We start from the raw sequence: 49,902 nt of genomic DNA, 5'->3' as shown, positions 1-49,902 counted from the left end.
TTTAACAATATCTTCTATATTTTTAATTTTCTTGCAAACCATGAAATTGTATAGAGAATTATTAGGAAAAAAGGAGATTTATAAATAGGTCCACTAAGTCCATGTACATCACCTCGAAATAAAATAGATAAATGGGATTTACTAATAATTGCTAGCTAATGAGAGCATTAGAAAAACAGTAAATAATGTATCAGATGATTTATCAGTACTATCGCTATTCACTCCCCCTTGGGAATTCATATGGTCTTCAAATAGACTAAGAATCTCAGATTTTTCCAGTTTATTCACATGTTTCTTCAGCTTAACAATGCTATAATTTTCAAAAAAGTTATTTGTTTTTTCTTTATCTGACAATTCGTTAATTAAATTATTTACATCTGTGAAATCTATATCTAAATTGAGTTCTGAATCTAAATAAAGAACATTGGATATTATATCCGCATTGTCTTCGGATGCAATTTCAATAAGGTTTATTACAATTTTCTTTACTTTTTCTTTATAATCTTTTTGAAATGGATAGTCTAATAATTGACCAACTCTCGTAAAATATTCTATCTCATTTAACATTCCACTAGATTCTAACATCATTTTATAAACTTCGTCTGATAGACTAGAAACAATGAACTCTTTTCAAAAATATTTAGTCTATCATTAATAATTTTTATTTCATCTTCTGAAACATTCTTACCAGCCTGTACTAAGTCGTAATAGGTCCAAAACCAACTAATCTCATTATCTTTATATTGATTAATTAATTTTGTGTTTTTCACTTTTTAACTTCACCTAGTATTTGAAGAACATAATAACCCATTATGGTTTCTTCAATTGTACCAGTAGGAATATTTTCTTTATTAATAAATAATCCATAATTAGTTTCTAGTTTCTCTGCAATAGTCATAATATCTTTTTTTAAACTACCTATTTTTCCAATTTCATTCAATATGTTGATTGCTATGAAAGTCCCCAAATTAGCATCAAGATAATAATGTTTAGAAAGTGAAAAACCACTATCTTGATCAAAATACTTGAGTACTCCTGTGAATACATAGTTTTCATCAATTTCATTTTGTAAATAATAATTAATGAAATATAAGTAATATAATTCAATTAAGTCTGAGTCTGGCTCTTCAATTGTATTTTTTAGTAAATGTTTATATAGTTCTCTATTTTCAAATTCAATAATTTCTACTCCCATTTTATCTTGAATAGATAAAACAGTATAAATTAAACCAATATCTTTTTTTATTACTGTTGCGTTGCTTTCAATCCATTTCATGATATTAATTTTTGAATTATTATTAATATTATCATAATAATACGAAACGATAAAATAAACCAAGTCTAAAGTTTCCATTGTATCATATTCGCTATTAAGGATTTCTTCAATAGTAGGATTAATTTCAATTTCTATACTGCACCCGTTATCCAAATATTTAAAACATAAATAACTAAATTGCAATTCTTCCTTTAAACCATTTAATTCCAAATTAATTATTTTTTCCAATAAAAGGTCTTGTTGGTAGTTATATCCAATAGAATTGTATATCTCCAATGTTCTCCAAAGATCATCCATAGTATAACTTATTTTATTTGCCTCTGAGTAATCAACAAACATTCCGTCAGCATAACCGTTTTCTACAATTTTTGTTATGGTTTTTTTCTCCCAATTGTCATCTAATAATTCTGGTATACTATCATCGTTTTCACTACATCCAGCTAGAAAGGTACATATTAGAAAGGATATTGAAAATATCATAAAAAAATTACGCAAATTGAAATTCCCCTTTAATGGTAAAATATATAAGAGTCTCCTAAACATTAAATCAGGAGACCCTTTTCAAGCTATAGTGAGTTTAAAAAAATCTTACTGACGTTGAGGCGGTTCGACTACCAACAGATGCGTAATGTAATTCTGATTTCACTTCAAATTTTACTGTTAGGTTTGATATGTGTTGGATTCTCACATTATCAAAGTATGCCTGTGCATATTTTCTTTTGCTCCAAACACCAGTATCTTTTCCAACTTGCTTAGTTGTATTAAATAAACCCCAACTGCTGCCACTGGTCGAAATGTTTGGGATTACTCCGGTTGCGGATGCTGTTACTGTTGCAATAGCTTTACTTGGCGTGTACGATCCGTTTTGTTGGCTAGTATATCCCCAACCATCGTACTTATTTTGATACAGACTTTGCCAGAAACCTGGAACCCCCATCTTTACTTGGATTACACTCATACCCTTATTGGAATGTCCAAAATTCTGTGAGTTGTATTTTTGTTGTGGGATTGATGCTACACTAGGTGCTATTAAACTTTCATTGTAGTCTGTAAATCCATCCTTGGAATTACCTGTTACGTTACCAGAATTAATCTTTTCTAGTATTTCTCTAACTTCAATGGGCATTTGTTCATCACTGACATTTGATAAATCTACTTTCTCCTGAGCATTCACTTGATTATTAGGAGTTATTAATAATGTTCCTAATGCCATGATCAAGCAAAGTGAGACATGATACAACTTCTTCAACATATTCCCCTCCAATATTTGGAATTTATTGTACGCAACTTATACTACACTTTATATCATTTAATGTAAATGGTATTTTAGTTGCAATTATTAATATTCAGATTAGTTTGAAACACCTAATTGGTAGTATGTTCATTATAATAATGTACTTTGCTTTGAAAGTTTTAGTAAACATTATTAATTTAGCTGACTAAGGAGACCTTCCTAAAATAGATACATATCAGACCCAATCTGATTTCTAGACTATCACTTTATTATTATGGATACTGAAACTAATTATTAAGATTCAATCTTCCTCTTGTTCTAATTAAAATCTTTAGATATTACTTGAGTAGCTCACTGTAATAATATAGTCCAAATATATTTTCAAGTGATCCTTTGAACTACCTTCAATATACAGATTGTTAGTAGAAGATTAACAATAAAGAGATCGAAAAACTGAATATGGAGAAGTTCAAATTATTCATTATACATAGATGGAGCCTAGTTATTAGGTAACTAAAAGAATTAAAATGTTTAATGAATGAGTAGGGAAAGAATTTAATGTTAAGGGAGACATTGTGTTTTTTTGAAAAACTGAATTTAGATAATGAAGTATATTTTATGACAATAGCAAAATGGCTGGAATGAGTTCAATTCAATATTAAATCCAAACCAGCCTACTAATTACAATTTAATTTCAACCATTATTTTGGGAAGATTCATTTCTTTCTCACATGACTAACTATGCTTTTTCTTTTTTCGCATACTCTGCAGTCGCAGTAAATAAGACGTCTGATGATGAGTTTAGTGCTGTTTCGCATGAGTCTTGTAGTACTCCAATGATGAATCCTACTCCGACTACTTGCATGGCTACGTCATTGGATATTCCAAATAAGCTACATGCTAGTGGGATTAGTAGTAGGGATCCACCGGCAACGCCAGAAGCACCTGCAGCAGATACTGCTGATAGGACGACTAGAATAACTGCAGTTGGTATATCGACTTCGACGCCAAGTGTATGAACGGCTGCTAGCGTTAGGACTGAAATGGTTACAGCGGCTCCTGCCATGTTAATAGTTGCCCCAAGTGGGATGGAAACGGAATATGTGTTTTTATTTAGTCCTAGTCGTTCAGCGAGATTCATATTGACAGGTATGTTTGCCGCTGAACTACGGGTGAAGAATGCTGTAATACCACTGTCTTTTAGGCAAGTTAAAACTAGTGGATACGGATTTCTTCGAATGAAAGAAAATACAATTAATGGATTAACAATAAGTGCTACAAAGAGCATACATCCTAATAAAACAACCAGTAACTTTCCATAGTCTAATAGAGCAGATAAACCGCTTGTTGCAATCGCATCAAATACTAACCCCATGATGCCGATTGGAGCTAGGTTGATTACCCATTTTACGATTACAGATATGGCATTAGAAAGATTCTCTACCATAGTTTTAGTTGTATCTGCTGCACTTCTTAATGCTATTCCGATTAGGATAGCCCAAGTTAAAATGCCAATATAGTTTGCATTCAGTAGAGCATTAATTGGGTTATCAACGATATTAAATAATAATGTTTCGATTACTTCTACTATGCCGCTAGGAGGTGTCAAATCTTCAGCACCTGCAGTGAGTGATAGTGTAACTGGAAATAAGAAGCTAGCAATAACTCCGGTTAATCCGGCTAGAAACGTACCTAAGGCATATAACAGAATAATAGATTTCAAATTAGTCTTGTTCCCTTTTTTATGTCTAGAAATGGCGTGGATGACAATTACAAAGACAAGTATTGGTGCAACTGCTTTTAGAGCACCTACAAATAACGACCCAAAGATGGAAACCCAACTGGCTGTCTCTGGAATAGTGAGAGCTAAAACTATCCCAATGATTAATCCAATAATAATTCGTTTCACTAAGCTAATATTGTTCCAACTAAGTAGTAGCTTTTTCATTTCTTCCCCTCCTATTTCGTTTAGTTTATATAATACAAATTAAAACTGTAAAATAGACTTCCTATCTATACCTCCTTTTCTGGTGTTAGATGTTCTCCTTATATATAAAAAACACACCCATCCCTAGAAAGGGACGAGTGTGTTACCCGTGGTTCCACCCAAATTTCCATAAGTTACGTAACTTTTGGCTTCAGTTGCTTTAACGCAGCAAATACGGTACTGGTTACTAACATTTCCCCAATACAGCTACAAGGTGGTAAATTATTTCCCGTCATTTAGGAAGCTCTCAGCTAACCTTCCCTCTCTGTTAAACCGTAAAAATAATCCATGTCCTCTACAAACGCCTTTAAGAAAATCTATAAATTTATACACTATCATATAAGAACTAAGTAAATATAGCAATACCTTTTTTTGAGACATGGGGACAGGTCCCTTGTCCCATCAGTCAATAAACGCTTCAAAAAAAGTTTAGATGGTTGGATATACTTCATAAAATGATGATGGATACTATCGAATATGGATAATGAAGAGTTGTCCTAACGCAACACAAAATTAGAATAATAAAAGGCGCTAGAGAAAGCGCCTTTTTTAACAGATTAAGATAGTAATCCTACCTCGCCTGCATAATTAAAACTAACGCTATCGCAAAAGGACAAGCAAATGCGAGTTTTCCTAATAAGAATGGCTAAGCGTTTCGGTAGCCTCAAGGTGAAAAGTTAATTTTGACTCCCGTATGCCTTCCAACCACACCCACAACCCTTTGTTCTGATAGTTGGCGATTTCCTTAGCTGTTGACCACGAATAACTATTGGACGCCTTGAGCTTTGGTTCTTTGTTTTAATACTATTGGTAGCCTTCATACTACTCGTTCTCCCTTCTTTGTTTGCTATAATATATTTCCTTTTTGAAGGGAAGGAATGGACGGATATTTCTATAAAACAACAAAAGGGCAATCCGTATAGTTCAAACCATCAATTTTATACCACTTCATGATTGGCTCTGAAGACTTATAAGAAATGATAACCATCCCTACTTCCTGATTGATATGGTTAGCGATATCGATACTAGAAGGGATGGCCTCCGTATTTGGGTGAGTATGGTAAATTGCTTTCACTTGCTGGTTTAGGCTACTGATGGTTTCAAGTGTTTTTTGTACTTGATCCTGATGAACAAAAAATCGATTAGATGACTTTAACTCGTTTTTTAACGGCCAAATGGATCGAATAAGGTTCTGTGTTCCTGTTAATAATCCGCAAGCTTCATATGGTAGCTCATCTTTACAATTCTGGAGTAATTGATAATAAAGTTCTTGTGGGATTAGATGCGCCTTCATATCACTTTGTCTTGAAGAAAGAGAAAAACGAAGATCGTTTGGATGACTCGTTTTTAACTGTTTCTTGTGAAGGTTTATTTTCTCGCTCTTCATCTGTGTTGAATTTTTCGGGTTGTACTGGAGTAAGATCTGTTTGATTTGCTTTCATTGTATTTGTTACCGAAGGAATTTCCGTTTTGGGATTTTCGACGACGATTTCTGGTTCAACTTTTTCTGTCGGATTTGATTGAACAGTCGGGGCTTCTACTGTTTCTGGAATATTGGGTCTAGGTGTTACATTATTTTGCTCCTTTTGTTCTTTTATAATCTCTTGCTCCTTTATAACCTCTTGTTTGCGTGGTGGTGATGGTCTTTTCGTGATAATATTCTTGTTGAATTCAAATTGGGAATTAATAAAACTTTTACCACCTTGGGTTACGGAGACGGTGTTATTCCCAACATTGCTATTGGAGTGATAGGATACTTTGTTCATACCGGCTCTAGTTGTTGGGACTGGTCTATTTCTTATTGTTTTATTATTTTGGAGTGGTGCACCTTTGGCTGTTGTGATGGATTGTAATATATTCTGAACCCGACGGTATTCTGATTGAGGGGAGGCATTTTGTGATTTTTGTGATATTTCTTTTGGCGTAAGTTGTTCTTTAATTTGTGAAAAGGTGTAGTCCTGATTGGCTATGCTACTTTTTACCTTTGAGAGATTAGCATCAGTATGTTCAATAACTTGATCTATCTTGTTAATAAGTTCTTGAAAGGGAAGGCCTTTTACTTCGTCTTTAATATAAGAAATATCCTGTTTTAGTTGATTAATAGAGGCATCAATAGAATTTATTCTAGAGTTTATATGTTGTGCTTGATTTTCATAACGATTGATATGCTCCTCGTATTGCATTTCCATACGCTTTAATTCTCCTTTTACCATTGAATATTTTCTTTCTAAATGATAAATATCCTGACGTAATTCCGAATACTTAATAGGTTTATTATTGGAATTAATAAACGCTAGTTCTTGTTTATACTCCTCCAGTTCTTGCTTTAATTGATCAATTTCACTAACATTAAATAATTTAAATTGATACATATTTGTCACCCTTCTGACTGCTCAATAATAGTTTATTTATATATGTACAAATGGTTACAAAACCAATACAAATAGATGTTTGACACAGATATGATTAGATAGATGACTTAAAATTTACCACTATTTAAGATATGCACCTATTTTCCTAAATATCATGTTAAAAAGGCTATTTAATCAAACCATTTGCCATACATTGTCATAGGTTATCAGTGTAAAGATTGAATTTTATTTGGAGGTGTTTTCTTAATGAAAGCAGGAAACTTATCAGGAGGGCAGGAATTACTCTGTATTAATACGGAGAAGGTATATGACTGGATATTAAACGAAGCAACTTTCGATTTATCTCTAGATGATTTACCATTACCTGTAAACCCTATTACTGGCGTTCAGTTAGAGTGTGATGATATCGACATCAATTCTGTAACCTGTACAGTTGAACCAGATCCGGTCAACCCAATTGATATTCTTGATCGCGTGAATCAAGAATTCGTTGTAGATGGTGCCGAGGTTACATTACAAATTGTGAACATCCGCAAGAACTTTGATGTTACGATATTTGTCAATTTAATTCCAGAACTAGGTGGAGCGACAGTCGAAGTAGGAACAATGGGATTTTCGCGTTGTGAGCAAGTAATTCTTTGCGCACCGGAAGGAACAGATATTGATGTCACATTCACAGACCTAAATTGCTTTGTTTGTACAGCTGTATGTGATGCTGGTACAACAACAGATGTTGACGTACTTGATGTAACTGTGAACGTACGATTATGCCAAAGCATCCAATCCACTTTTGATGTAACATTAGAAATTGTGGCTGAGTTCTGTCAACCAAGGGATATTCTTCCATTCCCACCTTGCCCTGCACCTACTATCCCACCACAATGCCCAGTGGTTTTCCCAAATGCATTTGATGTTGGTGGTAATAGGCAAACCGGTAATACAGCAGAATAGTGTTGCATAAGTTGAAAGAGAGGAGAATTCCTCTCTTTTATTTTTATGCAAAGAAAGATCGAGAACGGTCCTATCTACTGGAGGTGTATTGTCGGCAATGGAGAAGTATGAAGAATGGAAAAAGATGAATCGTGATTATATTAAAGAGATAAACCGTTTAGTACAGAATATCAATCCTCCAAATAACTTGCAGATAATCAGCTATTTTACCCATTCCTTAAATATCTCCCATACCGGTGGATTTGATAGTTTCTGTATCGGAAGTTTTCATATTCGCAATGTGGGAACGCACGTATTGAATAATCCTTTCATCTGTATTCGAATTGAATCTGAAAATGACTTTGATTTTTCTGGAAAATATGTATATCAGGATTCAATACAGAAGAAAAAAATGTCACAGGCTTGGGAAAGGATAAATGACTCAAAGGAGAAACATGAGTATTGGTTACGACCTAATGAAATCCAATCCTTAGATGCGGGTTCGACCATTTCATTTCCTAATTTCCAACTAAAATGGAAATCAGATTTATCTTATACATTTCGTGTAAATGGTTTTGTCTACGGAGACGAGTTAAAGGAAGGTTCGAATTCTTTAAACGATATTCATCTAAGAGGAACGAATGAAAGGGGACGATAGTACGTATGGAAAACCAAAATGAAATAACCATCAAAAAGTTAGTAGATCAATACCTACAAGAGCAGGTACAGCAACTATTAAAGGCGGAACCGAAGATGGAGAATAATGCTAGTTTCATATTTTTAGATAACCAGACAATTAACTTACTGTTATTGTATTTATTTATAAAAGGTGATAACCAACCACAGACAATAACCTCTGACATTCAAAATGATTCTCCCGATTTTGAACAATTGAAACAGGACAATAAAAATGCATTTGAGGAGATTATTCAGATGTTAAAGGATAAATTAAATAAATCTGAGTGAAGGGTTGAGGGTGAGTTGGGGGAGTATAAAGGCTGGCTATATATACCGATTGAAGTGAAAGTTAGAGAGAGAGATGCGAAGCTGCTAGTAGCTTACTATGCGGCTAGAGAGGGGTATATAGTGATCATTGGGGACCACTATATGGTGGAAAATGCTGCCGATAAATTGCCTAAAGGGATCTTTTACTCAAAAGGTTACCCACATGGTTTTAGAAAACGGGTTTTAACAAGGGCGAGTCAGAACGGACACCGAATAGTGGAACTTGACGAGGAAGGGTTATTGATAAAGGATACCATGTATCTACAGGATAGAATGCTCAAAAATATGCTACAGTTAGTCACGAAGGAATTTTGCTGGGGACCCAATCAGTACGAAGTAATATCGAAGGCATATCCAGACTTAGCTAAAAAGTGCGTTATTGTCGGGAATCCACGATTTGATTTGTTAACACCAAAATATAAACAGATTTATAATAAGGAAGCACAATTACTACGAAATAAGTATGGGGATTTTATATTAATTAATACGAGATTTACACAATACAATAACGCTAGAGGAAAGATGGATACCCCCTATTATAAGTATATTAAACAACTATATTATTATTTTATTGATTTAATCAAAGAACTCTCCGAACGATTTCCAAATGAAACGTTTATTCTTCGTCCACATCCCGGTGAGGATATACGATCTTATCATAAAATCTTCTCGAATGAAAAAAATGTTAGAGTAATTCATGAAGGAAATATTGTAAAATGGTTAATGGCTGCCAAGGTTATCATCCACAATGGATGTACATCTGCCATTGAAGGTTATTATCTTGATAAACCGGTTATTTCGTACATTCCAACTAAGGAAACTAAACTAGAGATTCCCAATCAATTGGGCATCAGGGCTAGTACAATTAACGAGGTCTGTAAGGCAATAGAGCAAATAAATAACCAGGCCTATACAATGCCTAAACCCGAGGTGTTGGATTTATATTGTTATTGGCAAAAAGACAAGTACGCCTATCATTCGATTATTGAGGCATTTGACGATATAGCGATTCCAACGAGAGACATTTCTGGTAGGTTTGTTATTGATCGCGGAGTCTTAACTAAATCAATGAGAAAAAGGCGCTTTTCATTGACGAAGCAAGAGATTGAAGATTTCTTTTCTCTCCTAGACGGTATTGAAGGTAGTCTGAATGAATTAGAGATTGTACCAATAGGTCAAAACCTATTTAAAATAAAAGCACTATAAAAACATTCTACGATAAAAGTAGAGTGTTTTTTATTTTTTATACAACCTTCAAAATTAGGTGGATTATGTAGGCTGTGGTCTATAACGAAATATCTTGTTGCTAATATACATATAGAAGTAAAGCTCCTCCTGACATAATGACTATAGGGAAAGAGGAATCGATATGTATTTTAGAGGTAAACATATTTTGATAATTGGTGGCACAGGTACAATTGGGAAGAGCATTATTCAAACTATTCTCCCTGAAATGCCAAAGAGGATTAGTATTTTCAGTCGAGATGAATATAAACAACAGCTCTTACAGCAGAAACTAAAGGAATATGATGGATTGCATTATATTATTGGTGATGTTCGAGAGTATGATGCAGTAAACAGCGCGATGCGCAACGTAGACTATGTATTTCATTTAGCAGCTATGAAACATGTTGATTTTAGTGAATCTAATCCTTTAGAAGCAGTAAAAACCAATATACTAGGGACCCATCATGTCATCCAAGCTGCAATAAATCATAAGGTGGAGAAAGTGATATTTACTAGCTCCGACAAAGCTATTTCTCCGACCAACGCTTATGGGGCAAGTAAACTTGTGGCTGAGCGATTAATCACCCAAGCGAATCATAATGAATTCATAAAAACCGTCTTTGCCTGCGTTCGTTTTGGAAATGTTATGGGTTCTAGAGGTTCCGTAATACCACTGTTCAAAAATAGCATAGTTCATGAGAAAAGAATAACGATTACCGATCCATCCATGACTAGATTTATGATGACGCTAGAACAAGCAACTAACTTAACCATTCAAGCAATGAAGAAAGCGATAGGCGGGGAAACCTTCGTCTTAAAAATGCCAGTTATTAAAATAGGGGTACTAGCTGATGTAGTACTGGAAGAAGTATGTAAAAGGGAGAAGTTGGATAAAAATACAATTGATATACACGAAATTGGAAAAAGAATTGGAGAAAAAGTATATGAAGAATTGATGACGGAAGAAGAGGCAAGCTTGGCCTGGGAAACAGCTGATATGTTTATTATTCCGAGTAGGGACGTGAATGCCTATCCTAATGCTAAAAAAGCTGAGCCTGTTGATTACGGTACCCATTTGCAGACCCCGCTAACGAAAGAAGAACTTCGATCACTTCTACTAAGTGAACAACTACTGTAGGGGTTAAGTTTGGAATTGGATAGATAATAAATCAGTGAGCTTGAATTTGGCCAGATTCTGGCTCATTTATTTCTGTAAGTGATAAACCATTAACTGTATATCCATATCGGGCTCTCCCATGAAGGCAGAACAACGAAGAAAATATCAGCTAGTTAGGAGAATTCTATGAGTACTATAGAAAAGAATTATTGGTCCTTATACTTAAGTTTTATTCATGATTTTAAGGGATTGAAGTATAGTAGTTTTTCAATTCCCTATTTCTGCACGTATCATAGTCTTGTTCATGATACCAACAATGGCTTAAATGAAATAGTATTCGATAAACAGTTGTCCCAACATATAAAAATTAATATAAAAGAGAAAAAGAGGTTCAAGCAGTATTTAATAATTTTATTCACGAGCATACTAAACCGTTAGTTAAAAACAAACAAGGAAAAGTGGTATTGCATGTTGATAGTCTACTTAGATTCCCAGAGAAAACGTTTATCGACTATTTTAAACCAACAAGTACGATGATAATAATGGAAGGTAATGTCCAATCTAAAAAAAAGAAGAAAAAGGTTAATACTGGATCGAATATCCATCAAAATAAAGATACTTTTCGACAGAAAGTAGTTACGAAAGGAATTAATAATATACCTATTGGTTATCTTTCTAGCTATTACATTAACACAGGAAAAGTAATTGCCCAGGTTCAAAAAAAAGCGAGAGAAATATTAGAATCGTTTAAACATCATCCCTTATACAAGGATCCACATTTCCAAAGAAAATTATTACTACAAATATCCCAAATAATAGATCGTATCGCAAAGGTCAAAAACTTTTTAGAAACGGTTCCCGTTTCCTGTATTGTGATATCACATCCGCATGCTCTAAATCGTATTCTCGCCATAGCTGCTGCTGAGAAGGGGATACCGACTATTTGTATGCAGCATGGTATCATCTCTAGTGAGTTTGGTTATTTACCTAAAATAGCAACAATTGATGCGGTATATGGGAAATTTGAGAAGGATTGGTATATGACTGCGGGTGCACATGAACAATCGATTGAAATCATCGGACATCCAAGATTTGACCAGGCTTTTACAAGACCTAAAATGACTCGAACAAAATTTAATAAACAAGAAGGAATAAATAATAACAAGAAAACAATAATGGTAGTCCTTAGAGGAAAGCAAAACATTGACGATTGGAGAATCTTCTTGAAACGTATTACCGAAAAACTGGATGTAAACATACTAATAAAGGATCATCCAAGAGAATATAATCATGATTTAATAAGAGATTTTCCTTCAATTCACTTTTCGTCCATGCGGAATCTATATGATATTATACCGAACGTTGATTGCGTTGTGGCTTACTCTTCCACAGTCGGGCTGGAAGCGATGCTTCATAAAAAGCCAGTATTCATCTTAACAGACAAATTTCCCGGGTACTCTGGATATTATGATGGCTTGGGCAAGATGACTCAAAGTGACCCACAAAGATTGGCGGAAATCGTAATTGAATACTTTAATACCATTAAGGTGGATAAAAGTGCCGGGATTCAAATAAATAATTTCCTTTCCAAAGCTTATCCGGATTTTAGCTCTTCAGGGGAAAGATTAATACAAACAATTAATAGATTAATAAATTAATAAGGTAAGCCTCTTAAACCGCAAAAGAAAGTGAAGTTTACTCATACAGTAATCTTCAATCGCAATAGAAACCTATGCAAAAAAAGTCTTATTGCATAGGATAACTTATAGCATATTTTACTTTAAGGGGTGCAAAATTCATGACAAGGGTATTAATAACAGGTGCTGATGGATTCATAGGTTCACATCTTACAGAAGAGTTAGTTAGAGAGGGAAAAAATGTAAAGGCATTTGTGTACTATAATTCTTTTAACACTTGGGGATGGTTAGATAGCTTACCGGCAGAAATCCTTCGTGAAATTGAAGTATTTGCAGGCGACATTCGGGATCCTAATGGTGTACAAAAAGCAATGAACGACGTGGATGAAGTATATCATCTGGCTGCACTCATCGCAATACCTTTTAGCTACCATTCTCCAGACTCTTATGTTGACACAAATATTAAAGGGACGTTAAACGTTTTACAAGCTTCACGTCATCTAAATACAAACCGAGTATTGATAACCTCCACATCTGAGGTATATGGTACTGCAAAATATGTACCAATTGACGAGATGCATCCATATCAGGGACAGTCCCCATACTCTGCAACTAAAATTGGTGCAGATCGAATTGCGGAATCCTTTTACAAAAGTTTTGATATCCCACTTTCTATCGTAAGACCTTTTAATACCTATGGTCCAAGACAATCTGCAAGAGCCGTCATCCCAACTATTATAACGCAACTATTAGCAGGTAAGAAGGAAATAAAATTAGGATCATTAACACCTACTAGAGATTTTAATTATGTGAAAGACACAGTACGCGGCTTTATTGAAATTGCTAAAGAAAATAATACCATAGGCGAGGAAATAAATATTGCTACACAACAAGAAATTTCAATTGGCGATCTTGCCAATGAATTAATAAGACAAATTAATCCGAGTGCTAAGATTATTTGTGAAGAGGAAAGAATGCGACCGGAAAAGAGTGAAGTAAACAGGCTTTTAGGTTCTAATGAAAAAATCCGAAAGCTAACAGGTTGGAAACCAAAGTATACGTTGGAGATGGGACTACAAGAGACGATTGAGTGGTTTAAGAATAATTCAGAACAATACAAAACGGGTATTTATAATATTTAATTTAGGGAGAAATAAAAGATGATACCTCTATCTGTGCCTAATTTAAAAGGTAATGAATTAAAGTATGTTACGCAAGCATTGAAAGAAGGGTGGGTATCCACCGGTGGAGATTTTATAAAAAAGTTCGAAGGCCATATTGGAGATTACCTAAAAGTCGAACAGTCAGTAGCAGTTCAAAGTGGTACTGCTGGTCTTCATCTATCTTTAATTCTTTCTGGAGTGACTAGCTCCAATGAGGTTATCGTACCCACATTAACGTTTATTGCTGCCGTGAACCCGGTAAAGTACCTTGGAGCCGAACCTGTATTTATGGATTGTGATGACTCTTTGACTATCGATGTTGAAAAATTAGAATCCTTTTGCCAAGAAAACTGTTATGTAACAGATGACGGATTAGTTAATAAGAAGACAAAGAAGATAATAAAGGCAATAATTGTCGTTCATGTCTTCGGTAATATGGCTAATATGGTAAAAATAATGGAAATTGCAGATAAATATAAATTAATTGTTATAGAAGATGCCACCGAGGCACTAGGTACTTATTATACTAAGGGGAAATATAAAGGAAGTTTTGCTGGAACAATTGGTGATTTTGGAGTTTACTCTTTCAACGGAAATAAAATCATTACTACTGGTGGGGGCGGTATGTTAATTGCCAAGGATAAAAGTTTGGCAGATAGAGCTAAATATCTTTCAACACAGGCAAAGGACGATCCACTTTATTATGTTCATCAAGATATAGGTTATAACTACAGGATGACCAATCTTCAAGCTGCCATGGGAGTTGCTCAATTAGAGCAGCTGGAACATTTTATTCAGACTAAAAAGATAACTATGAAATGTACCAGAAAAAAATAGAAAGGATAGATGGTCTATCTCTTTTAGATTTTAATCATGACACAAGACCAAATTATTGGTTCTATTCGTTACTCATTGATAAGCGGAAATATGGTATGGATAGAGATGAATTATTATTGAGATTAGCTGAAAAAGGTATTCAAACCCGGCCGGTATGGGGATTGATTCATGAACAAAGACCCTATGAGAAGAATCAAACCTATGCAATAGAAAATGCCACAAAACTTGCGCAGATAATATTGAACATCCCATGTAGTTCCAACTTGAACGTTAATGAAGTTTTAGAGGTTGTAGATGTTATAGAGAATCTAAAATCTAAATGATCGGGGAGATTTCATGAGTTTAAGTGAATTATTTATTAGCAAGGAGCTGACAATTAAAGATTCGCTGGCGAAACTTGATAAAACTGCTAAAAGAATCCTATTAGTTATGGAGGATGAAAAATTACAAGGGATTATTACTGATGGGGATATTAGGAGATGGATATTAAATAATGGTGATTTAAATGAGCGTGTTGAATTGGCTATGAATCGATCACCAATATCTGTTTATGAAAAGGATGTCAAAAAGGCCAAAGAGATATTGAATACCAATATGATTGAAGCAATACCAGTTCTAAATGAAAACAATAATGTAGTGGATATAATCTTTTGGAATGAAAATTTTAATCGCAAATTAAATTATTATAAGAAATTAGAGAACCCTGTCGTAATAATGGCTGGTGGAAAAGGCACACGATTAGAACCCTACACTAAAATTCTGCCAAAACCATTAATACCAATTGGAGATACACCCATTGTGGAGAGAATTATTAATAAGTTTAATGAGTATGGCTGCAATAATTATTATATGACAGTTAATTACAAAAAGAACATGATTAAGGCATATTTTGACGAGAAGGAAAAGCCATATCAGGTGAATTTTGTAGAAGAAAAAACCCCTTTAGGTACTGCAGGAAGCTTATACTTGCTTAAGGGTATTATTAAGGAAACTTTCTTTGTAAGTAATTGCGATATATTAATTGAGGGCAATTATTCAGGGATGTTGAAGTACCATAAAGCAAATAATAACAAGATAACCTTAATAAGCTCACTTAAGCACTATACCATTCCGTATGGTGTTATTGAAATTGATAAAAACAGTATCGTTAAAGGTATGATGGAGAAACCAGAGTATGATTATTTAGTAAACACAGGAATGTATATTTTGGAACCGGAATGTTTACATGATATACCAGCTAATACGTTTTATCACATGACGGAACTAATACAACATTATATTGATAAAGGTGAAAAGGTAGGGGTATACCCAGTTCGTGAAAATTCTTGGTTAGATATGGGACAGTTTAAAGAAATGGAAAATATGATTGAGAGATTAGGAGTTAGTAATGAATGATATCTATGGATATTTCAATCCGTAACTTGATTGGCGCCTCTTAACGGAAGATAATACCTTTCACATAGAAGGGGGTGCTTCGATTGAAGTTTAGCTCAGTTTAATGGTGAGATGGGAAGTCCCGACTATTCCTACTCACCATTTTTAATGTTTAGCGAAACAAGTTTTTAATATTATTTCTTATTTCCCCGAATGCAGGATACTTATTAAATAAATGATCTGCTATAACTTCCATGAATTCGAAATCGTCAGGATGATCCAGGTCTAAAACAGCGGTATCCTTCATTTTGATGACATCACATTTTCCGTCAAATAAACCCTTTTCACTTTTAAGAAATGCAGGAGAATAAGCATACAAGGAGGCATTCATATCAAAAATTTCTGGAGCCTCCTGTCTAGCATTAAATGAGGATTCTATAACACGTTTATACCCGTTTTCTGTTTGATACACCATATTAAAGTATGGATTTCTTCTTGAAGAAGTAACAGAAAAAACTACATCTGCATCTGAATTTGTTTTTTGTTTAATAAGCTGGTCCACATCATGTGCCGTCCTTAAAGGAGCAGTTATGTCCATATCAACAACTATATCATAGTCAATTGATTTCTGTTCTTCCATTACCTTTAAACAGTTTAAAATTACGGATTTTTTTGGTGTGTTGTCCAAGCCTAAGCTGGATTCTCTTTCAATCACATTGAGGTTAAGTTTTAAAGGGTCCTGAATTAGTTTTATTAGATCTTTACTATCGGTGTTTAACACAATGTCACTATTTATTTGTACGTTATTATTAGTAAATAAGTCGATCGCGGAAAGCGTATAATATGGTAATGGATAATCGAGAAATTTTTTCAGGTTTTTATTTTTAATTCCCTTAGATCCCGCTCGACCGCAAATGGTAAACAGTACATTCATTATAAGGTTCCTTCCTTTGCTATTTTAAGGGTGTCCATGGCAACCGATATATCGTTGTGATTTTTCTCCTTATCTTCTAAAATATCAAAGAAAAATGCTATTTCCTTGTGCTGGAAGTCATCCCTCGAATCTTTAAAAGAAACTATCTTACCACTCTTTAAATACCTAATTTCACTTTTAATAAAGTCCCCAACTATTGTATCCTCGGCTGTGAAAAGTTGAATCTCTCTTATCTGTTTACGTCCGAAATAATCAAGATGTACTTCTACTGCTAAATTTTTATATTTTGCTAGGTAAAGGGATAAATCATCACTGTCAATTTCTAAATTAGAATACTTACCTCTAATATTAAATACTTGTTCTGGCCGCCCTAATAAATAATGTAAATAATCCCACTCATGAATTAAATCAATGGAGACTCCTCCACCTTGATCCTTATGTGCGCTATATGTTGTTCTGTAATCAACATTAGGACGCCAATCTGGAAGGTAACTAGAACAGATTACCCTTGCACAATAGACTTTTTGAAAATCACAATTTTGTTTTAAATATTGGATTACATTAGAATATCGTAGTGGACAAGCAACATAGTAAACCATATCTTTTTTTAATGGTAACTCATGAATTGATATATTTGTTTGATGAAACAGAGGTTTCTCAATAAACATATGGTTTGTTTTAGAGGCTAATTTTTGAATGGCTTCTAGATGTAAGTGTGTTGGATTTGTAACGAAAATAATATCATAGTCGAATGGCATATCCTCATATGAGAAAAATACGCTATGAATATGCTTTTTTAATTCTGGAGCAATTTTCTTACCTTTACTGCTTCTCATTAGGTCTATTTTATAAGAATACTCTCTTTCTTGTAATATGCTAACAGTGTTCTTTAAGTGTCTAGTTCCTATTGAGCCAAGTCCGACAAAACCTATTTTGTATGTTTTTTTCATTTTAGCTCTCAATCTCATCTATTACTTTTAATATTTCTAAATCTTTCATGAAACTATACGTTAAAGGTTTTCCATCCTTGACTGATCCAAAAAACGAAACTATTTCATTTAAATATGCATTTTCGACAACAAAATGACTATAATTATCCAATTGGTCTATTTCTTTATATAAATCGATAGCTTTATCTACCTTTTGATCATAGTCATAAATTTTTAGCCCTGATGGTGATCCGTCCCATGTAAGATATAATTGTTCTCCATACACTTCTAGGTTTCGGACTGCTTTTCTAGATACAACATCAACTACTAGTGTACCTTTATGTCCTTTACTGTGCTGGAATATAGCTAAATAGTTATCTTGGTAATCGATGTCTAACTCACTAATTTTATTCTTTACGACGTTCATGCTGACTATATCTCCAAATATATCTATTATCCATGGCAGTTCAATTGCAAAAATTTCACGACAACCATTTGTGCGTTTGTCACTAATAAAAAAGTCTTGATAGTTTTCCCAAGGATGCCAATCAGGCAAATATTGACCAACATGGTATATATAATTTAAGGAACAATTTGTATCTGCAACAGAAGACTTTATTTGTTTAATTTCATCTCTATACAGGAATGTAGATGACAAAAATAAAACTAAGTTTTTTTGTTTGGCTAGAGCAATATTCTCTTCATAACCATCCGATACCAGATTTAATTCTGTGAAGACATGCATGCCTGCTAATAGACATTGTGAAATAATTTTATGATGTGATAATGGTGAAGTGCAGATAAAAGCGCAACTCGCCTCAGCGGTACTTATATCAGAAAGGTTACTGAAAGTCTTTATATTGTATTCCTTGGAACAAGATACCCTACGCTCTATATTGGTATCAATTCCAACTATCTGAATAGAGGAATCATACTTTTGTATTAATCGTATCCTTCTTGTACCCATGGAACCTAATCCAATTACAATTACTTTCATGTTAACTTGACCTCACAATCATAGAATTTCTTCTTCAGTGAAATTTTTTCATCCAGAAGAAATTTCTTCAATGTTGACGTTACTTTATCTGAAGTGTTTCCATCCCCATATGGATTAACAGTCGTTTTTGATAGACTCCTAAACTTCTTAGATAGAGCTAGATCAAAGGCCCTTTGGATATCATCAATAGTTGGTTTACAGTCTATTATGCTACTTGCTTTAAGTCTCCCCTTTTGTCGGTCCCCAATATTAATTGTTGGGATACCAAAACTAGGTGCTTCAATTAGACCACTTGATGAGTTTCCAATAACCATAACACTATACTTCAATGCACTTAAATATCGTTTTATTCCTAAAGAAGTAAACGCAATAGCATGATTATTTTCTTCAATATAAGAATCAATCATTTTGTTTATGATTCGTCCATTCGCATCTGCGTTTGCTTTTGTAAATATGAAGTACATATCCTGATATCTTTTACATACATCTAGAATGGCTTGGAATTGTTCGGCGGAATGATTATTTTCTAATGTTACGGGATGGAAAGTAACTATTGCATGAGGTTTATCTAATTTGAAATTAATGGAGGATTCTAAATCACGTTTACTCATTATATCTTCATTGAGAATATTTTCTATTCCCGTTGCTCCCACACAGAATACCCTATCTGGTTGTTCTCCAAGTTGGATAACACGTCTTCTATAGGATTCTGTACTTGTGAAATGTATGTAGCTCATTTTAGTTATCGCATGACGAATGGATTCATCCACTGCACCCTCTGTAGTTTCTCCTCCATATAAATGAGCAATAGGAATTTTCTGATTCATCGCTGCAATACAAACAGCTAAGGTTTCATAACGATCCCCCAAAACTATGAGAATATCTGGTTTTAACCTTTCAAAGTAATCAGCAAAACTAATCAATGCAACTCCCATTGATTTTGAGATGGCTGCCGATGTATCAGCACTTAGAAGCATTTCAATTCTATTATCGATAGAAAATCCGTCATGCTCTATTTCGTGATAGGTTAGACCAAATTCTGGTGATAAGTGTGCTCCAGTAACGACTATACGGACATCAAATTCGGGTACATTCGTTAATCTCTTCATGATCGGTTTTAGTAAACCATATTCTGCTCTAGTAGCTGTTAGTATACTAATTTTCTTCATATTTCTATCAACTCATCTTCTTCAAAGTCTCTAATAGCCTTTTTACCAATCACTTCAAACCATTTCATTGGACTTATACCATTACCTGGTCTCTTGACCGTTAAATTCTCTTCTGTGAAGGTTTCCCCTTTATTTATTCTATTGTGTGCTACGATACTTTTTCTTGCAGCCTGCATATTTTTCTTTTCCGAGCTAACAGGTATTTTGTCACCGTTACCGATGGCTTTCTCTAAATTTCTTATGGAAGTAACCATTGCTTTTAACTCATGAGGTTCTAAGCTAGCCATGTGATCAGGCCCCTCCAACTCCCTATCTAATGTAAAATGTTTCTCAATTATAGTTGCCCCTAAGGCTACAGCTGCAATAGGAACCTCAATACCCCTCGTATGATCTGAGTACCCCACTGGTAATTTAAACTCTTCTTTCATCGTGCACATTGCCATTAAATTTACATCTTCAAAAGGTGTAGGGTATTCAGTTGTACAGTGTAGTAATGTTAGTTGATAGGTACCATGTTTTTTTATAACATTTACTGCATCACGTACTTCTTCTAATGTACTCATCCCTGTAGAAAGGATGACCGGTTTATTTAATTTAGCAATTTTGATTAAGTATGGAAGGTTTGTTATATCGCCAGAAGGAATTTTCCATTTATTCATTTCAATGCGGTTCAAAAAGTCAATACTATCCAGATCAAAACCTGTTGAGAGAAATTCAATACCTTTAGACTTACAGTAGTTACTAAGCTCAATAAATTCATCAAAGGATAGTTCCAATTTTTTTAGCATATCTAATTGTGTTTCAATATCCTCTGTTTGTTGCTGCTGGTATTCTGCTTTTCTTGCATTTTTAGAAACTAGATTCTTCGAGATAAAAGTTTGAAACTTAATACAATCTGCACCGCAATCTTTTGCACTGTCTACCATTTTTTTAGCTATTTCTAGACTACCATTATGGTTAACACCGGCTTCAGCAATGATGTAAACACTCATCTTGAATTAACCTCCTTACATGGAGTACCAAATGCTATGATATTATCACTAATATCAGTAAGTACAGTGCTCCCCATCCCTATTATTGTGTTGGAGCCAATTTTTGTTTGTTGCTTAATAGCACTTCCTGCCCCAATATGCGTATTATTTCCAACCTGTACTTCACCACAAAGGATCGACCCTGGAGCGATATGGGAAAAGTCTCCAATAATACAGTCATGTTCTATTATGCTAGAAGTATTAATAATAGCTCCTTTATTTATAACAGAACCAGCATTTACTACCGCGTTTTTCCCTACAAAAACGCCCCTCTCTAACTTAGCTTGATTACTTATTATGGCAGTTTTGTCAAAAATATTTGGAACCTCAAATCCAATATCTATCAGCGCATGAAATAGTTTAACACGTAGCTTCTGATAACCCATACCACCAATCGTTATAAATGCATAATGAAAACCACTTTGATAGAACTTGGGTAGCTCTTCATCCGTACCGACGATTGGAACAGACAGAACTTTTTTTCCGATATTTTCTTTCTTATCAATTAATGCAATCTCTGAATATTCCTTGGTAGTGATAAGCGCGTCTAATACGGACTTACAATGCCCTCCACTCCCAATCAAAAGTATTTTCTTAGTCATCTTTATTCCAACCTTCTTCTAGGGCTATTCCAGCGATCTATAATTTGTCATTTTCTAACATGATTCTTTCTAATCGATTCCAAGACTTTGTCAAATTGTCCAGGGGATACCTCATTTGAATTCTACCGGAAATCCAAAAACGGCAACTACGTAAATAAGCATCTACTCCTGAGGAGAGTGCTTATGCAAGCATAGGTTGCCTTGTATTTTCACTCATCGATATATCTTACTCCATATATATGCAAGGGAAAGATTCACAATGCAAGAAATTTCGTGTGTGAAGGATTAAGGTCAAGCTAGTTGGAATTATTCATGTTTGGAGACTATTTATCATGTTAATTACGGAATGAGGGCAGCAGTCGTTAATTTCGCATTCCTTTTTGAATATATATAGTTCTATACAAGGTAATAAATATTGGAGATTATAGTTACAAAATATGGGGGTGTTGAAATGAAGATGGAATTATGTCAAGAAGAGCTGGTCCATTATATCAATCGTCAACTCTCTAATATATTTGGGAAATATGAAAATATACAACCATATTTTGATCAAACATTAGAAAGAGTAGAAAAATGCTTTCGTGTTACGAATAATAAGTATTATCAAGATGAAAATGGTAGTCCTTTCTTCACACCCTATCATTCAGGGCAATTCTCTATTTTTTTGTATTTCTTAGCTAACACGATTCATCGTTCAGGAGATAATTCTCAACTGGCAACTAAAATTTATTATTTAAATAAAATTTTACACTCTGTCGATTGGTATTATGAGATAGAATTACCAGAGTATTGGGGCGTTGAACACCCTGTAGCAAGCGTATTGGGTAGAGCTAAATATAGTAAGGGATTTTTCTTTTATCAAGGGTGTACGGTTGGGGGGAACAAAGGGAAGTATCCTATAATCGGTGAACATGTAATCTTATATTCAAATGTTACTGTACTTGGAGATACAACTATCGGTGATAATGTTGTTATCTCAACAGGTACTACCATAAAAGATGAACGTATTCCTAGTAACTGTATTGTTTTTGGTCAATCACCAAACTTAATCATAAAACAAAAAAGCAAAGAATATATGGATAAGCTTATCATGAATTTTTGGAAAAAAATTAACTAGAAACGAATTACCATATGAGTACACGAGATACAAGCAATGAATTGCACGAATGATGGATACAAGTGTATTTAATTTTAGACCTACAAAGGTTAGGTGAGGGTAATGAAAACTTTTGAAAAAAACTATTGGTCTCTATACCTTAATTTTCTTAGGGACTTTAAGGGGTTAACGTATAAGGGTTTCTCCATCCCCTTTTTTTGTATCTACCCAAAGTTTGTTTTTACATCTAATAACTGTTGGAAAAATATATTATTTGATAAAGAATTGAGCCGACATTTAAAGTACCAAGTGAAAGATAAAAAAGAAATTCAAGAGGAATTTAATCAGTATATTAAGACACACCAAAAAAAATCATTAGTTAAAAATAAACAAGGGAAAGTGGTAGTACATGTAGACGGGGGCCTTCGATTTCCAGGGGAAACTTTTCATAATTATTTTGACGCATCCAGGACGGTTATATTGAGCCCATTTCAAAGCAAAACTAAAGATAACAGATTGAAAAGCACAAAGAAACCGAAAGTGAAATTCATATCTAATACAGTTGCTGTAAGAAGGAAATCCAATAAAAAGAAGACAATTAGTAAGAACACGGGGAAAAGTCGGGTACCGGATGTTATCGAAAAGATTGGTGTTACTAACATTCCCGTCCTCTACCTCCCTAATTATTCAACTAACACGGATAAAGCGGTAGCACAGGTTCAAAATACAGCACGCACCATCTTAAAGTCTTATAGTAAACACCCTTTGTACGGAGATAGACATTTTCAGCGGACATTGTTAGTACAAATTTCCCAAGTAATCAATTGGATTGATAAGGTTAAAAACTTTCTTGATAAGCAATCTGTTTCTTGTATTGTGATATCGAATCCCCATTTCTTAAATAGAATACTAGCTTTGGCTGCTGCAGAAAAGGGAATTCCGACTATTTGTATGCAGCATGGGCTCATTGGAATTGGTTATTTACCGAAGATTGCAACAGTTGATGCCGTGTATGGGAATTTTGAAAAAGACTGGTATACAAAAATAGGAGTGCCTGAAGACTCACTAGAAATAATTGGTCATCCAAAATTTGATCAGTTACTTACGAGAATCCCTATGTCACGAACTGCATTTAACAAAAAATTGGGATTAGATGCTAGCAAGAAAACCTTAGTAGTTGTTGTCAGGGAAACCTATGATATGGAGGAATGGAAACTTTTAATCAAAACAATTTCAGATAAATACAGTCTAAATATTCTAATTAGAGACTACCCAGGAAGAGAGACAAATACACTTTTAAAGGAATTTCCATTTGTCCGTTCTACTAAGGATTGTGACCTTTACGACATTCTTCCAAATGTTGATGCAGTTGTTGCTTATCCATCCACGGTGGGTCTTGAAGCGATGCTGGTCAATAAACCTGTCTTTATTTTGAAAATGGAATCTATAGCAGAAATAGAATTGCAAAATCGAAGCAATAGTTTTCCTATTAGCCGATCTATGGTTAGAAGTCCGTATTTTGCCGATTATTTTAATGGACTGGATGAAATGGTTCAAGATGATCCCCGCAAACTAGGTGAATTGATAATAAACTATTTTAACAATCCCAGTTGGGAAAGTTATGCTAAAAAGAAAAGAGATGCGTTTCTTCCTTATGCATACCCTGTTACAGCAAGCTCTGGGAAACGTTTAAGAAATTTGATTAACCGATTAATTAGCTAATTTGACATTAATGTTGATAAAGAATCTTCACCATATTCTGGTGAGGATTTTTTAGGTTATTGGTGAAGGATGTTGTTTTTCCAGATTGTTTTATAGACATATTGATTGGATTAAATAATGCACCATGAACATTTTTTTATGAAGCGTAATAAAATATCTTCAGAAGTTTAATGAAAGGGTGAGTGGGGTGAAAGCTCTATTAACAGGTGGAGCAGGCTTTATTGGAAGGTGGGTGGTTAAAAGTCTTTTGGATGATGGACATGAGGTCTGGGTTCTAGATGATTTTTCAAACGGAAGAAAAGAGAATTTAGCTGATTTCGGAAATCATCGTAACTTTAAAAAATTAGTCATAGGAGATATAAAGGATACTCGTTTATTGAATGAAATATTTACTTCCAATAAATATGATATTTGTTTTCACCTTGCTGCAAGTATCAATGTTCAAGATAGTATTGAACGTCCAACGGTTACTTTTCAAAATGATGTTATTGGTGCCTTTAATATTCTGGAACAATGCAAAAAACATCATGTGAAACTCGTTTTTATGAGCACATGTATGGTGTATGAACAAGCTTGTAACGAGGAGGGTATAGATGAAAATAGTCCGGTAAAACCTGTCTCACCATATGCTGGATCGAAATTGGCTGCAGAGAATATGGTGATGTCATACTATTACGCCTATGACCTTCCGGTAACTATCATCCGTCCATTCAATACCTACGGACCTTATCAAAAAACTGGTGGAGAAGGAGGAGTAGTTGCCATCTTTATAAAAAATAAGCTAGCAAATAAACCACTTCAAATATATGGTGATGGAACTCAAACACGCGATTTGCTCTATGTAGAAGATTGCGCACGATTTATTGTGGAGTCGGGGTATTCCGATAAAACAAATGGAGAAATCATAAACGCGGGACTTGGAAAGGACATTAGCATTAATGATTTAGCGAAGCTTGTTGCTGGGGAAAATGGTTGTATAAAACATATTAAACATATTCATCCGCAGAGCGAAATAAGTAAATTGTTGTGTAAATACAGTAAAGCACAAAAACTATTGGGATGGGAACCAAAGTACAGCTTGGAGGAGGGAATTAAAAAGACAGAGGAATGGATAAAATCTAATAATCATAGATAACGGAAAGGAATCGATAATGAAAAAAAATGATAGTCTTGCAATACATGGTGGTAAACCGGTTAGGGATACCTATTTACCATATGGAAAACAGTGGATAAATAATGATGACATAGAGGCTGTCATAGATGTACTAAAAAGTAACTATATCACAACGGGTTCAACTATCAATCGATTTGAAAAATCAGTCTCAGAATATGTTGGAGCAAAGTATTCAGTAGCATTTTCCAGTGGAACTGCCGCTTTACATGCTGCTTGTTTCGCGGCGGGTATAGAAACAGGAGATGAGGTTATAACCACACCAATGACCTTTGCAGCCACTTCAAATAGCGTATTGTATTGTGGAGGTAAACCGGTATTTGTAGACATTGATCCCCAAACATATTTAATCTCTCCAGAACAAGTAGCAAACCATATAAATGCTAAAACAAAGGCGATTATTACGGTGGATTATACCGGAGGCCCAGCTGATTACAATGAAATTATGAAACTTGCAAAAGAACATGATTTAATTGTTATTGATGACGCGGCACATGCTTTAGGTTCCACATATAAAGGGGAAAAAATAGGAGCTATTTCTGATATGACGATGTTTAGCTTTCATCCCGTTAAACATATTACAACAGGAGAAGGTGGAGTGATAACAACCAATAACAAAGCTTATTACGATAAACTCATTCTTTTTCGAAACCATGGAATTACCCGTGACCCACGACTACTAAGTCTTTCACATGGCCCTTGGTATTATGAGATGCAAACACTTGGATATAACTATCGAATGACTGATATACAAGCTGCGCTAGGATTAAGCCAATTAAATAGGTTGGATGCTTTTCTTTTAAAACGTAAAACAATTGCAAATGAATATACGAAGGCATTTCAATCCATCAAATCTGTTCGTGTTCCTATGAACTTAGGAGACAGGGAATCTAGCTGGCATTTATATGTATTACGACTGGACCTAACAAAGTTAAGAGTAGATCGGGGTACGATTTACCTTGCTTTAACGGAAGAGAATATTGGCGTAAATGTACACTATATTCCAGTTTATTATCACCCTTATTACCGAAAGTTGGGTTATCAAAAAGGACTCTGTCCAAATGCTGAGAAGCTTTATGAAACGATTATTACGCTGCCGCTTTTTCCGAGTATGAGTCAAAGGGATGTTGATGATGTGATTTCAGCTGTTCAAAAAGTGTTAGGTTACTATGAGGTGTGATATGCGAATTGTAACGATTATCCAAGCTCGAATGGGATCCTCAAGATTACCAGGTAAAGTATTAAAACCTATATTGGAGAAACCCATATTAGCCTATCAAGTAGAGAGAGTAAAACAGGCAAATCTGATCGACGAAATTGTAATAGCGACAAGTACAAAAACACAAGATGATCCCATTATTACCTGGTGTAATACAAATAACATTCTATTCTATCGAGGTGAAGAAGAGGATGTGTTAGGAAGATATTATGAGGCAGCAAAAAAGTTTTCAGCTGATGCGATAGTTCGTTTGACAGGAGATTGCCCCATTATAGACCCAAAAGTCATTGAATTAGTCATAAGTAGTTTTTTAGCTGGTAGTGTAACGTATGCATCAAACACCATCCATCGAACGTATCCCCGAGGCATGGATACAGAGATTTTTACTATGGAATCTTTGGAAGAAGCTCATCTTAATGCCAGACTATCATTTGAAAGGGAACATGTAACCCCATATATACGTAATCATTATCCTACATTATCAATTAAGAATAATATCGATCATAGTAATCATCGATGGACAATTGATACGTTGGAAGATTTCAATTTGATCCAACAAATAATTAAGAAGCTTTATCCTATTAAGCCAGCCTTTTCGATGGAAGATGTTATCAAACTTTTAGAAGAAAATCCTAGTTGGATGTTGTTGAACCATCATATTAAACAAAAGGATGTTTACTAAATGCATGTTGTATTTCGAGTAGATGCTTCTCTTCAAATAGGAACAGGTCATGTAAGGCGTTGTTTAACACTTGCAAAAGAATTGTTAGAAAGAAATGTAAAGGTATCCTTTATTAGTCGTAATTTAGATGGAAATTTGTTGGAAGACATAAAAAAGTGTACAGATACTATCATTATCTTGCCGAAGCTAGAGTCTAATCTTAACGAATTGGATTGGTATAGGATATTTTGGGAAATAGATGCACAGGAATCTTTTGCTGCGATGAAAAGCTTGGCTACCATTGATTGGCTCGTAGTTGATCACTACGGGCTGGATTATCAATGGGAAAAGTGGATGAAATCACTCACTAAAAATATTCTAGTGATTGATGATCTAGCCAATCGAGCTCATGATTGTCAGATTTTATTAGATCAGAATTTACTTGTAAATATGGATAGTCGTTATGATGGTCTTGTATCTTCTTCAACCATTCAATTACTGGGTCCATCGTATTTGCTATTGGAAAAGGATTACAACTCTATCGAGGCAATACAGGAAATGGGAGAAATCCAGAGAGTATTAGTTTCTTTCGGTGGTAGTGATCCAACAGGAGAAACAAAAAAAGTCATCCAAGCCCTTACATTACTGGACAGAAAGGATATTCAATACGATGTTGTAATCGGCAAATTTAACCCTGACAGAGAATATATTGTAAAGCATACCCGTAACATGAATAACATCGTAATTTTTCAGCAAGTTCCTTCCCTAGCTCCTTTGATGAAGAAAGCAGACTTAACTATCGGAGCAGGAGGTATGACAGCATGGGAAAGAATAGCCATGTGCCTTCCTTCTATCACAATTGAAACAGCAAACAACCAATCAGATATATTAAACTATTTATCAATGGAGGGTGCTATTCATCATCTCGGGAAGAGTGAAGATGTAACAATCAAGCAAATCTTTCTAGCACTACAACAATTATTAGACAACCCAATCCTTATTAATAAGATGGTAAAAGCGTGTATTAAGATAAAGGATAACTTTTTTATCACAAATGAAAATCGTGTAATAAAACTTTTGACAGGGGAAGTGCAAGATGAATAGGAAGGATTATGCTCTTAGAAGTATGAAGGAAGATGATTTAAGTCTGATACTTCAATGGAGGAATTCAGAAAAGATAAGGGAGGTTATGTATTCGAATGAGGAGATAAGTTGGGAGGAACATTATAATTGGTTTCAAAATATGAAGGAGAGGTCGGATTATAAAGTATATATCTTTACTTTTAAAGAGAAACCTGTAGGAATCGTGAACTTTCGTCATATCAATTTTGATCACCGCCGATGTGAATGGGGATTATATATTGGGGAAGAAAAAACTCCCAAAGGCACTGGTATAGTGATGGGTGTATATGCGATAGAAAAAGCATTTCACGAGATGAAGATGCATAAAATATGTTCTCACGTACTAGTCAACAATACAGCAAGCTGTCGGTATCATGAAAAAATGGGATTCGATATAGAAGGTAGATTAGTAGATCATGTCAGAAGAGGAGAGAGTTACATCGATGTTTGGCAATTAGCGTTATTTCAGTCGAAATGGGAGGATTGGAAGCACCAATTAACGAAGAATTGGGAGGGATAACCATGAATGCAATTAAGGTTGGAAATCATTTAATCGGTAAAGACTATCCGCCGTTTATTGTAGCAGAAATGTCAGGAAATCATAATCAGTCTCTAGATAAAGCTCTGGAAATTGTAGAAGAAGCAGCTAAAGCTGGTGCTCATGCGATAAAAATCCAAACCTATACTGCTGATACGATGACACTTAATCTAGATAATGAAGAATTTACGATAAATAATAATTCTAGTATATGGAATAAAAAAAGGTTGTATGAACTATACCAAGAGGCACATACGCCCTGGGAATGGCATGAGCCTATTTTTAAACGTTGTAAAGCATTAGGAATTTTAGCATTTAGTTCTCCATTTGACAGTTCTGCAGTAGACTTTCTAGAAACCCTCGATGTCCCCTGCTATAAAATCGCTTCATTTGAATGTACAGATTTACCATTAATTAGAAGAGTTGCGCAAACAAAAAAACCAATGATTATTTCTACAGGAATGTGTTCTGTTGGAGAAATTGAAGAGGCAGTGATGGTTGCTAGAAATGCTGGCTGCAAGGATATAATCCTACTAAAATGTACGAGCACCTATCCAGCTTCGCCTGTTCATACAAATATTAGAACCATCCCACATATGGAGGAATTATTCCAATGTCAAATAGGTTTGTCTGATCATACAATGGGGACTGGAGTTGCCGTAGCAAGTGTTGCTTTAGGAGCGGTTGTAATTGAAAAGCATCTAACAATCTCTAGGGCGGAAGGGGGTGTCGACGCCATCTTTTCGATGGAACCTAATGAACTTAGCTCTCTAGTGAAAGAAACGAAAAGCGCTTGGGAGTCGCTTGGAGATGTTACGTATGGACCAACTAGTAGCGAGAAAGATTCATTGAGTTTTCGTAGATCTTTATATGTAGTGGAGGATATGAAAGAGGGGGAAGTTTTTACAGAGAAAAATTTGAAGGCAATTCGACCTGGATACGGTTTACCGCCACGGTATTATGATGTACTACTAGGAAAACAGATTAAGCAGGATATCAAAAGAGGAACTCCTGTGACATGGGCTTTATTGTAAAAGGACTAAGACATTCCTACATGTTAGTTAGAGTGAATGCCCTAGTCTCTATTTCCGTACTACTTATCCCCAGGATTAGCATCATCTAATGAAGCTGTTGCTCCTGACTCATCATTTAATTTTTTAAATCCTTTATCAATCTGTCCCGCATTTTCAATATCGCCTGTTGCCATGTATCCTGCTATCTCTGTATTGGATGTAGTACCGTATAATCCCATCCCACCGAGTTCAACCTTTAATTTCTTTGGTGTTTTGTCTTGGTTATTACTCATGTGACCACCTCCTGATAGTATTGTGACCTATGAAAGGGAAAAAATTCAGGGAAATTATACAAACAAAATTCCCCTCAACTCGTGTGGGTGAGTTAGAGGGGAATTATCTATTACCTTCGATTACTCTTTGGATCAAAAGCATCTCGCAAGCCATCGCCGATGAAGTTTATAGCAAGTACAGTAAGTAATATTCCTAATCCAGGAGGAATCCATGCTTCAGGATGATACTGTAGGATACGAATATTCTGTGCCTCTGATATCATATTTCCCCACGTAGGTGTTGGTTGGGGAATTCCCATTCCGATAAAACTTAATCCTGATTCAATGATAATCATTGAAGCCATCATAAGTGTTGCATTGACAATAATAGGACCGATGGCATTTGGTATAAAATGTTTAAAAATTATCCTGAAATCACTTGCGCCAATGGCTCTAGCCCCAAGAACGAATTCTTGCTCACGCAAGGAAAGAAAAGTTCCCCTGACAATCCTTGTTAATGATGGCCAGGTTGTAAGAGCAATTATGGTGACGAACAGCGTGACGGTGACGGATTCTAATAATGCAATGATGGTTAAGGCTAAAACAAGAAACGGAATGGCCAGAATAAGGTCAGCAAGCCGCATAATTAGATTGTCTATATGACCGCCATAATACCCTGCTAATGCCCCTAAGACTACCCCGATTAACAATGTGAAAAGCATGGCACTAAAACCAACGACTAAGGATATTCTTGCACCATACAAGAGCCGTGCAAAATTATCCCGACCTGATCCGTCCGTACCAAGAATATGTTCCTCGGATGGGGCTTTTTCTATTTTTAATAAATCACCATAGGTTGGATCGTGATTCGTAAGTAAGGGTGCAAAAATTGCACCTAACGTAATGATGACGAGAACGATAATACCGAGAATGGCCAATTTATTTTTCAAAAATCGCCTAAATGCTAGTTGAAATGGACTTTGGGCTCGTTTACGTTTTTTACTCATATTTCTCACCTCTAGTCATAACGTATCCTTGGATCCACAATACTGTAGAAAATATCAGCAAGTAAATTACCAATGAGAATGGTTACCCCTAGTAAAAGTGTAATGGCCATGATGACTGGGTAGTCCCGATTGGTAATGGAATTAATAAATAACGTGCCTAGTCCTGGATAACTAAAGACCTGTTCCGTAATAATAGCACCACTTAATAATGCCCCAAACTCAAAGCCCATCAAGGTAATAATCGGAATGATGGCGTTTCGTAATGTGTGCTTGTACAATACATTACGTTCACTCATTCCTTTTGCTTTTGCAGTCCTTATATAGTCACTTCCAAGAACATCTAATACCTCAGAACGCATATATCGCATATAGGAGGCTGTTCCTGCAAGCCCTAGTGTTATTCCGGGTAATACCATATGATGTATCCGGTCGAGAAACTCCTGAAAGCCAGTGATATCAGTTCCCGTAATAGTACCTTGTGAAGGGAACCATCCTAACTTAATCGCAAAGAAATAAATAGCAACGAGCCCAAAGAAGAAGTTCGGGACTGCCAGTCCAAAGAAACCAAAGGTAGTTGCTCCATAATCAAACATCGAATACGGATTTCGGGCAGAGTAAATTCCAATTGGAATAGCGACTATTAATGTAATGGCAAGAGAAAATAACCCTAAATATAACGTGTTAGGTAGTCGTTCCCAGACAAGGCTTGCTACTGACCTACCTTTATAATACATGGATTCGCCAAAGTCTCCTTTTACAATTCTAGTTGCCCAATTCACATATTGAACCGGAATAGGATCATTCAATCCGAGCGCTTCCCGTTGCTGTTCATATACCTCTGGATCAATATTGGGGTCTAACATCCTGCCGGTAAACGGGTCACCTGGCGCAGCCTTAGCTAAGCCGAATACAATCATCGAAAGAACGATTAACATCGGTATAAAAACTAATATTCTTCTAATAATATATTTGTACAAATTAACCCCCCCTTATGAAGGAGGAGGATGTCTCAAGGAGGGATTGGTCCCTATGAGACATCCTCTGAATTTATTGGTTGTTCCGTAAACTACCTGTATCCTTCTTACTCGGCGTCAGATACCCACCATAGATGTGGATCGTTATACATCGTAAATGGAAGTGGCTGTACTCCTTGTAAACGATCATTATATGCCCACAGACTGTTCTGAGCATATAGAATTACAGCTGGTAGGTCTTCTGAGAATAATTTCTGCCATTCTTTGTAGACCTCTTTACGATAATCTTGCTCGAATGCTTCTGGTGCTTTCAAAGCTTGTTGCATTAAAGCCTCAGAATCCGGATTGTTCCAGCGTGAGAAGTTATAGGCTGCAGCTGTTGCCCAAAGACCTGTTGGGTCAGGGTCAGCACTTCCTAAACTCCAACCAATAAGATAAAGATCCCAATCACTATTGTCATTTGTTAAGTCCTCTACATAGGCAGACATCTCTTTCGGTTGACGAAGGTTTACATTAATTCCGACCTCTTCTAACATTTGTTCAATAAGTGGTGCTGATTTTTCACGTAATTCGTTTCCAGTTGGGTAATCAAAGTTTAATATCCATTCTTCACCATCCGGATTTTCACGGAAGCCATCACCATCAGCGTCGACATATCCTAGCTCATCTAACATGGATTTAGCTGTATCTGGATCATAGGTGTAGTTTGTTGTCTCACTCTCATCATATGCCCAGAATTGCTTCGCGATAGGAGAATTCAGAACAGCACCACGGCCATATAATAATCCCTCAATCAATCCTTCACGATTGATTGCATAGGCAATCGCTTGACGTACTTTCGGATCAGCTAACTTTTCATTAGGTACCCAGTTATCTGGATTGATTGCGCCACTTTCCACATCATCTGCAGTACGATGGTTATGCTTGAATCCCATAATTTGATATCCGAAGTCTGGTTGTTCAATAATCTCAATATTACCTAATGCAGAAATCATGTCATAGTCGGCTGGTTGGATTCCATTTGGATCTGCAATGAAATCCACCTCACCAGATTCAAGTAGTCCTGACATGACAGATTGGGCAACAACCTTCCAGACAATTTTGTCCAGATATGCAGCGCCTTGCCAGTAATCATCATGACGTTCTAACACATATTGTTCTCGTTCTACCATTTCAGTGAACTTAAATGGTCCCGTACCGATTACTTTTCCAGGCTGTCTTGATTCCTCGGCCTCAGGCATTTCTGCTACAGGAATATCGGCAAAAATATGCTCCGGAATAATGGTGAAGCTAGCATAATAGAGTGGGTTAATATTTGGCTCTGCAAATTTGAATTTAACCGTGTAGTCATCAACTGCTTCTACACCTTGGAATTCGTCCGTTTCACCATTTACGTATTCCTCATAACCTAATAGCGGTTGAACATATGCGGTACGAATACCACCTGCTTCAACATAATCTGGATGGGCAATCGATTTATACGTGAATACTACATCATCTGCAGTAAAATCTTCACCATCGTGCCATTTAACGCCTTCTTCCAAATACATCGTCAGTTCTGTTTGATCCTCATTTGTTTCCCATTCTTTTGCTAAACCAGGAATGAATTCTAGGCTTTCATTCTGTCCGACTAGACTTTCATGTGTGAAGGATAAGATATTCGCTTCATAAGCTTCTTCGTAGAATATCGGGTTAAACATCCCAGCTGGTGCTGAATACATAGCACCCGTTAGTGTTCCGCCTGACTTTGGTTCCTCATCAGCGTTCTCATCTTCTTTCTTTCCGTCATTGCCTTTGTTTTCTTCTTCTACTCCTGGCTCATCCTCTGATTCTTTGTCATCTCCACAGGCCGCTAGTACGAGACCTAGCACAACTAACAAGGCAATTGCTAACAAACCATACTTGTTTTTGAACAAATTATTTTCCCCCTTTTTATTCGTAAAACAGGTAATGCCCTACAACAACCTAACTGTTGGATAATCACCTCCAAATGATGTAGATTTAAGTATATAAATGACAAGCTACATAATGCTCATCATCTCCAACCATCGTTAGTTCTGGTCTGTCTACTGAACAACGTTCATGGGCCATAGGACATCTAGTGCGGAAAGGACAACCAGATGGAGGACTGACCGGGCTAGGAAGATCCCCAGTAATACGTACTTTTTCTCTCTTCGTACCTGTTTCCTCCGTTTCAATAACGGGGATAGAGGCCAATAATCCCTGTGTATATGGGTGTAAAGCATTATCATATAAAGCTTTCTTTGGTGCTATCTCCACAATGCGTCCAAGGTACATAACGGCTATACGATCACTTATATGCTTTACAACACTTAAATCATGGGCAATAAATAAATAGGTTAAGGAAAGATCATCCTGAAGATCCTTCATTAAATTGAGCACTTGTGCTTGAATGGATACATCAAGAGCAGATACTGGCTCATCACAAATGACAAACTGTGGATGTATAATCAATGCACGTGCAATACTAATCCGCTGCCGTTGCCCCCCTGAGAATTCATGTGGATACTTCATTCTGTCATCTGCTCTTAGGCCAACCTTTTCCATGATTTCAATTGCCTTATGTTTACGTTCCTGCTTGGACAGTGAAGTTTGAACAACTAATGGTTCCTCAATTAGCTCCGCCACACTCATTTTTGAATTAAGTGAACCAAATGGATCCTGGAAAACCATTTGCATATCTCGCCTATAGGGTCTGACTTCTCTCTGTTTGAGCTTGGAAATTTCGTTGCCATTAAAATAGATTTCTCCTTCCGTAGGATCCATCAGCTTAAGAATTACTCTTCCTAATGTTGATTTGCCAGAACCAGATTCACCAACAATTCCTAATGTCTCTCCTTTATAGACGGAAAAAGAAACGTCATCTACAGCTTTTAAATGACCGATGGTTCGCCTGAAAATCCCTCCTTTGATTGGAAAGTATTTTTTTATATGATGAACGTCTAGGAGTGCTTCTTTGGTTGCGGCTTGAGGTAACGTTGTTGTCATTCTATTTCCTCCTTTTCATGAAGATAGCAGCGGACAGTGTGACTGGTATTCACTTGGTATAATTCTGGGTTTGCTTCTTTACATTTTTCCATGGCTAATGGGCATCGATCATAGAAGCGACATCCATTTGGAAGGGCATATGCTGGAGGAACAGTTCCCTTGATAGTCCCTAGACGGTCAACATCTTCCTTAAGATTTGGTAAGCTTTCCAATAGTCCTTTTGTATATGGATGCTTTGTAGTACGGAGTAATTGTTTGGTTGGGGCTTCTTCTACGACTTGGCCGCCGTACATGACGACGACACGATCAGCATATTCGGAGACGATTCCTAGATCATGTGTTATTAGGAGCAAGGCCATATGATATCTTTCTTTCATTTCCACCATTAGGTCTAGAATTTGGGCTTGGATCGTAACATCCAGTGCGGTAGTAGGTTCATCAGCAATTAAAAGCTTTGGATTACAAGAAATGGCCATTGCTATCATGACGCGCTGACGCATCCCCCCTGATAATTGGTGGGGATAATCGTTTACTACGTCTTCTGCCCTAGATATGCCAACGATTTTTAATAGATTAATAGCTTCAATTTGTGCTTGCTTTTTATCTAACTTTCGATGTTTGCGAATCATCTCTGTAATTTGATTACCAACCGTATAAACAGGGTTTAATGCAGTCATTGGCTCCTGGAAAACCATTGCAATTTCATTACCTCTTAGCTTTGTCATCTGTTTGGATGATAGGCTAGATATAACTTTTTCTTCTAAGTGGATACTGCCCTCTACAATTTTTCCTGGTTTTTCAATCAATTTCATGATGGATAGGGCAGTAATGCTTTTTCCGCTACCTGATTCACCTACTATTGCGACCGTTTCGCCAGGTGACACGGTGAAGGAAACACCATCAACAGCTTTAGCTATTCTATTTTGCTCTAAGTAAAAGTATGTCTTTAGGTCATGAACAGATAGAAGCGGTACTTGATTCATTGGAGCCACTCCTTTTCATTAGCATTTGGCTAAGTTATCATTTCGTAACATAGTATGATAGGTCGTTTTATATTATTACTATTTTTGGATAAAGTGGCATGTGTTTCATAATTACTATGAGAATAGGCTTGTAATGTAGAGTTTTAATTTATATATGATACACTGAAGAAAACAGGAAAATCTGAGGTGAGGGATATGGATCTTCGTAAATATGTTCAAATTGACGCAACTGAAATGGCAAATTTAGTTCGTAAGAAAGAAGTTACTCCTAAGGAACTAGTCGCCTTGAGCTTAGAGCAACTAGAACGGGTAAACCCTAAACTGAATGCCGTTATACATGATAGGAAAGAAAAGGCATTACAGGAAGCGGAGAATATGAAGGTTGATGATACTGGCTTTGCTGGAGTACCTTTTTTACTTAAAAACATCTCTCAGCGCTTAAAAGGTGAGCCGATAACATCTGGTTCTAGATTACTACGTGCTAACTTTGCTAATGAGAGCTCTAATCTTGTTGAGAAGCTACAAAAAACCGGATTTATTTTTCTAGGACATACCAATACACCAGAGTTTGGCTTGAAAAACATTTCAGAGCCTGTCCTATATGGTCCATCGAGAAATCCATGGAATCCTGATTATTCGCCAGGTGGTTCGAGTGGGGGGACAGCTGCTGCAATAGCTGCAGGAGTCGTTCCGATGGCTGGTGCAAGTGATGGTGGAGGATCTATTCGTATTCCAGCTTCCTTTAGTGGTCTATTTGGCTTAAAGCCAACTAGAGGAAGGACGCCAGTAGGACCTGGGGCAGGGCGACAGTGGCAAGGCGCGTCCATTGATTTTGCTTTGTCTAGAACAGTTCGTGACAGTGCCCAATTACTTGATATTTTGCAGGTAGTTCAGCCAGAGGCGGCATTTCAAACACCACTCTTCCCAGGCAAGTTTCATGAGGCTATGAAGAAGCCATTTGATAAACCATTAAAAATAGCTTTTACAACCGAATCACCTGTTGGAACACCGGTTTCCGAGGATGCTAAAAAAGCGGTTCGCCAGATAGTAATGTGGTTGGAAGCGGAAGGTCACCATGTAGAGGAAAAGAATAATGGTGTAGATGGAATTCAATTGATGCGAAACTATTACCTCATGAATAGTGGGGAAATGGCATCACTAGTGCATGAATTAGAAGAAGCTTTTGGACGGGAGCTAACAGCTGAGGATATGGAAATCGAAACATGGCTACTTAATGTCGCAGGTAAATCCGTAACAGCTGCTGAATTTTCCGCAAGCCTTGCTTCTTGGGATGTGGCAGCAGCACAGATGGCTGATTTACACCGTGAATATGATTTTTATATCACTCCAGCTACAGCTTTCACTGCTCCGAAAGTAGGAGAGCTTACCCATTCAGAAGCATCACAAGCTGATCTTCGAGAAAGAGTAGAGAAGCTAGATAAGAGTGGACAGCAGGAGCTAATCTATGAAATGTTTTTACCTAGCTTAACGTATACGCCATTTACACAGCTTGCTAATTTAACAGGGCAGCCTGCAATCTCACTACCAGTTTATATCTCTGAGGAAGGGCTACCTTTAGGTGTACAAGTGATGGCTTCCAAGGGAGAAGAACACCGCTTATTGCAACTTGCTTATCAGGTGGAACAAACATCCCTATGGATTGATATGATGAAGAATCCGTTTTTAGAAGAGGTATTAAAGAGCGGACAAGCACCGAGAACGTAATAAGAAGAATAAAGATGTAGCTAAATTTATTTCTAATAAGGGATACCATTAGGTATCCCTTATTAGTTTTTCGATTTGATTAAGTTTACTTATTAGGGCAGAAGTACCAGGGCTTATATTATGGTAAAATAACGTTAGAAAATTAAGAGGCGGGGTGGTAAGATGATGCAATATCGTAAGGCAGATATAAATGATATTCCTCAACTAATAGAGTTGAGAAAAAAGCAACTGATTGATGAGGGAATTGAACCTAGTGTTGATATTGATAAGGAGCTCCATGAATTTTTTACTAATAAACTTAGCGATGGTTCCTTCATACAATGGTTAGGAAGATAAAGGAAAAATTATCGCTTGTGGTGCAGTGATTTTTTATGATTTTCCTCCATCTTATACTAACAAAAATGGAAAAAGGTTATATCACCAATATGTTTACCGAAGAAAAATACCGTGGACAAGGTATTGCGACATACTTGTTGAAGAAATTAGTTGTTGAGGCGGGGAAGTCAGGGGTATCCAAATTATGGCTAGGAGCATCAGAAATGGGCAAACCGGTATATAAGAAGTTTGGTTTCAAAGAAACGGATGAATGGTTAGAATTGAATATTTAACCAATTATGAAAGCACCTTTTCTATTAAACTTACTTATAGTAAGTGTTGTAACCGATAAATTTATCCAAAAAACGTTTGTGATACTTGTTTAATGACGATAATGTACGGTAAGTACTCTTTCCTAACGGAATAATTTCTAGTATAGTTAAGAGGTACAGTAATCTATGCAGAGGGGCGTAAGGAGATGCAGGAGACAATCACATATAATGAAAAAATAGCAAAAGTAATCGAGAATATTAATAGAGTAATGATTGGAAAAGAAGAAGTTGCAACCTTGAGTTTAGTAGCTTTACTAGCGGAAGGCCATGTTTTACTAGAGGATGTTCCAGGAGTCGGTAAAACAATGCTCGTCCGTACACTCGCAAAATCACTAGATTGTGATTTTAAAAGAATCCAATTCACCCCAGATTTATTACCTTCTGATGTAACTGGTATTTCCATTTATAATCCGAAAGAAATGGAATTTGAGTTTCGTGGAGGGCCAATACTCGGAAATATCGTTTTAGCGGATGAAATCAACCGTACTTCACCGAAAACACAGTCAGCACTACTGGAAGGTATGGAAGAAAAGAGTGTGACAGTTGACGGAAGAACCCTATCATTGGCGAAACCATTTTTTGTAATGGCAACTCAGAATCCAATCGAGTACGAAGGAACCTATCCACTACCTGAAGCTCAACTAGACCGTTTTCTTTTAAAGCTTACCATGGGTTATCCATCACTTGAAGACGAATTGGAAATGCTTGAAAGAACATCTAAAGAACACCCCATAGAATCAATCTCACCTGTTATGACCAAAGAAGAATTAGTATCTATTCAAGAAGAAGTTCGAAATGTATATATCGAAAAAAATGTTCAGCAATATATTATCAATCTAGTACGTGAGACAAGAAATCATGAATCTATATTTTTAGGTGTTAGTCCGCGTGGATCCATCGCATTGATGAAAGCTGCTAAAGCATATGCATTTATTAAAGGACGCGACTTTGTATTACCGGATGATGTGAAGTATTTAGCATCATTTGTCTTAACACACAGGTTAATTCTTACCTCTGAAGCAAAGTATGACGGCAAAACAGCAAGACAGATAGTGGAGCAAATAGTCAAACAAACATTTGTACCAATTCGAAGGGAATTTTAAGTAATGACGGGAACGTTCCGTTTTGTACGTAGTGTTATTCTCATCTTTATTATTTTTGCCGTGCTTTATGCTTATGCAATGTTTCAAGGAGGATTTACCAGTTGGTTCTTGTTTTATAGTTTTCTACCAATCTTCCTCTATTTAATCGGCTTATCGTTCTATCCAATTTCAAAATGGAAGATTGAACGAAAAATGTCCAAGCATGTGGTAGCAACGGGGGAAGGGGTTAGTGTTTCCATTCGAGTAGATCGGAAGCTCCCTTTTCCAATTTACTACTGTATTTTGGAGGAGTTAATTCCGGAGACGTTAAATCGTATAGACACTCGACATGCGAAATACCAGTATTTAGAGCAACCAAATAAATTATATCAAGCTCGAAGTGTGAAGAAGATTGTGTTTCCATGGTTTAAACGCCACTTTGAAGTTACCTATGATCTTGAACAGTTGCCTAGAGGGAATCATACTCTACCTGCTATTCGGGTGAAGACGGGTGATATCTTTGGGCTTGTCAAAAAAGTGCACATTTATCAAGTGAGAAATGAAGTAGTTGTTTATCCAGTAGAACGTCGTGTACACATGGTGGAGAAGATGAATAGCTATGAGCAGGGTTCCATATCTTCATTCGCAATGAATTTGAAGAATACTAATGTTGCTACTGGAGTACGTGAATATATGCCAGGGGATAGATTTTCTTGGATAGATTGGAAACAAACTGCGAAAATCAATCATGTCATGACGAAAGAGTTTGAGCAAGAAAAGAGCACGGACACATTAATTATTCTGGATAATTGCTACTATGAGGGAATGAACCTATTAGCATATGAAGCGTCTATTGAAATGAGTATATCGCTAATGGATAATATTCGTAAGCAAGCTTCACAAGTTGGTTTTCTCTCTATTGGTGAAAGTACCGTTTCATTTCCAGTGAAACATGACCCGGCTAAGATGGAATGGATTCGTAAGCATCTAACGGATGTATATCCAAGTACGAAGTATCAGTTTCCACGCAAGCTAAAAGATGAAATGCTGAAAATGACCAATAGCTTTTATCTTGTAATCGTCACAACACATCTTAGTGAGGAGCTTAGAGAAACACTCCAACATGTTCGGGTACGAGGTAAAAAACTTCTAATTATATTTATTCAAGCAGAAAGTCGTATTTCACCAATGGAGCATAGTGTCATGCTGGAGCTCCGTAATGCAGGAATACCAGTGTGCTTATTAACCGAAAAAGAGCTAGTAACAGACCGTATAGAGGTGAATGCTATATGAATAATGTAAATCAACAAAAAATACCATTTATCTTTACTTCTATTCTATATATTTCTGGTCTGGTGCTATTTTTAGAATGGCTCTATCCTGTTAAGCAAATAACGGACACAGAATACATTGGCATCTTTGTTATTTATGCTATATTCTGTTTCTTTATTAGTATCCTACAAGTGAAATGGTGGCTATCCTTTCTTTTGAAAGGGTTTGGTGTATATTTTATTTTGAATGGAGTCTTTTCAAGTTATAACTTTTGGAGTCCCATGTGGTTCCAAGAGTTGTATGCAAATTTTTTTTACAACGTAGAAGCGTTACTAGCGAGACAGTGGTTTGAGCTTACGAACATGTTTCGTACATTTTTATTCTTAATTATTATTTGGCTAATGAGCTATTTAATTTTTTATTGGTTTGTGCAAGTGAAACGAATCATGATTTTTAGCGTACTAACGTTTATCTATATCACATTGTTAGATACGTTTACAGTTTACAATGCAGAATGGGCTATATTTCGGACGTTTGTCATTGCGTTTATTGCATTAGGTATTGCAAATGTATTAAAAGAAGTACAAAGCGAAAACATCCCGGCATACCGATTAAAAACGAGACCGCTTTGGATGATTCCTCTAATCTTCATTGTATTGTTTTCATCAATAGTTGGGTATGCTGCTCCTAAGCTAGAGCCACAATGGCCAGATCCAGTTCCATTTATTGAAAGTGCAATAAATGGAACTGGCATCGGTGGAGGTGGGACCATTCAAAAGGTTGGTTATGGGGATAATGATTCTAGATTAGGTGGTTCTTTCGTTCAAGACTATACACCTGTTTTTACTGCCTTTATGAAAGAAGAAAATTACTTTCGAGTTGAATCGAAAGACTATTATACCGGTAAGGGCTGGGTCAATTCTGAACAGGGTGAGTATGTAGAGCAGGTTGGTCGTGATATTACCTTCAGGACTTTCTCATCGACGATTGAGACAGAGCCTTTACATGTATCGCTAGATTTTGAAAAAACAGCTAATATACCGAAGCTTATTTATCCATATGGAGCTGATCATGTCGAGACTCCAAAAACTGGTGCAGCTTTCTGGTTAGACGAGCAAACAGGTGAAATAGCAACCAAAGTAGACAATAAAGATACCAGTCTAGAAACATATGAAATTTCCTATAATCGCCCGTCCTATCCACTTGATGACATGCGTGAAAGTGGCGTGACTTCAGATGAGGAGTTGTTGGATAGGTATACAAAACTGCCTAACTCCCTACCTAGCAGGGTAGCAGAGCTAGCGCAAGAGATTACAGTGAATCATCAAACACAATATGAGAAAGTTCGAGCAATTGAACGTTATTTTAGTGGGAATGGTTTTACCTATCAGATAGATGATGTAGCGGTACCATCTGATGAACAGGATTATGTGGATCAATTTTTATTTGAAACTAAAATTGGCTATTGTGATAATTTCTCCACATCGATGGTTGTCATGCTTCGTACATTGGATATCCCTGCTAGATGGGTAAAGGGCTTTACTAGTGGTGAAAAAATTGAAGATAATGTAGATGGCGAAGGAAATGACTTCTATCAAGTAACCAATGCCAATGCGCATTCATGGGTAGAAGTATATTTTGAAGGAATTGGCTGGGTTCCGTTTGAGCCTACGCAAGGATTTGATGCACCGAACGATTATGCGGTTGATACGGATAATCAAGATGATGTATTAGATGCACCTGAAGCAACTCCTGAAGCGCCAGAACAAGAACCACAAGTTCCGGAACAAGAAGCAAAAGATGTTTTTAGCCCAAGTAAGGAAGAAGAAAGTAAATTTGATTTTACATGGGTTCACGGAACGATAATTGTAGGTGTACTACTGATATTATTGGCCATTCTTTACTGGAAGAGAAATCGTCTCCGTACACATTTCATCGAAAGAAGAATGATGAATAAAAAGGATGCGGAAGCCTACCAGGATGCATACCACTTCATTCTTAAGCTTTTGAACCAAAAAGGCTTTCAAAAAGATCCAGACCAAACATTAAGAGAGTATGCTGTTCGAATAGATAACTGGTTTGGTACGGATGAAATGGGAAGATTAACAGCAAATTACGAACAACTAATCTACCAACAGAACGTTAACAATCCGATTAACGAAGAAGTTTCAAACTTATGGAAAAATTTAATTAAACGTATATTGGGTTGACGTAGGTTTCTATACACTAGTAAAATAGGTTTAACTTTTTTATACAATAGGAAAGATTAATACCTTTCCTAATAACGCCTATCATATATCCTCGATAATATGGTTCGAAAGTCTCTACCGGGGCACCGTAAATGCTCTGACTATGAAGGCGGAATATCTAGATGTTTAAACCTAGAATTCTGCCTTTTTCTATTTATCAGTGCTTTTTGGCATGGAATAGATGAAGAGGAATTCTAGGTTTTTTCTATACTCGCTAGTTATATAGTGAAAAGACAACATAATTTTATTAAGGGAGAATGAGCCAATATGAATAACGAAATGATTCTAGTATTAGATTTTGGAAGTCAATACAATCAGTTAATCACGAGAAGAATCCGAGAATTTGGTGTGTATAGTGAGCTTCATTCACATAAAATTTCTGTAGACGAGATTAAAAGACTTAATCCTACAGGTATTATTCTTTCTGGTGGACCACATAGTGTCTATGATGAGAATAGTTTCCGCCCAGACCAAGGTATTTTTGACTTAGGAATACCTGTATTAGGAATATGTTATGGAATGCAATTAATGGCGTTACATTACGGTGGTAAGGTTGACAAATCTACGAATCGAGAATATGGCAAAGCAACTATCGCTTTACAAAATAATTCGGTTGTATTTAACGATACGCCGGAAGAGCAAACGGTTTGGATGAGTCATGGAGATAAGGTGGTGGAAGCTCCACAGAGCTTCACTGTTGATGCAACAAATCCTTCTACTCCAATTGCAGCTTTCAGTATGAAAGAAAAGAATATGTATGGGGTTCAGTTCCACCCGGAAGTTAGACATTCTGAATACGGCAACCAATTGCTTAAGAACTTTGTGTTTGATGTGTGTGGTGCCAAAGGTGATTGGACGATAGAGAATTTTATTGAGCAAGAAATTGCAGCTATTAGAAACAAAGTTGGGGAAAGAAAAGTGCTTTGTGCATTAAGTGGAGGTGTTGATTCCTCTGTTGTGGCAGCTTTGATTCACAAAGCAATCGGAGATCAATTAACTTGTATTTTTGTAGATCATGGTTTACTTCGTAAAAATGAAGCGGATGACGTGATGAAGGTATTCGCAAATGATTTTGACATGAATGTTATTAAAGTCGATGCCTCTGAAAGGTTCTTAATGAAACTTAAGGGTGTTGATGATCCGGAGAAGAAGCGTAAAATTATTGGGAATGAATTTATTTATGTTTTTGACGATGAAGCTTCTAAATTGAAGGATGTTGATTTCCTTGCTCAAGGTACACTTTACACCGATATTATCGAAAGTGGAACTGACACAGCACAAACGATAAAATCCCATCATAATGTTGGTGGACTACCAGAAGATATGCAATTTGAATTGATTGAGCCGTTGAATACTTTATTTAAAGATGAAGTTCGTGAGCTTGGTACCCAATTAGGCTTGCCAGACAGAATCGTTTGGCGCCAACCATTTCCAGGTCCAGGGCTTGCAATTCGTGTTCTGGGAGAAGTAACAGAAGAGAAGCTTGAGATTGTTCGCGAATCGGATGCAATTTTACGAGAAGAAATTGCAAAGGCCGGTCTAGAACGTGATATTTGGCAATACTTCACGGTTCTTCCGAATATCCGTAGTGTTGGGGTGATGGGTGATGCCAGGACATATGATTATACAATTGGTATTCGTGCTGTGACTTCGATTGATGGTATGACCTCGGATTGGGCGCGTATTCCATTTGATGTATTAGAAAAGGTATCTACTCGTATCGTGAATGAAGTGGCACATATTAACCGTGTTGTGTATGACATTACAAGTAAGCCACCTGCAACAATCGAATGGGAGTAGTAGAAGGAGAGCTGAAACCCCTTTGTTTATAAGGGTTTCGGCTCTTTACTCTATTTTCATTGCATTGTTATTGCATTATTTGTTTCTAAGTCCTTACGCAAATATTGAACTGTGAATTGATTTTTGGGAGAAGTATCTTTATTTTCAGTTGCAGTTTGATAAGACAATATACCTTTTAGTTTATGAGCGACCTCAAAATTACTGTTTGGATACAAATGTCCATAGGTGCCGAGTGTCGTTTCAATATCTTCATGTCCTAGGCGATCTTTAATAATTAATGGGTTTTCTCCCATACTAATAAGCAGAGAAGCGTGAGAATGTCTTAAAGCATGTAATCTTATTCGATGAACCCCAGCCTTTTTTGAATAACGTGTAATGGCATTTGCTAACGTATGCTTTTGTGTAGGGATACCATTATAGCTCATCACAAAATTGGTTTGGACGATAGATTGCTGCTTTTCCTTCCATTCGTGGAGTAACATTAATGTATCTTCATCTAATGCAATATGACGAACACTAGCTTTTGTTTTTGGTTCTACAAAAGAATAGTTATCTAAATTTTTATAGTAAAGTGTTTTATCGATTGATAACAAACCTTTGTCAAAGTCAATATCTTCCCATTGAATCGCAGTGGCTTCTCCAATTCGCATGCCTGTCATAAACAAAAACCACAATGAAATAAATAAAAAATGTTGATAGTAGTCTTCCTTATAAAAAAGGGAGATGACTTTTTCAAATTCTTCTTTTGTCCAAAAATCTATTTTTGTCTTTGTCTTTTTTACATTTCCAACAATTTTCGATGGATTACTTTCGGTTAAACCTAAAACAACAGCTCGATCCATTGCCATGGAAAACAACCCTTGAACATTTCTAATATAAGAAGAACGATACTTCTTTTTAGATAATGCTAATTGCCATTTTTGAACATGAATTGGGGTAATTTCTGATGTGATTAAGTTATCAAAAAAAGTGAAATGTTTTCTTACAGTCGGTAATCGATTATCGTACGTTCTTCCTTTTACTTGTGTTTTATACCAAGGTAAGAAAATATCTTCAATAAACTGTCGAAATAAAATGTCCTCTTGTTTTTCTTCTAATGCGTCTGACTTTGTTAGTAGTAATCTTGAATATTCTTCCCTTGCTTCTTTTTTAGTCTTAAAACCGCTACGGTACTTCTGGATTTGCTTACCAGTGATGGGATGATAGCCTAAATTTGCCCTAAAATAATAAGTTCCGTTCTTTGCCTTTTTGATGATATCTTTAGTCATGATTTCACTCCTTACGCAATTAGTGCAAGAAGTACAAATCACACGTCTAAAGTTATCCCTAATACTTCCTCTACAGCTTCTTTAGGAACACGATCCAACTTTTTAGATTGATAATACGTGTGGCCCTTTGAAATCATTAGTTTTTTGCATTCTCTAATGATATCAGCTGAATAAGAAGGACCATAACCTAGTGCTATCAAGTCTTTTTTAGTGACTGTGACCATATAAACTCCTTTCCATAGACTAGGATATGCTATTTGATATCTGTCTATTATTATATCGCGTCTATACAACTAATTCTAATACGTTGCGTGAATTTGGCTCTTGCACTAAAATAAAAGGTTTTTTGTCATAACTGGAAGGTTAGTCTTAAATTAAAATATAAAAAATCAGACGGCTGTTGATACAGCTCCACGGGAATTTCACCCCTGCAAGTATTTCTTCCAGCCCTACTCATAGCTTGCGACGCTTTGAACGCTCGAACCATGACGGTAGGGGAGTATCATTATCCATACTGATGGGTTATCGCCAGCAATCCACCACGATTGCACTAGATTCGTAGATGACCGCTCGTTCCTTTTGGAAGTCATGGCGCATGAATCAGGTGGCTCGTCATCAGTAGAACGTATCTGATTTTTTGTTTATACTGCACGGCGTTATCTTCCGTGCTTTCTTTGTCAAAGAACACAATATATGGTTAACGAAAGGGAAAACCTACCATTATTGATTCAAATCTTGAAAGCTAAAACCGACTGCATAAGCTTCGCTCGTAAGCGTTCGCGTGTATCTTCATCGATGCCCCAATAAGTGTTTCCATGTTCATTACGGAGCTTACGCATGGACAGGCTTGTCATGTAGCTTCCATAATGCAAAACAACTACTTTCATTGCTTCTGGCTCACCCTTATTTGCAGCTAAAATAATTGGGTACGGCAATAAACCACGCTCATTGTTTTCAACATTAGAATTAATCATCCCATTCATCTGCATGTTCCTCCAAAAATCGTTTTAACCTTTTGAAAGAGCTTGTCCGCCTATACTGAACGGTACTGCGTGGAATATCGAGTAATTCAGCTATTTCTACATCCGACTTATCAAAAAAGTAGTATAGTAGGACGGCCTTACGCTTTTCTTTTGGCAAAGTATGCAACGCCTCAGCAAGTAATTTCGGAGTTATTTTCTTTCCAGCCACTTGAAAACTTTGTCCTTCTTCTCCTTCATATTGCTTATCTAAGGTAAAAGTTGATTTTCTTCTTGTGGGGTGAGGTCAGAAAACGTCAGCTCCTTTGCCTGTTGTTGTCGCCTTTCGTTGTAAATATTGATTGCTTCATTCTTCAATACTCGTTTACAAAAGGCATTAAATGCACAGCGAACTTGCCACTCGGTACGATCTGGTTCGATCATGCATTTCCTCTCCCTTCGCAACTGCAAAGGTGGGTGATGATTTCCCCTTTCATAACCTTCAACAAGTTTTTTTATGAAATGCCAAAAATAAGAGCAATATTTTAAGAAAAATATTTATTAAATACAAAAAAGCCCAACTGAACATAAGCCAGGTGGGAGTACGAATTTATACATATTATTAAATGGAAAATTCTATTTAAAAAGTTGAAAGCCTTAGTTTAAGAAGAGAATAAATTACGACAAAACAAAAAGTAAAAGTAGTATATGAGATAAGGCACGATTATCCTGTGAAGGCACTACTCAAAATTGCCGGTATTCCAAGTCACACTTATTTAAAATTAATACTTTTAAGCGCCCAGATAAAGATTCAAAGTGGAAAAGGCTCATTAGTTCTATTTTTGAGAAGCATAAGGGCAGATATGGTTATCGTCGTATCCTCTTTTTTTCTTTAAAACTCACCATCCCTAAAGAATCTTTGACACAAAGGGAATCTGCCTAATTATATAACCTAACAAGAAGCAAAGTGGTATCGTGATCAGAATCGTAGCTAGAAATATGAAGGATGGTGGAAAGTGGATGACTTTCAATCCAGCCATAACAATAGCGATAATCGGTATATGAATGATATAAATCACGAAGGAATGGGCTGACAAGAAGCTCCAACCTTTTCCTTGATGAAAAACTCTTTTGCGAAAGAATATGATTAATCCGAGAATGACGCCAACACAAAATAGAGCTTCCCACAGAGAATAAACCAAAGATGTCCAGTTCCAGCCGCCAGAAAACTGTAATCCGTCTACCCCAAATATCAAGACTAAGGGAAGGAGAAGAATCGATGCTCCAATTGCAATTCCAAAACCCGCCCTCCCCATAGAATCAGGTGTATTTCGAAACCAATTGCGTTGATAAGCGATGATGCCCAAAATGAATAGCCCAACATATTGTGGGAGATCATAGCCGCTTGCTGTAAATAGTCCAACGAATGCTCGAACCTTGGGAGATCCGCCTGGCAAGTCGAGAGCAGGGACCCACAGTCTTATGATGAAATACGATACTGCTAATATCATGACAAAGATGGCAAGCATTGTGTAGGTGGGTGGCTTACTCTGACGAACTACTGATAGCTTATTTTTACTCATAAACTTCGCCCAAACTGCGTATAAACAAACGAATACGAAAAGTAGCTCGACGTACCACATAGGCCCGTAAGTTAAATGTGAAAAATAGGTTTGCCATGTAAATGGCTCTTGGTTAAGTATATAGGCTTCAATTGCTTGAGCTTGGCTAAGAATGAAAATATAGAAGATAAATGGGATTAGGAATCGGACAGATCTATCTTTGATAAACCGAGTTGCCCCATTTCTTTCAAAAGATGAAGGGACAAAGTAACCAGAAATAAGAAAAAATGTCCCATAAAGAAAGTCTGATTAAAAGCAAGGAATAGAAGGCCCATTACAACCCCAATAGACCCTTGTGTTAATACATCGTTATAGATGGAAAAGTACACCAAATGATGTAGCACAACCAACACTGTAAGAGCTCCTCTTAGGTTATCAATAAAGTATAATCGTTCTTCCTTTTGGGAAGACGAGCTCCCTATATGTCTTGAATTCATAATAATTCTTATGTTCCTCTCTATAAATATTTAAAAATATATTTCAACGGAGTATCCGCCAAACTGGACGGCTATGTATAAACCGTCCAATTTGCTCTATATTTAATTTTCTCTTTTAGTTGATCTGTCTATTTTCCAAGAGGCTAAACCTATGATCCCACCAACTATAATAAAAATAATGTCCATAACAATTTCAAATCCCTGAAACGCATTAATATAATTTACCAAAAACC

Annotated in this window: 49 protein-coding genes, 2 pseudogenes, 1 riboswitch and 1 other annotated feature (1 of these 53 cut by a window edge); of the genes and pseudogenes, 23 read left to right on the top strand and 28 right to left on the bottom strand. The window is 36.2% G+C overall.

What is annotated here, in order from left to right; genetic code table 11:
• Window positions 1-141: 141 nt before the first annotated feature.
• The 8 genes from G5W_RS0114020 to G5W_RS0113985 form a co-directional block, all read right to left on the bottom strand.
• Window positions 142-588, bottom strand: coding sequence for a hypothetical protein (locus tag G5W_RS0114020; protein ID WP_010097617.1), 447 nt, complete (start codon window positions 586-588; stop codon window positions 142-144).
• Window positions 585-770 (bottom strand): hypothetical protein, encoded by a 186-nt coding sequence (locus tag G5W_RS0114015; RefSeq protein WP_010097615.1) that lies wholly within the window; start codon window positions 768-770, stop codon window positions 585-587. Before G5W_RS0114015 ends, G5W_RS0114020 begins: the two co-directional genes overlap by 4 nt.
• Window positions 767-1,771: a hypothetical protein gene (locus G5W_RS0114010; protein ID WP_010097612.1), complete on the bottom strand. Its 1,005-nt coding sequence runs from the start codon at window positions 1,769-1,771 to the stop codon at window positions 767-769. The genes G5W_RS0114015 and G5W_RS0114010 overlap by 4 nt, the downstream gene beginning before the upstream one ends.
• An 82-nt stretch (window positions 1,772-1,853) precedes the next feature.
• Window positions 1,854-2,525: a hypothetical protein gene (locus G5W_RS0114005; protein WP_010097610.1), complete on the bottom strand. Its 672-nt coding sequence runs from the start codon at window positions 2,523-2,525 to the stop codon at window positions 1,854-1,856.
• A gap of 724 nt (window positions 2,526-3,249) precedes the next feature.
• A complete protein-coding gene (gene sstT / locus G5W_RS0114000) occupies window positions 3,250-4,458 on the bottom strand; it encodes a serine/threonine transporter SstT (RefSeq protein ID WP_010097609.1) in 1,209 nt (402 codons plus the stop codon).
• Window positions 4,459-4,584: 126 nt separating this feature from the next.
• Window positions 4,585-4,808: a binding site (T-box leader), on the bottom strand.
• A gap of 366 nt (window positions 4,809-5,174) precedes the next feature.
• Entirely contained in the window at window positions 5,175-5,318 is a 144-nt protein-coding gene (locus tag G5W_RS23815) for a hypothetical protein (protein WP_010097608.1), read from the bottom strand.
• A gap of 71 nt (window positions 5,319-5,389) precedes the next feature.
• A complete protein-coding gene (locus tag G5W_RS0113990) occupies window positions 5,390-5,791 on the bottom strand; it encodes a M67 family metallopeptidase (protein ID WP_010097607.1) in 402 nt (133 codons plus the stop codon).
• A gap of 1 nt (window position 5,792) precedes the next feature.
• Window positions 5,793-6,869 carry a hypothetical protein gene (locus tag G5W_RS0113985; protein WP_010097606.1) on the bottom strand — a complete coding sequence of 359 codons (1,077 nt, stop codon included), beginning with the start codon at window positions 6,867-6,869 and terminating at the stop codon, window positions 5,793-5,795.
• A 246-nt stretch (window positions 6,870-7,115) separates the two neighbouring features.
• On the opposite strand from G5W_RS0113985, the gene G5W_RS0113980 reads away from it, so the two are divergent.
• The 9 genes and pseudogenes from G5W_RS0113980 to G5W_RS0113935 all read left to right on the top strand — a co-directional run bounded on the left by G5W_RS0113980 (window position 7,116) and on the right by G5W_RS0113935 (window position 16,180).
• The gene (locus G5W_RS0113980) at window positions 7,116-7,820 is read left to right on the top strand and encodes a BMQ_0737 family morphogenetic spore coat protein (RefSeq protein WP_010097605.1); all 705 of its coding nucleotides are present in this window, start codon (window positions 7,116-7,118) and stop codon (window positions 7,818-7,820) included.
• Between the two features lie 97 nt (window positions 7,821-7,917).
• Entirely contained in the window at window positions 7,918-8,457 is a 540-nt protein-coding gene (locus G5W_RS0113975) for a PH domain-containing protein (RefSeq protein WP_010097603.1), read from the top strand.
• Between the two features lie 5 nt (window positions 8,458-8,462).
• The gene (locus G5W_RS0113970; RefSeq protein ID WP_010097601.1) at window positions 8,463-8,765 is read left to right on the top strand and encodes a hypothetical protein; all 303 of its coding nucleotides are present in this window, start codon (window positions 8,463-8,465) and stop codon (window positions 8,763-8,765) included.
• Window positions 8,766-8,780: 15 nt separating this feature from the next.
• The gene (locus G5W_RS0113965) at window positions 8,781-10,010 is read left to right on the top strand and encodes a surface carbohydrate biosynthesis protein (RefSeq protein ID WP_010097600.1); all 1,230 of its coding nucleotides are present in this window, start codon (window positions 8,781-8,783) and stop codon (window positions 10,008-10,010) included.
• Between the two features lie 163 nt (window positions 10,011-10,173).
• The gene (locus tag G5W_RS0113960) at window positions 10,174-11,169 is read left to right on the top strand and encodes an SDR family NAD(P)-dependent oxidoreductase (protein ID WP_010097599.1); all 996 of its coding nucleotides are present in this window, start codon (window positions 10,174-10,176) and stop codon (window positions 11,167-11,169) included.
• A gap of 443 nt (window positions 11,170-11,612) precedes the next feature.
• The gene (locus tag G5W_RS0113950; RefSeq protein ID WP_010097597.1) at window positions 11,613-12,806 is read left to right on the top strand and encodes a spore coat polysaccharide biosynthesis protein SpsB; all 1,194 of its coding nucleotides are present in this window, start codon (window positions 11,613-11,615) and stop codon (window positions 12,804-12,806) included.
• A gap of 140 nt (window positions 12,807-12,946) precedes the next feature.
• A complete protein-coding gene (locus tag G5W_RS0113945; protein WP_010097596.1) occupies window positions 12,947-13,927 on the top strand; it encodes an NAD-dependent 4,6-dehydratase LegB in 981 nt (326 codons plus the stop codon).
• Window positions 13,928-13,945: 18 nt separating this feature from the next.
• Window positions 13,946-15,108 (top strand): annotated as a pseudogene (locus tag G5W_RS22330) (LegC family aminotransferase).
• 13 nt (window positions 15,109-15,121) lie between these two features.
• A complete protein-coding gene (locus G5W_RS0113935; RefSeq protein ID WP_010097589.1) occupies window positions 15,122-16,180 on the top strand; it encodes a nucleotidyltransferase family protein in 1,059 nt (352 codons plus the stop codon).
• Between the two features lie 151 nt (window positions 16,181-16,331).
• On the opposite strand, the gene G5W_RS0113930 is transcribed toward G5W_RS0113935, so the two are convergent.
• The 6 genes from G5W_RS0113930 to G5W_RS0113905 are packed head-to-tail and all read right to left on the bottom strand — an operon-like array spanning window position 16,332 to window position 21,821.
• Window positions 16,332-17,093: an acylneuraminate cytidylyltransferase family protein gene (locus tag G5W_RS0113930; RefSeq protein WP_010097586.1), complete on the bottom strand. Its 762-nt coding sequence runs from the start codon at window positions 17,091-17,093 to the stop codon at window positions 16,332-16,334.
• Complete coding sequence (locus G5W_RS0113925) at window positions 17,093-18,043, bottom strand: Gfo/Idh/MocA family protein (protein WP_010097584.1); 951 nt, start codon at window positions 18,041-18,043, stop codon at window positions 17,093-17,095. Before G5W_RS0113925 ends, G5W_RS0113930 begins: the two co-directional genes overlap by 1 nt.
• Before the next feature lies 1 nt (window position 18,044).
• Window positions 18,045-19,019, bottom strand: coding sequence for a Gfo/Idh/MocA family protein (locus G5W_RS0113920; RefSeq protein WP_010097581.1), 975 nt, complete (start codon window positions 19,017-19,019; stop codon window positions 18,045-18,047).
• A complete protein-coding gene (gene neuC, locus G5W_RS0113915; protein ID WP_010097579.1) occupies window positions 19,016-20,188 on the bottom strand; it encodes a UDP-N-acetylglucosamine 2-epimerase in 1,173 nt (390 codons plus the stop codon). Before neuC ends, G5W_RS0113920 begins: the two co-directional genes overlap by 4 nt.
• On the bottom strand, window positions 20,185-21,180 hold the full coding sequence (gene neuB / locus G5W_RS0113910; protein ID WP_010097578.1) for an N-acetylneuraminate synthase: 996 nt from the start codon (window positions 21,178-21,180) through the stop codon (window positions 20,185-20,187). The genes neuC and neuB overlap by 4 nt, the downstream gene beginning before the upstream one ends.
• Window positions 21,177-21,821 (bottom strand): acetyltransferase, encoded by a 645-nt coding sequence (locus tag G5W_RS0113905; RefSeq protein WP_010097576.1) that lies wholly within the window; start codon window positions 21,819-21,821, stop codon window positions 21,177-21,179. Before G5W_RS0113905 ends, neuB begins: the two co-directional genes overlap by 4 nt.
• A gap of 451 nt (window positions 21,822-22,272) precedes the next feature.
• On the opposite strand from G5W_RS0113905, the gene G5W_RS0113900 reads away from it, so the two are divergent.
• From G5W_RS0113900 to pseI, 8 genes are all read left to right on the top strand, one after another.
• Window positions 22,273-22,938: an LbetaH domain-containing protein gene (locus G5W_RS0113900; RefSeq protein ID WP_010097574.1), complete on the top strand. Its 666-nt coding sequence runs from the start codon at window positions 22,273-22,275 to the stop codon at window positions 22,936-22,938.
• 459 nt (window positions 22,939-23,397) lie between these two features.
• Window positions 23,398-24,639: a hypothetical protein gene (locus G5W_RS0113895; RefSeq protein WP_157998053.1), complete on the top strand. Its 1,242-nt coding sequence runs from the start codon at window positions 23,398-23,400 to the stop codon at window positions 24,637-24,639.
• A gap of 187 nt (window positions 24,640-24,826) precedes the next feature.
• The gene (locus G5W_RS0113890) at window positions 24,827-25,774 is read left to right on the top strand and encodes a dTDP-glucose 4,6-dehydratase (RefSeq protein WP_010097571.1); all 948 of its coding nucleotides are present in this window, start codon (window positions 24,827-24,829) and stop codon (window positions 25,772-25,774) included.
• Between the two features lie 16 nt (window positions 25,775-25,790).
• Window positions 25,791-26,990, top strand: coding sequence for a UDP-4-amino-4,6-dideoxy-N-acetyl-beta-L-altrosamine transaminase (gene pseC / locus G5W_RS0113885; protein WP_010097569.1), 1,200 nt, complete (start codon window positions 25,791-25,793; stop codon window positions 26,988-26,990).
• A 1-nt stretch (window position 26,991) separates the two neighbouring features.
• Window positions 26,992-27,711: a cytidylyltransferase domain-containing protein gene (locus G5W_RS0113880; protein ID WP_010097567.1), complete on the top strand. Its 720-nt coding sequence runs from the start codon at window positions 26,992-26,994 to the stop codon at window positions 27,709-27,711.
• Complete coding sequence (gene pseG / locus G5W_RS0113875; protein ID WP_010097565.1) at window positions 27,712-28,794, top strand: UDP-2,4-diacetamido-2,4,6-trideoxy-beta-L-altropyranose hydrolase; 1,083 nt, start codon at window positions 27,712-27,714, stop codon at window positions 28,792-28,794. It abuts the gene before it with no gap.
• Window positions 28,787-29,332: a UDP-4-amino-4,6-dideoxy-N-acetyl-beta-L-altrosamine N-acetyltransferase gene (gene pseH, locus G5W_RS0113870; RefSeq protein ID WP_010097563.1), complete on the top strand. Its 546-nt coding sequence runs from the start codon at window positions 28,787-28,789 to the stop codon at window positions 29,330-29,332. The genes pseG and pseH overlap by 8 nt, the downstream gene beginning before the upstream one ends.
• 2 nt (window positions 29,333-29,334) lie before the next feature.
• The gene (gene pseI / locus G5W_RS0113865) at window positions 29,335-30,384 is read left to right on the top strand and encodes a pseudaminic acid synthase (RefSeq protein WP_010097561.1); all 1,050 of its coding nucleotides are present in this window, start codon (window positions 29,335-29,337) and stop codon (window positions 30,382-30,384) included.
• Between the two features lie 59 nt (window positions 30,385-30,443).
• On the opposite strand, the gene G5W_RS0113860 is transcribed toward pseI, so the two are convergent.
• The 6 genes from G5W_RS0113860 to G5W_RS0113835 all read right to left on the bottom strand — a co-directional run bounded on the left by G5W_RS0113860 (window position 30,444) and on the right by G5W_RS0113835 (window position 36,608).
• Complete coding sequence (locus G5W_RS0113860) at window positions 30,444-30,656, bottom strand: hypothetical protein (RefSeq protein ID WP_010097559.1); 213 nt, start codon at window positions 30,654-30,656, stop codon at window positions 30,444-30,446.
• A 110-nt stretch (window positions 30,657-30,766) separates the two neighbouring features.
• On the bottom strand, window positions 30,767-31,642 hold the full coding sequence (gene opp4C / locus G5W_RS0113855; protein ID WP_010097557.1) for an oligopeptide ABC transporter permease: 876 nt from the start codon (window positions 31,640-31,642) through the stop codon (window positions 30,767-30,769).
• 11 nt (window positions 31,643-31,653) lie between these two features.
• Window positions 31,654-32,619, bottom strand: coding sequence for an ABC transporter permease (locus G5W_RS0113850; RefSeq protein WP_010097555.1), 966 nt, complete (start codon window positions 32,617-32,619; stop codon window positions 31,654-31,656).
• A 104-nt stretch (window positions 32,620-32,723) separates the two neighbouring features.
• Window positions 32,724-34,532 (bottom strand): peptide-binding protein, encoded by a 1,809-nt coding sequence (locus G5W_RS0113845; protein ID WP_010097554.1) that lies wholly within the window; start codon window positions 34,530-34,532, stop codon window positions 32,724-32,726.
• Window positions 34,533-34,617: 85 nt separating this feature from the next.
• Window positions 34,618-35,625 (bottom strand): ABC transporter ATP-binding protein, encoded by a 1,008-nt coding sequence (locus G5W_RS0113840; RefSeq protein WP_010097552.1) that lies wholly within the window; start codon window positions 35,623-35,625, stop codon window positions 34,618-34,620.
• Window positions 35,622-36,608, bottom strand: coding sequence for an ABC transporter ATP-binding protein (locus tag G5W_RS0113835; RefSeq protein WP_010097551.1), 987 nt, complete (start codon window positions 36,606-36,608; stop codon window positions 35,622-35,624). Before G5W_RS0113835 ends, G5W_RS0113840 begins: the two co-directional genes overlap by 4 nt.
• Window positions 36,609-36,803: 195 nt before the next feature.
• On the opposite strand from G5W_RS0113835, the gene G5W_RS0113830 reads away from it, so the two are divergent.
• The 6 genes and pseudogenes from G5W_RS0113830 to guaA all read left to right on the top strand — a co-directional run bounded on the left by G5W_RS0113830 (window position 36,804) and on the right by guaA (window position 45,383).
• Window positions 36,804-38,333 (top strand): amidase, encoded by a 1,530-nt coding sequence (locus tag G5W_RS0113830; protein WP_010097550.1) that lies wholly within the window; start codon window positions 36,804-36,806, stop codon window positions 38,331-38,333.
• A gap of 165 nt (window positions 38,334-38,498) precedes the next feature.
• A pseudogene (locus G5W_RS22325) lies at window positions 38,499-38,941 on the top strand (GNAT family N-acetyltransferase).
• 185 nt (window positions 38,942-39,126) lie between these two features.
• Window positions 39,127-40,083: an AAA family ATPase gene (locus G5W_RS0113820; protein ID WP_010097549.1), complete on the top strand. Its 957-nt coding sequence runs from the start codon at window positions 39,127-39,129 to the stop codon at window positions 40,081-40,083.
• A gap of 3 nt (window positions 40,084-40,086) precedes the next feature.
• Entirely contained in the window at window positions 40,087-41,355 is a 1,269-nt protein-coding gene (locus G5W_RS0113815) for a DUF58 domain-containing protein (protein WP_010097548.1), read from the top strand.
• The gene (locus G5W_RS0113810; RefSeq protein ID WP_010097547.1) at window positions 41,352-43,544 is read left to right on the top strand and encodes a transglutaminase domain-containing protein; all 2,193 of its coding nucleotides are present in this window, start codon (window positions 41,352-41,354) and stop codon (window positions 43,542-43,544) included. The genes G5W_RS0113815 and G5W_RS0113810 overlap by 4 nt, the downstream gene beginning before the upstream one ends.
• A gap of 61 nt (window positions 43,545-43,605) precedes the next feature.
• Window positions 43,606-43,707, top strand: a riboswitch (purine riboswitch).
• Window positions 43,708-43,850: 143 nt separating this feature from the next.
• On the top strand, window positions 43,851-45,383 hold the full coding sequence (gene guaA / locus G5W_RS0113805) for a glutamine-hydrolyzing GMP synthase (protein WP_010097544.1): 1,533 nt from the start codon (window positions 43,851-43,853) through the stop codon (window positions 45,381-45,383).
• A 56-nt stretch (window positions 45,384-45,439) separates the two neighbouring features.
• Here the strand turns inward: guaA and G5W_RS0113800 are convergent, their stop codons facing one another.
• The 8 genes from G5W_RS0113800 to G5W_RS0113770 form a co-directional block, all read right to left on the bottom strand.
• Complete coding sequence (locus G5W_RS0113800) at window positions 45,440-46,651, bottom strand: site-specific integrase (protein ID WP_010097543.1); 1,212 nt, start codon at window positions 46,649-46,651, stop codon at window positions 45,440-45,442.
• 38 nt (window positions 46,652-46,689) lie between these two features.
• A complete protein-coding gene (locus G5W_RS0113795; protein ID WP_010097541.1) occupies window positions 46,690-46,875 on the bottom strand; it encodes a DUF3173 domain-containing protein in 186 nt (61 codons plus the stop codon).
• Between the two features lie 504 nt (window positions 46,876-47,379).
• Entirely contained in the window at window positions 47,380-47,634 is a 255-nt protein-coding gene (locus G5W_RS0113790) for a helix-turn-helix domain-containing protein (protein WP_010097539.1), read from the bottom strand.
• The gene (locus G5W_RS24995) at window positions 47,618-47,842 is read right to left on the bottom strand and encodes an RNA polymerase sigma factor (RefSeq protein WP_474647515.1); all 225 of its coding nucleotides are present in this window, start codon (window positions 47,840-47,842) and stop codon (window positions 47,618-47,620) included. Before G5W_RS24995 ends, G5W_RS0113790 begins: the two co-directional genes overlap by 17 nt.
• 38 nt (window positions 47,843-47,880) lie before the next feature.
• Entirely contained in the window at window positions 47,881-48,054 is a 174-nt protein-coding gene (locus tag G5W_RS24990; RefSeq protein WP_474647514.1) for a hypothetical protein, read from the bottom strand.
• A 464-nt stretch (window positions 48,055-48,518) separates the two neighbouring features.
• Entirely contained in the window at window positions 48,519-49,451 is a 933-nt protein-coding gene (locus G5W_RS23370) for an acyltransferase family protein (protein ID WP_237706223.1), read from the bottom strand.
• On the bottom strand, window positions 49,370-49,585 hold the full coding sequence (locus tag G5W_RS24335) for a hypothetical protein (RefSeq protein ID WP_010097535.1): 216 nt from the start codon (window positions 49,583-49,585) through the stop codon (window positions 49,370-49,372). The genes G5W_RS23370 and G5W_RS24335 overlap by 82 nt, the downstream gene beginning before the upstream one ends.
• A 186-nt stretch (window positions 49,586-49,771) precedes the next feature.
• Window positions 49,772-49,902: the 3' portion of a hypothetical protein gene (locus tag G5W_RS0113770; protein ID WP_010097533.1), read on the bottom strand. The gene runs 91 nt beyond the window's last position; only the last 131 of its 222 coding nucleotides appear in the window; its start codon lies off the right edge, out of view — the gene reads right to left on this strand; it ends in the stop codon at window positions 49,772-49,774.

Source organism: Ornithinibacillus scapharcae TW25, from assembly GCF_000190475.1.
GTDB lineage: Bacteria > Bacillota > Bacilli > Bacillales > Amphibacillaceae > Ornithinibacillus > Ornithinibacillus scapharcae.
The sequence above is the reverse complement of the archived record's forward strand: the minus strand, read 5'-3'. Positions and strand labels throughout refer to the sequence as shown.

What these genes read in the sequence shown, in the direction of transcription:
- G5W_RS0114020 (WP_010097617.1), bottom strand. Translation starts at nt 588, where the DNA reads ATGATGTTAGAATCTAGTGGAATGTTAAATGAGATAGAATATTTTACG.
- sstT (WP_010097609.1), bottom strand. Translation starts at nt 4,458, where the DNA reads ATGAAAAAGCTACTACTTAGTTGGAACAATATTAGCTTAGTGAAACGA.
- G5W_RS23815 (WP_010097608.1), bottom strand. Translation starts at nt 5,318, where the DNA reads ATGAAGGCTACCAATAGTATTAAAACAAAGAACCAAAGCTCAAGGCGT.
- G5W_RS0113990 (WP_010097607.1), bottom strand. Translation starts at nt 5,791, where the DNA reads ATGAAGGCGCATCTAATCCCACAAGAACTTTATTATCAATTACTCCAG.
- G5W_RS0113985 (WP_010097606.1), bottom strand. Translation starts at nt 6,869, where the DNA reads ATGTATCAATTTAAATTATTTAATGTTAGTGAAATTGATCAATTAAAG.
- G5W_RS0113980 (WP_010097605.1), top strand. Translation starts at nt 7,116, where the DNA reads ATGAAAGCAGGAAACTTATCAGGAGGGCAGGAATTACTCTGTATTAAT.
- G5W_RS0113975 (WP_010097603.1), top strand. Translation starts at nt 7,918, where the DNA reads ATGGAGAAGTATGAAGAATGGAAAAAGATGAATCGTGATTATATTAAA.
- G5W_RS0113970 (WP_010097601.1), top strand. Translation starts at nt 8,463, where the DNA reads ATGGAAAACCAAAATGAAATAACCATCAAAAAGTTAGTAGATCAATAC.
- G5W_RS0113960 (WP_010097599.1), top strand. Translation starts at nt 10,174, where the DNA reads ATGTATTTTAGAGGTAAACATATTTTGATAATTGGTGGCACAGGTACA.
- G5W_RS0113945 (WP_010097596.1), top strand. Translation starts at nt 12,947, where the DNA reads ATGACAAGGGTATTAATAACAGGTGCTGATGGATTCATAGGTTCACAT.
- G5W_RS0113935 (WP_010097589.1), top strand. Translation starts at nt 15,122, where the DNA reads ATGAGTTTAAGTGAATTATTTATTAGCAAGGAGCTGACAATTAAAGAT.
- G5W_RS0113930 (WP_010097586.1), bottom strand. Translation starts at nt 17,093, where the DNA reads ATGAATGTACTGTTTACCATTTGCGGTCGAGCGGGATCTAAGGGAATT.
- G5W_RS0113925 (WP_010097584.1), bottom strand. Translation starts at nt 18,043, where the DNA reads ATGAAAAAAACATACAAAATAGGTTTTGTCGGACTTGGCTCAATAGGA.
- G5W_RS0113920 (WP_010097581.1), bottom strand. Translation starts at nt 19,019, where the DNA reads ATGAAAGTAATTGTAATTGGATTAGGTTCCATGGGTACAAGAAGGATA.
- neuC (WP_010097579.1), bottom strand. Translation starts at nt 20,188, where the DNA reads ATGAAGAAAATTAGTATACTAACAGCTACTAGAGCAGAATATGGTTTA.
- neuB (WP_010097578.1), bottom strand. Translation starts at nt 21,180, where the DNA reads ATGAGTGTTTACATCATTGCTGAAGCCGGTGTTAACCATAATGGTAGT.
- G5W_RS0113905 (WP_010097576.1), bottom strand. Translation starts at nt 21,821, where the DNA reads ATGACTAAGAAAATACTTTTGATTGGGAGTGGAGGGCATTGTAAGTCC.
- G5W_RS0113900 (WP_010097574.1), top strand. Translation starts at nt 22,273, where the DNA reads ATGAAGATGGAATTATGTCAAGAAGAGCTGGTCCATTATATCAATCGT.
- pseC (WP_010097569.1), top strand. Translation starts at nt 25,791, where the DNA reads ATGAAAAAAAATGATAGTCTTGCAATACATGGTGGTAAACCGGTTAGG.
- G5W_RS0113880 (WP_010097567.1), top strand. Translation starts at nt 26,992, where the DNA reads ATGCGAATTGTAACGATTATCCAAGCTCGAATGGGATCCTCAAGATTA.
- pseG (WP_010097565.1), top strand. Translation starts at nt 27,712, where the DNA reads ATGCATGTTGTATTTCGAGTAGATGCTTCTCTTCAAATAGGAACAGGT.
- pseH (WP_010097563.1), top strand. Translation starts at nt 28,787, where the DNA reads ATGAATAGGAAGGATTATGCTCTTAGAAGTATGAAGGAAGATGATTTA.
- pseI (WP_010097561.1), top strand. Translation starts at nt 29,335, where the DNA reads ATGAATGCAATTAAGGTTGGAAATCATTTAATCGGTAAAGACTATCCG.
- G5W_RS0113860 (WP_010097559.1), bottom strand. Translation starts at nt 30,656, where the DNA reads ATGAGTAATAACCAAGACAAAACACCAAAGAAATTAAAGGTTGAACTC.
- opp4C (WP_010097557.1), bottom strand. Translation starts at nt 31,642, where the DNA reads ATGAGTAAAAAACGTAAACGAGCCCAAAGTCCATTTCAACTAGCATTT.
- G5W_RS0113840 (WP_010097552.1), bottom strand. Translation starts at nt 35,625, where the DNA reads ATGACAACAACGTTACCTCAAGCCGCAACCAAAGAAGCACTCCTAGAC.
- G5W_RS0113835 (WP_010097551.1), bottom strand. Translation starts at nt 36,608, where the DNA reads ATGAATCAAGTACCGCTTCTATCTGTTCATGACCTAAAGACATACTTT.
- G5W_RS0113830 (WP_010097550.1), top strand. Translation starts at nt 36,804, where the DNA reads ATGGATCTTCGTAAATATGTTCAAATTGACGCAACTGAAATGGCAAAT.
- G5W_RS0113820 (WP_010097549.1), top strand. Translation starts at nt 39,127, where the DNA reads ATGCAGGAGACAATCACATATAATGAAAAAATAGCAAAAGTAATCGAG.
- G5W_RS0113815 (WP_010097548.1), top strand. Translation starts at nt 40,087, where the DNA reads ATGACGGGAACGTTCCGTTTTGTACGTAGTGTTATTCTCATCTTTATT.
- G5W_RS0113810 (WP_010097547.1), top strand. Translation starts at nt 41,352, where the DNA reads ATGAATAATGTAAATCAACAAAAAATACCATTTATCTTTACTTCTATT.
- guaA (WP_010097544.1), top strand. Translation starts at nt 43,851, where the DNA reads ATGAATAACGAAATGATTCTAGTATTAGATTTTGGAAGTCAATACAAT.
- G5W_RS0113800 (WP_010097543.1), bottom strand. Translation starts at nt 46,651, where the DNA reads ATGACTAAAGATATCATCAAAAAGGCAAAGAACGGAACTTATTATTTT.
- G5W_RS0113795 (WP_010097541.1), bottom strand. Translation starts at nt 46,875, where the DNA reads ATGGTCACAGTCACTAAAAAAGACTTGATAGCACTAGGTTATGGTCCT.
- G5W_RS0113790 (WP_010097539.1), bottom strand. Translation starts at nt 47,634, where the DNA reads ATGAATGGGATGATTAATTCTAATGTTGAAAACAATGAGCGTGGTTTA.
- G5W_RS24990 (WP_474647514.1), bottom strand. Translation starts at nt 48,054, where the DNA reads ATGATCGAACCAGATCGTACCGAGTGGCAAGTTCGCTGTGCATTTAAT.